Genomic DNA, 57,671 nt, shown 5'->3' with positions numbered 1-57,671 from the left:
TTTGGACTTGGGGTAGAGCGTTTTGCGATGCTGAAATATAATATTAAGGATTTAAGACAATTTTTTGAAGGTGATATGCGTTGGCTGAAACATTATAGCTTCTCAGGCTTTGATATACCGCATTTAGCAGGAGGGCTTACAAAATGAAATTTACCTTATCATGGTTGAAGAAATTTTTAGAGACATCAGCTTCGGTTACTGAAATTGCCGAAAGCCTAACCGCTATTGGGCTTGAAGTAGAAGACATAATTGACAAAGCGGCAGATCTACAAAAGTTTGAAGTAGCCTATATAGTAAGTACTAAACCCCACCCGTCAGCCGATAAATTAAAGATTTGTGATGTTCAAACCAAGAACGGCAATTTGCAAATAGTTTGTGGTGCTAGCAATGCAAGAGTTGGTATTAAAGTAGTGCTGGCTAATATTGGTGTTGAAATTCCCAATGGCAAGTTTAAGATTAAGGAATCTAACATTAGAGGGGAAAAAAGTGGCGGTATGCTTTGTTCTGAAGAGGAATTATTGCTAGCTTCTGAGTCTGAAGGGATTATGGAGTTACCTGAAGATGCTATTGTTGGAGAGCCTTTTACAAAATATTACGGCTTAGACGATCCGGTATTTATTATTAACGTTACCCCTAATCGTGGCGATGCTTTAGGGGTTTATGGCATTGCAAAAGATTTATCGGCAAAAGGAATCGGAACGCTTAAAGAGTTAGAAATTCCGGAAGTGAAAAGTACATTTAGCTCTAAAATAAAGCTTAATATAAAAGATAAAGAAGCTTGCCCGTTATTTACGTTCAGAGAAATACGAAATTTAAAGAATAAACCAAGCCCTGATTGGCTTCAGAAATTGCTTAAAAATATCGGTGTAAAACCTATATCAAGCATAGTTGACGTGACAAATTATATGTCCTATAGCTTCGGTCAACCAATGCATGCTTATGATGCGGGTAAGTTAAGAGGGGGGGTGGTGATAGAATGTGCGATGTCATTCCCGCGTAGGCGGGAATCCATTATTCCTAACAATGAAAAAATTACAGAAGAAAATCATAATAAGGTTATTCTGGATTCCCGCCTACGCGGGAATGACATTGGGGAGGGAAGTGGATTCCACGCCCTGAACGATAAAAAATATCTACTTAATGAAAGCGATCTAGTTGTAAAAGATGAAAGGGGCGTGCAAGCTTTAGCTGGTATTATTGGTGGACTTAGTAGTAGCTGCGATAGTAAAACGACGAATATCTTACTAGAAGCTGCTTGTTTTAATGCTAAGATGGTTGCAGCGAGCGGTAGGCGGCTACAAATTGATACTGACTCTAGATATCGCTTTGAGCGTAATATTGATAGCAACTTTACTGAAAAAGCTTTAAATATAGCAACTGATCTTATTTTATCAATATGTGATGGTGGTGAAGTATCAGAAATAGTAATATCTGGTGCAAAAGAACCAGCGAAGAAAACATTGGATTTTCCAGCAGATTATCTACAAAAAATTACTGGAATTAAATTAAATATCAGAGTGATAGAGGCTATTTTAAATAAACTTGGATTTGCTACCGATATCGAAAAAGGTGTAATAAAAACGACTCCTCCATCATGGCGTCATGATATAAATATTTTAGAGGATGTTGTAGAAGAAATAACTCGTATTTATAGTTATGATAAGATAGAGAGCATAAAACTACCGGAATTAGAACAAGATAATAACCGTTTAAGAGAACATAAAAGAATCTCAAGCTTTAAAAGGATACTTGCAAGCAAAGGTTATCACGAGGTAGTTACCAACTCATTTATGAATAGCAAGGATGCTAAGTTATTTACCGAGCTAAAAGATGAGCTATTTTTGCTCAATCCTATAAGTGTTGACGATGATTATATGCGTCCTACTATCGTGCCGAATTTACTTGCTATAATTCAAAAAAACCTTGCACGTTCTATAAAAGATATGGCTTTTTTTGAAGTCGGTCCAAATTTTATAGGGTTAAATACGGAAGCAACCTATTTAACGGCAATTTTAACTGGTTCATATAATAGTAAAAATCCTCACTCGATAGGGCGTAGCTATGATATTTTTGACCTTAAAAGTGATCTAGAAACTGTTTGTGATTATGCCGGTTTATCTATAGAGAAGTGTATTGTATCAAATCAGGCTACACCTTTATATTATCATCCTACTAGATCGGTAAATTTAGCCTTGGGGAAAATTTTATTAGGTCACTTTGGGCAGATACATCCTAAAATATTAAAGCATTATGATATTCAAGAGGAAGTATTTGCGTTTGAGCTAAATATAACAAATTTACCTACGCCTAAAGCTAAATTTGGCAAGAAAGATGAATATATAATATCTGATTATCAAGCTAATTTTAGAGATTACGCATTTATTATAGCTCATGATCAACCAGTTGGTGAAATAATATCATACATAAATAATTTTAACAAAAAGCTTGTCAAATCAGTGATATTATTTGATATTTATAGCGGTGATAAATTACCTTCAGGTAAAAAGTCTATTGCAATTAGAGTAGGGCTTCAAGCTGATGATCGCACTTTAAATGAAGATGATTTAAATTCATTCAGCAAAGATTTAATTGCTAATATTGAGCAGAAATTTCAAGGAACATTAAGAGAATAACAATATGTTAAAGGTAATAGTTGAGACAAAAACATTAGTTCAAGCACTCGGTTTTGCAAGTTCTGTTGTTGAAAAACGTAATGTAATATCCGAGCTTGCAAATATTAAACTATCGGCAAAGGATGGGCTGTTAGAACTTAGCTCTACCAATATGGACTTATATTTAAGCCAAAAAATAGGAGTGCAAGTAGTAAGTGAGGGTGAGCTTACTGTCTCCACTAAAACTTTAAATGATATAGTTAGAAAGCTTTCTGATTCAGAGCTTACCTTAACTGATTTAGGTACTACAGGGCTTGAAATAACAGGAAAAAATTGTCGCTTTAATTTATTTACTCTGCCAGTAGAGTCTTTTCCTGTGATGGATAATATTAATCCAGAAGCTAGCTTTAAAATTTCTTGTGCCGAGTTTGCTAAAATAATTGAATCAACAAAATTTTCAGTTTCTTTAGATGAGACTCGTTATAATCTAAACGGCATTTATTTGCATGTAAAAGACGGCGAGTTTTATTCTGCAAGTACTGATGGTCATAGGCTTTCTGTTTCATCTGTAGCATTAGCTGAAAAAATAGAGGATTTTGGCGTTATATTACCGCAAAAAAGTGCTGAAGAGATTTTAAAGATAGTAAAAGATTCTAAAAATGCAAATGCGGATATAGAAATACTTTTAAGTAGTAACAAAATTAAGTTCATATGCAATGAAAATGTTATTATGCTATCAAAACTAATTGATGGTACTTTCCCTGATTACAGTAGTTTTATTCCAGAAAATAGCAGCTCAAAACTAGTAATTAACCGCAAAATATTTGCCGATACTATCGAGCGAATAGCAATAATAACAGTTGAAAAGTTCAGAGCTGTGAAATTGTCACTATCCGGTGCAGCTCTAGAGATCAGTGCAATAGGGGAAGCACGAGGAAATGCAAAAGAAGTTATTAATTCTTCAAAAGAGACAGAAGCTTTTTATGAGTATAGCGGTGAAGCTAATTTAGATATAGGTTTCAATCCGCAATATTTAGAAGACGTTCTAAAGGTTATAAAATCAGATTTAGTAGAGCTATATTTCTCAAATGTTTCAGCACCAGTACTTATTAAATTCCCTGAAAGCCCTAAGGATATATTTGTAGTCATGCCCGTTAAGGTATAGTATACTCGTTTAATTTGAAAAATTGGCTAAAGTTGCTTCTCGCTTTTGATCCTCACGTATTAAGTGTATACGCTGCGGTCAAAAGACTCCGAGGCGCCTTGCTCTTTTCCAAATTAAACTTCGTCTATCCAACTCTTCATTTATTAGGGATATATATCTACTTAAGCTGTGATAGAAAAGTAATTGCTGGCACTATCCATAAACCTGAAGTTTTGACAAAAATTCTAATTTTTCTGACTAAAGTAAAAATTTATATTTAAAGTTAAATATTTAGTGCTTTTATCAGCTTAAAAGCGATATTTCTACAATTTAAAGTAAATTATTTGATATATAATACAAATTATAGATTGATACGCTTGCCACTTTTTTTAATGATGCTCCTCGCAGCAGAGCTACGAGGTATCTAAAAAAGTTTTAGTTGTTTCTTATGATATCACGAAGCAGAGCTTCGGGGAATTAAACCCTGAGAGATTAAATATGCTAGGAAGTGTGGTATAAGAATTAATAATTTTAGTTTTATAGTAAGTATTGTTGCCTAAATAATAAAAAAATATCCTTATTCATTGCTTTAATGAATTTTATTTATATATAATTGAATTAACTATAAATCATAAACTACAAATATGAAAAATATTTTTTGTAAATTTACATTTACCATCTTGTTATATTTAATAAATTTTCAGGTGATTGCAGCAAGTTTTAATGAAAAAATACCATTATATTTTAAGCTTGATAATGAAAATTTGCTTGCCGGTCAGAATTCTTTAAATATTAGTTTATGCGATACTAGAATTAAGGATTGGTGTGCCAAACCACAAAGAAATACAGGAGTTGAGGGACAAAAAATAAATGAGTTTTTAACGATTACCCCTGAAATTAAAGGGGAATGGCGATTTAACACATGGTATAATATAAGCTTTATACCTGAAAGCAATTTTCTGGCTAATCAAACTTATAAAGTTACTGTTAATACTCAAGATTGCTTTCCAAGTTTTATCGATTTTAAAAGCAATATTATAAACTTCACAACTTTACCATTACTTCCTACTATTAAAGATATGAATTATCTACAAGATAATATCGATATTTCAAAAAGATTTGTTCAAGCCAGAATAATTTTTAATTATCCTATAGACTCTAAAACGCTGGGAGAAAGAATTGAGCTTACAAAAATTTCAACGAAAGAAAAACTACCTTTTTCTATTACTTTCAACCAAAATAAAACTGAAGCTACTGTTATTGCTAATATAGAAGCCCTTACTGATAAGGAAGATATAGTATCTATTGAGTTAAAAGATGGCGTGAAGCCATTATATGGTGGTGTGGATTTCGCTCATAAAAATGTTGATTTACAAAATAATAAACCCTCAAATAGCATAAAATATTCTTACAAAGAGCAGGTATTAATTCCCAGCTTATCATCATATTCAAAAGTGACTAATGTTATTGCTACAATTGTCAAAGATGAAAAATTAAAGCCTCAGCAAGTAATCGTAATTACTACAAACACACCTATTTTAGGTGAAGAACTCAAAAAACATTTAGAGCTGTTTTTACTGCCAAAAGATAAGCCAGCTTTTTTAGGAGTAACAAATAAAAAAGATTATAGATGGCAAAGTCCAAAAGAAGTAACCGATGATGTTCTTAAATCTAGTGAGAAAGTAAATTTTGAGCTGCTACCATCTGTGCCAGAAGTTAGTACCATGCATAGTTTCAAGGTCAATACTATTTCTGCAAGATCTCTACTTGTTAAGGTAAATAGCGGAATTAAGGCATCAGGAGGTTTGATGCTTGGTAGCGATTATGCTCAAATAGTGCAAATACCTGAAAATCTGAGAGAAGTTAAATTAATGTCTGACGGCTCTATTCTCTCATTATCAGGTGAAAAAGTACTGCCTGTTTATTCTCTTGGAATAGATAAATTATATTTAGAGATCGATAAAATTAATCAACAAGAAATAAATCACTTAATTAGTCAGACAAATAGATATAACAGTTTTGGAAACCCAACTTTCATAAATGAATATTCTTTCAATGAATATAATATTTCAGAGGTGTTTCAAGAAGAGGTAATAATTAACTCTGAAAATTTAAATCTACCTCATTATACTGATTTAGATTTTAGCAAATATTTTAATCTAGAAGCTAAAGGCAGTTATTCTAAAGGTCTATTTTTGACAAAAGTTTTTGCTAAAGATAAGCAAGGTAATATAATTTCTCAAGATAAAAGGTTAATTCTAGTAACTGATCTTGGTCTAATAGTGAAAACCGATAAAGATGGAACACATAATATATTCGTTTCATATATTAGTAGCGGTAAACCAGCAAGCGGTGTTAAAGTTGATATTATAGGACTTAACGGTGAGGTAATAGAAAGTCAAGAGACAGATAGCAATGGGTATGCCGTTTTATCTAACGTTAAAGATTCTAGTAAAGAAAAAACACCTGTAGCTTACATATTAACCACAAGCGATGATTTCTCATTTATGCCTTATGGAAGAGTGGATCGCCAAGTTAATTATTCTCGTTTTGACGTATCAGGAGTAGTTAGTTCCGATTAAGGACTAAAGGCTTATCTATTTTCTGATCGTGGAATTTATAGACCAGGAGAACATGGACATATAGGTATTATCCTAAAGCAAAATGATTGGCAAGGAAAATTTGATGGGCTACCTCTAGCAGTAGAGATAACTAATCCTCGTGGGCAGATAATAGATAAAGGTAAGATAACATTAAATCCAGACGGATTTACCGAATATTTATTTAATACATATGACGAGTCTTTAAGTGGTACATATAATGTAAGTCTATATTTAGTAAGCGATAAGGGGGATAATAGTTATCTCAATAGTATAAGTTTAAGAGTGGAAGATTTTCAGCCTGATCGTATGAAAATAAACATAAACTTCAATAACTTAAAGGATGAATTATGGACGAATCCTAAAGACCTTAAAGCAAATGTTAATCTTATAAATCTTTATGGTACGCCGGCAGAAAATAGAAAAGTTAGCGGATATATTGATATTAGACCAACACAATTCTTTGTGCCTGCTTTTAAAGATTATAAATTTTATAGCAGTAAAGAAAATAAAGAATTTTTTAGCGAACGCTTAGGCGATATTACTACTGACTCTAAAGGGAATGCTAGTTTTGCACTGAATCTTGAAAAATATTATAATGCTACTTTTAATTTGACACTTTCAGTAGATGGATTTGAGCCTGATTCAGGAAGAAGTGTAAATGCAAATAAATCAATCATAGTTTCACCGCTAGATTATATAATAGGCTTTAAAAGTGATAGTGATTTAAAATATGTTAAAAGAGGAACTACTCCAAAAATAGAGTTCATTGCTATATCAAACAAAGCAAATAAAGTAGCAGTTCCTGACTTGAGTCTTACTTTAAAGAAAATTAATCATGTAAATAATTTAGTTGCTGATGGTGGGGGTAATTATTCCTATAAATCAGTTCCTATTGAGACGAATATATCTTCTGATAAAATCGATATTACAGCAGAAGACGGCTTTGTTTATAATATACCTACTAAAGAAGCAGGCGATTACGTTATTTATTTAACAGATAAAGATGGAACTATATTTGCTCAAAGTGAGTTTTCGGTAATAGGGGTGAGGGCAATGTTACGGCTAACCTAACTGAAAAGGCTAATTTAACAGTTAAGCTTGATCCAGATTCTTATGAAGCTGGTGATACGATTCTTTTAAATATTATTACTCCTTATACAGGATATGGGTTAATTACTATTGAAACTGATAAATTGCATAATTTTACTTGGTTTAAAACAGATGAAAATAACACTATTCAGGAAATCAAAATACCTAATGAATTTGAAGGCAAAGGATATGTAAATGTACAATTCGTTAGGGATCTAGACGCTAAAGAAATCTTTATGTCGCCGTTCAGTTATGCGGTAGTACCTTTTAGCTCTAATGTGCATGAACATAATCAAGAAATTGAATTAACACTTCCTACAAAGATAAAATCAGGTGAAAAACTAACAATTAATTATAGCACCACAAATCCGGGTAAAATTGTAATATTTGCTATTGATGAGGGAATATTATCATTTGCTGGTTATCAAAACCTGATCCGCTTAATTATTTCATAGGTAATAGAGCCCTTGAGGTAACTACATCACAAATTATGGATTTAATATTGCCAGAAAGCTCATTTTTAATGAAAGCTATGGCAGCCCCTGCAGGTGATTATGCTATGAATATTAGCAGAAACCTTAATCCATTTAAAAGAAAAGATCAGCCTCCCGTAGTATTCTGGTCAGGAATTTTAGATGCAGATCTTGATAAAAGAGAAATTAAATTTGATATTCCAAGCTACTTTAACGGCACTTTAAGAGTTATGGCAGTATCAGCAAGTCTTGAAGCTGCTGGAGCTTTTAAATCTGATGTTTTAGTACAATCAGATATTATTATTACTCCAAACTTACCCAGGAGTTTCGCACTTAGCAAAATTGTGTATTAGTCAGGAGTTTCGCACTTAGCAAAATTGTGTATTAGTTAGAAGCCATTTAGTCCGTCCGCCAAAACTCTACAAGCCTTATAGATAATATGGTTTTAAGACAAGAAGTAATACAACAATCCGTAAGAAAATGATAAAATATGGTCATAAACCTTATGGATTTCAGTCAATGCCAATAGACAACATTATCAAATCGCAAGAACAAGGGAAACTGTTTGGTTATAAATTAAAAGAAGAATTAAACCCAAATAATAAGCTATATAAATTAAGAGAATTAATAAATTGGTCTAGGCTCGAAGAGTGGTTATCAAAAAATGTTTGTATTAAGAAATTTGGTAGAAATAGAAAATGTCATAGAGTGATGCTTGGCATAACGATGCTACAAGCAATGTATAATTTTTCAGATTCATTATCAGAGGAAGAGCTAAAAGAGAATATGTATTGGCAGTATTTCTGCGGGTGGGAATATATAGAAAAAGACATAGCTATCTCGGAAACTAGTATACGACGGTTTCGTAGTGTATTAGGTGAAGCTGGATATAATGAGATATTATCGGAGTTGATCAGGGTTGGGATAAAAACTAACACAATTAAAAAAAAAGATTTGGAATTAATCATCGCTGATACGACTGTACAAATTAAGAATATCAAACACCCACACGATGTTTATTTAATGGATAAAGCTAGGCTTAGCATAGTAAAGCTTTGCAACAGTTTGGGTATACATTTGAATGAAACATACGCTAGAACCTATAAACGCGATATAGTAAAGCTATGGAAATATAAAGAACATAGTAAAGCCAAGAAGCGTTGGAAAATAATGAAGCATTTAAAAATATTACTGGGTCGTTTGATTAGAGTATGTGAGCGTGAGATCAAAAATAAGCAATTAAACTTGTCTCTCAAAAATCAAGAAGTATTGCAAAAAATAAAACAAATACATAACCAATCTGTTTTAAAAAGAGAAGCTAAAAAGCAATATAAAGAAGATAACAAAGTATTATATAGTTTTCATGCCCCTGAAGTAGAGTGTATAGGAAAGGGAAAACGCAACAAGCCATATGAGTTTGGCAATAAAGTAGCGGTAGTAGTAAGTGGTCGTAGAAATTTTGTTTTATCCGCAAAATCGTTTCATAATAATCCTTATGATGGTCATACATTGCATCAGAGCTTTGAAGCAGTAGAGAGTGTCACTGGAATCAAGATAAAGAAATCATTTGTTGATCTTGGGTATAGTGGTAGCAATGTAAAGGAGAAGAGTAAGGTATATACCCCAAAAACGCGGAAGAAGTTGTTACAAGAGGACAAGTCTATGATCAAGAGACGCAGTGCCATAGAACCAATAATAGGTCACTTAAAGCAATATGGTCGGATGGGTAGAAACTTCTTGAAAGGTATGATAGGAGATATTATCAATCCAATAATCTCTGCTATTGGTTTGAATTTACGATGCATTGCAAATCATTTACAAATCGTGTCTAACTCCACATAAATCAAAAATATCATCATGCAAAAACTAGATGAACGATAAAAAATCGTTAACAATAGCTCCATATCAAAATTAGACCAACACAGAAATGTATCAGTAAAAATTAACATAACTTATTAATTTTTATTGAAAATCTTAGCAATTTGTTGTCAAAACTCTATCCCATTACAAATGATCAGGATTTGAAGTGTTTTTGGCGGATAGACTAGGTAACAGAAATGCAAATAGAGAAGAATAAAAAAATAAATGAAGCAATAGATTTGCTGATAGAAGGCGGAGTAGATTTAAAAACAGCAGGAGTTTCGCACTTAGCAAATAATATGCTAATCTAGAGAAAAATAGTTTTAGATAAAAATGACAAGATCAAAATGTAGCAAAGATTTATATAAATCATTCTTACAAGCAAGTAGTGTAAGATATACTAGCAAAGCATTATCTGAAGTAAGTCCATTAGATCTATCGCACGATAGTGCAAGTCGATGGTTAAAGAGTAAGGATTTTCGCCCTAGCGAAATCTATAGCAAAGTGTCAAAATATATTGATCTGGAAGATCCTTGTTTATTAGTGGGAGATGACACCTTATTGTCAAAGCAATACAGTAAGAGGATCGAGCTTGTAAATTATCAATATTCTGGGGCTGTACATGATGTTATACCTGGTATAGGAATGGTAAACTTACTGCATTACAATACTCAAATTGATCAATCTACTCCTGTAGATTATAGAATATATAGCTAACGCGAAAAGGTTTTTACCATAGTTTTTGTATTTACTCACATATTCACCAGATCTAAATCCTATTAAACATTGCTGGACTAACTTTAAAAACTGTTTACATAAAATTATTGATCAATGCCTAAGTTTTTCCTAATCTATGGTAGAAACATTTCCGTGTTAGCTATATGATAAAGAAACTGATGGTAAAACAAAGAACGAGCATTTTTGTGATATGCTTACTTTAGCTAAAGAAAGAGGTATCAAGCCTGATGCTATAGTTATGGATGCTTGGTATAGTGGTTTGGATAATTTAAAACATATACGTAATTTAGGTTGGATATGGGTTACCAACCTAAGAAAAAATAGAAAAGTTAATCGTAATGTTAGCTTGGAAACTTTAGAGATTCCCGATGAAGGGCTAAAAATTCACCTACGTGGATACGGTTGGGTTACGGTATTTAAGTTTGTGGCAAAAAATGGTCGCATTGATTACATAACAACTAATTTAGAGAATCCTACACGTGAGCAAATAGAGAAAATTGTTAAGGCGCGTTGGTCTATAGAAGTTTATCATCGAGAATTGAAACAAACTTGTGGTATTGAATGCTGTCAGGCACGCACGGGTCGAGCTCAAAGAAATCATATTTGCCTTGCTGTATTGGCCTGGCTTGATATGAACAAAAGGAGGATAAATGAAAACATTACTTTATATCAACAAACTTGGGAAGTTATAAAAACATCAATTCAGAACAACATTAAATGGCTTCTAACTAATACACAATTTTGCTAAGTGCGAAACTCCTGGATTTGATCTCATCTAAAATTTTTGGATGAACAGATAAAAGAAATAGAAAAGCTTATATCTAACCATATAAAGAAACATACAGACTTATCTGATAAAGTGTAGAAGTCAAGATTTGATCTTACAGACACTATAAATTTTGCACCTGATTGTCAGTTAAATTTTGACTGTCAGATACATATTCAAGATACAAGATTATATCTTACATTTAGTAAAATAAATTAATTATTAAATGGAGATAAAGAATGAACTTAAATCAAAAAATAATAAAACCAAAATTAGGTTTACTTGAATTAGCTAAGAGCCTTGGTAGTATATCATCAGCATGTAAAGCGATGGGATATAGTAGAGATAGTTATTACAGATTTAAAGAACTGTATGAAACTGGTGGCGAAGAAGCGTTGTATGAAATTAGTCGAAGAAAGCCAATAATAGCGAATAGAGTTGATCCTGCTGTAGAGAAAGCAGTACTAGATATGGCAATAGAATATCCAGCATATGGTCAGCTAAGAGTATCAAATGAGCTTAAAAAGACAGGTGTACTTGTATCACCTGGGGGAGTAAGATCAATTTGGTTACGTAATGATTTAAACAACATCAGTAAAAGACTTAAAGCATTAGAAGCAAAAATGGCTCAAGATGGTATTGTGCTTACTGAGGCACAATTACAAGTGCTAGAGAAGCGTCATAATGAAAAAGAAGCTCATGGAGAAATTGAGACACAGCATCCAGGGTATCTAGGATGCCAAGATACATATTATGTAGGCAACTTTAAGGGTATAGGTAAGGTTTATTCTCAGGTATTTATTGATAGCTACAGCAGAGTAGCTGATTGATGAACGAACATTAGAATTACCCATGACGAATATTAAAATTACCCATTTTTGAGTAAAAAATATTGTCGAGTCTTTTGCAATGATTGTGTAAATTTTTGTTGAGCCTATATTAGAAGTAATTAAAAATATAGGTAACAGAAATGCAAATAGAGAAGAATAAAAAAATAAATGAAGCAATAGATTTGCTGATAGAAGGCGGAGTAGATTTAAAAACAGTACTAAGTCAGAATGGATTAATTAAGGAATTAACCAAGGGTATTTTAGAGCGAGCACTGCATGCTGAGATGTCAGAACATTTAGGTTATAGCAAGTATGATAGAGCTGAAACTGAGAATGCGAGGAATGGTAGTTTTAGTAAGAATCTGATTAGTGAGAATGGTACTATAGAGATAAATGTTCCAAGAGACAGACAAGGTAAATTTGAACCTATAATAGTCTCAAAGAAACAAACAAGAATAGATGGCTTAGACCAAAAGATAATATCCTTATATGCGAAGGGTATGAGTGTGTCTGATATTAAAACACAATTGCAAGAATTATATGGAGCTGAGATCAGTGAGAGCCTAATCAGCAGGATTACAGATGAAGTAATAGATGAGGTCAAGATTTGGCAGAGTAGACCTCTTGAATCAGTATACCCTATAGTATATTTTGACTGTTTAGTAGTGAAAGTAAGACAAGATAAACTTATTATTAATAAATCAGTATATGTAGCTTTAGGAATAGATTTATCTGGCAGAAAGGATATTTTAGGCTTATGGATAAGTGAGAATGAAGGAGCTAAATTTTGGCTTGGTAATTTTACTGAAATGAAGAATCGAGGAGTAAAAGATATCTTAATTGCTTGTAGTGATAATCTAACTGGTATGTCTGATGCTATTGCATCAGTATATCCGAAAACTGAACATCAAATTTGTATTGTCCATCAGATCAGGAATAGCCTCAAATATGTATCATATAAAGATAGAAAGCAATTAGCAGCGGATTTGAAACTAATCTATACTTCTGCTACTGAAAAAGAAGCAGAATTAGCTCTTGAGTCATTTGATCAAAAATGGAGTAAGCAATATCCGCATATAGCTAAATCTTGGTATAATAATTGGGATAATTTGATAATTTTCTTGCAATATCCAAAGGAGATTCGTAAGATTATTTACACTACAAATGCGATAGAATCGCTGAATAGCCAATTGAGAAAAGTTACTAAGAATAAACGCATCTTTCCAAATGATGACGCAGTATTTAAAGTTTTATATCTGACAATTGATTATATTACCAAAAAATGGTCTATGCCTATCCCCAATTGGAATGAAGCTATGGCTCATTTTATGATCAAATTTGATGGTAGAATTTAATGGTTCACGAAATTTACACAATTGATGAGACAGAGCCATATTGTCTAAAGTGTTACATTATTATCCTCCGATTTTATAGTTAGTCTATCCGCCAAAAACACTTCAAATCCTGATCATTTGTAATGGGATAGAGTTTTGACAACAAATTGCTAAGATTTTCAATAAAAATTAATAAGTTATGTTAATTTTTACTGATACATTTCTGTGTTGGTCTAATTTTGATATGGAGCTATTGTTAACGATTTTTTATCGTTCATCTAGTTTTTGCATGATGATATTTTTGATTTATGTGGAGTTAGACACGATTTGTAAATGATTTGCAATGCATCGTAAATTCAAACCAATAGCAGAGATTATTGGATTGATAATATCTCCTATCATACCTTTCAAGAAGTTTCTACCCATCCGACCATATTGCTTTAAGTGACCTATTATTGGTTCTATGGCACTGCGTCTCTTGATCATAGACTTGTCCTCTTGTAACAACTTCTTCCGCGTTTTTGGGGTATATACCTTACTCTTCTCCTTTACATTGCTACCACTATACCCAAGATCAACAAATGATTTCTTTATCTTGATTCCAGTGACACTCTCTACTGCTTCAAAGCTCTGATGCAATGTATGACCATCATAAGGATTATTATGAAACGATTTTGCGGATAAAACAAAATTTCTACGACCACTTACTACTACCGCTACTTTATTGCCAAACTCATATGGCTTGTTGCGTTTTCCCTTTCCTATACACTCTACTTCAGGGGCATGAAAACTATATAATACTTTGTTATCTTCTTTATATTGCTTTTTAGCTTCTCTTTTTAAAACAGATTGGTTATGTATTTGTTTTATTTTTTGCAATACTTCTTGATTTTTGAGAGACAAGTTTAATTGCTTATTTTTGATCTCACGCTCACATACTCTAATCAAACGACCCAGTAATATTTTTAAATGCTTCATTATTTTCCAACGCTTCTTGGCTTTACTATGTTCTTTATATTTCCATAGCTTTACTATATCGCGTTTATAGGTTCTAGCGTATGTTTCATTCAAATGTATACCCAAACTGTTGCAAAGCTTTACTATGCTAAGCCTAGCTTTATCCATTAAATAAACATCGTGTGGGTGTTTGATATTCTTAATTTGTACAGTCGTATCAGCGATGATTAATTCCAAATCTTTTTTTTTAATTGTGTTAGTTTTTATCCCAACCCTGATCAACTCCGATAATATCTCATTATATCCAGCTTCACCTAATACACTACGAAACCGTCGTATACTAGTTTCCGAGATAGCTATGTCTTTTTCTATATATTCCCACCCGCAGAAATACTGCCAATACATATTCTCTTTTAGCTCTTCCTCTGATAATGAATCTGAAAAATTATACATTGCTTGTAGCATCGTTATGCCAAGCATCACTCTATGACATTTTCTATTTCTACCAAATTTCTTAATACAAACATTTTTTGATAACCACTCTTCGAGCCTAGACCAATTTATTAATTCTCTTAATTTATATAGCTTATTATTTGGGTTTAATTCTTCTTTTAATTTATAACCAAACAGTTTCCCTTGTTCTTGCGATTTGATAATGTTGTCTATTGGCATTGACTGAAATCCATAAGGTTTATGACCATATTTTATCATTTTCTTACGGATTGTTGTATTACTTCTTGTCTTAAAACCATATTATCTATAAGGCTTGTAGAGTTTTGGCGGACGGACTAGTTAATTTTTTGCCTTTAGCTGTAGCGATTCTATAACTTTCAGTATTGAGTTCAAGAATTGAAGAATGGTGAACCAATCTGTCAATAACTGCTGACGTAGTCATTTCATCTTTAAAAATAGTATTCCATTTTGCAAAAACTAAATTGCTAGTAATTAATACACTACGCATTTCATAACGTTCAGCTAATAAGGTAAATAAAACATCAGTTTCTTCACGATTATATGGTACATATGATATATCATCAATTATCAATATTTCAAAATAATCGAATTTTTTAATAATTTGCTTAAGTTTTAAACTAAGCTTTGCTTCTAGTAATTGTTGAACCAAATTAGCTGCTGTTGTATATAATACACGTCTACCAGCAAGACACCACTCACGTGCTAAACCTATACTAAGATGACTTTTGCCAGTGCCAGGATTACCAAAAATAAGTATATTTTCATAGCGATCCATAAATTCTCCTTGTGCAAGATATTGGATCTTAGTTGGCGATAATCCTGGGATACGCTTAATATCAAAGTTGCTTAATAACTTATCTCGAGAGAGTTTTGCTTGCTTCAGCAATCTGGCAATACGTTGTTGTTGTCTATGTTCTAACTCACGTATGGCTAACTCCTGTAGATAATCTATATATGTTTTCTTTTCTTGCTCAAAGCTTTCTGCAACTGATTTATAGCACGATGCAAAAGTAGGTAGTCCGTCCGCCAAAACTCTACAAGCCTTATAGATAATATGGTTTTAAGACAAGAAGTAATACAACAATCCGTAAGAAAATGATAAAATATGGTCATAAACCTTATGGATTTCAGTCAATGCCAATAGACAACATTATCAAATCGCAAGAACAAGGGAAACTGTTTGGTTATAAATTAAAAGAAGAATTAAACCCAAATAATAAGCTATATAAATTAAGAGAATTAATAAATTGGTCTAGGCTCGAAGAGTGGTTATCAAAAAATGTTTGTATTAAGAAATTTGGTAGAAATAGAAAATGTCATAGAGTGATGCTTGGCATAACGATGCTACAAGCAATGTATAATTTTTCAGATTCATTATCAGAGGAAGAGCTAAAAGAGAATATGTATTGGCAGTATTTCTGCGGGTGGGAATATATAGAAAAAGACATAGCTATCTCGGAAACTAGTATACGACGGTTTCGTAGTGTATTAGGTGAAGCTGGATATAATGAGATATTATCGGAGTTGATCAGGGTTGGGATAAAAACTAACACAATTAAAAAAAAAGATTTGGAATTAATCATCGCTGATACGACTGTACAAATTAAGAATATCAAACACCCACACGATGTTTATTTAATGGATAAAGCTAGGCTTAGCATAGTAAAGCTTTGCAACAGTTTGGGTATACATTTGAATGAAACATACGCTAGAACCTATAAACGCGATATAGTAAAGCTATGGAAATATAAAGAACATAGTAAAGCCAAGAAGCGTTGGAAAATAATGAAGCATTTAAAAATATTACTGGGTCGTTTGATTAGAGTATGTGAGCGTGAGATCAAAAATAAGCAATTAAACTTGTCTCTCAAAAATCAAGAAGTATTGCAAAAAATAAAACAAATACATAACCAATCTGTTTTAAAAAGAGAAGCTAAAAAGCAATATAAAGAAGATAACAAAGTATTATATAGTTTTCATGCCCCTGAAGTAGAGTGTATAGGAAAGGGAAAACGCAACAAGCCATATGAGTTTGGCAATAAAGTAGCGGTAGTAGTAAGTCCGTCCGCCAAAACTCTACAAGCCTTATAGATAATATGGTTTTAAGACAAGAAGTAATACAACAATCCGTAAGAAAATGATAAAATATGGTCATAAACCTTATGGATTTCAGTCAATGCCAATAGACAACATTATCAAATCGCAAGAACAAGGGAAACTGTTTGGTTATAAATTAAAAGAAGAATTAAACCCAAATAATAAGCTATATAAATTAAGAGAATTAATAAATTGGTCTAGGCTCGAAGAGTGGTTATCAAAAAATGTTTGTATTAAGAAATTTGGTAGAAATAGAAAATGTCATAGAGTGATGCTTGGCATAACGATGCTACAAGCAATGTATAATTTTTCAGATTCATTATCAGAGGAAGAGCTAAAAGAGAATATGTATTGGCAGTATTTCTGCGGGTGGGAATATATAGAAAAAGACATAGCTATCTCGGAAACTAGTATACGACGGTTTCGTAGTGTATTAGGTGAAGCTGGATATAATGAGATATTATCGGAGTTGATCAGGGTTGGGATAAAAACTAACACAATTAAAAAAAAAGATTTGGAATTAATCATCGCTGATACGACTGTACAAATTAAGAATATCAAACACCCACACGATGTTTATTTAATGGATAAAGCTAGGCTTAGCATAGTAAAGCTTTGCAACAGTTTGGGTATACATTTGAATGAAACATACGCTAGAACCTATAAACGCGATATAGTAAAGCTATGGAAATATAAAGAACATAGTAAAGCCAAGAAGCGTTGGAAAATAATGAAGCATTTAAAAATATTACTGGGTCGTTTGATTAGAGTATGTGAGCGTGAGATCAAAAATAAGCAATTAAACTTGTCGCTCAAAAATCAAGAAGTATTGCAAAAAATAAAACAAATACATAACCAATCTGTTTTAAAAAGAGAAGCTAAAAAGCAATATAAAGAAGATAACAAAGTATTATATAGTTTTCATGCCCCTGAAGTAGAGTGTATAGGAAAGGGAAAACGCAACAAGCCATATGAGTTTGGCAATAAAGTAGCGGTAGTAGTAAGTGGTCGTAGAAATTTTGTTTTATCCGCAAAATCGTTTCATAATAATCCTTATGATGGTCATACATTGCATCAGAGCTTTGAAGCAGTAGAGAGTGTCACTGGAATCAAGATAAAGAAATCATTTGTTGATCTTGGGTATAGTGGTAGCAATGTAAAGGAGAAGAGTAAGGTATATACCCCAAAAACGCGGAAGAAGTTGTTACAAGAGGACAAGTCTATGATCAAGAGACGCAGTGCCATAGAACCAATAATAGGTCACTTAAAGCAATATGGTCGGATGGGTAGAAACTTCTTGAAAGGTATGATAGGAGATATTATCAATCCAATAATCTCTGCTATTGGTTTGAATTTACGATGCATTGCAAATCATTTACAAATCGTGTCTAACTCCACATAAATCAAAAATATCATCATGCAAAAACTAGATGAACGATAAAAAATCGTTAACAATAGCTCCATATCAAAATTAGACCAACACAGAAATGTATCAGTAAAAATTAACATAACTTATTAATTTTTATTGAAAATCTTAGCAATTTGTTGTCAAAACTCTATCCCATTACAAATGATCAGGATTTGAAGTGTTTTTGGCGGATAGACCATTTAATGTTGTTCTGAATTGATGTTTTTATAACTTCCCAAGTTTGTTGATATAAAGTAATGTTTTCATTTATCCTCCTTTTGTTCATATCAAGCCAGGCCAATACAGCAAGGCAAATATGATTTCTTTGAGCTCGACCCGTGCGTGCCTGACAGCATTCAATACCACAAGTTTGTTTCAATTCTCGATGATAAACTTCTATAGACCAACGCGCCTTAACAATTTTCTCTATTTGCTCACGTGTAGGATTCTCTAAATTAGTTGTTATGTAATCAATGCGACCATTTTTTGCCACAAACTTAAATACCGTAACCCAACCGTATCCACGTAGGTGAATTTTTAGCCCTTCATCGGGAATCTCTAAAGTTTCCAAGCTAACATTACGATTAACTTTTCTATTTTTTCTTAGGTTGGTAACCCATATCCAACCTAAATTACGTATATGTTTTAAATTATCCAAACCACTATACCAAGCATCCATAACTATAGCATCAGGCTTGATACCTCTTTCTTTAGCTAAAGTAAGCATATCACAAAAATGCTCGTTCTTTGTTTTACCATCAGTTTCTTTATCATATATTCTATAATCTACAGGAGTAGATTGATCAATTTGAGTATTGTAATGCAGTAAGTTTACCATTCCTATACCAGGTATAACATCATGTACAGCCCCAGAATATTGATAATTTACAAGCTCGATCCTCTTACTGTATTGCTTTGACAATAAGGTGTCATCTCCCACTAATAAACAAGGATCTTCCAGATCAATATATTTTGACACTTTGCTATAGATTTCGCTAGGGCGAAAATCCTTACTCTTTAACCATCGACTTGCACTATCGTGCGATAGATCTAATGGACTTACTTCAGATAATGCTTTGCTAGTATATCTTACACTACTTGCTTGTAAGAATGATTTATATAAATCTTTGCTACATTTTGATCTTGTCATTTTTATCTAAAACTATTTTTCTCTAGATTAGCATATTATTTGCTAAGTGCGAAACTCCTGTTAGTTAGAAGCCATTTAATGTTGTTCTGAATTGATGTTTTTATAACTTCCCAAGTTTGTTGATATAAAGTAATGTTTTCATTTATCCTCCTTTTGTTCATATCAAGCCAGGCCAATACAGCAAGGCAAATATGATTTCTTTGAGCTCGACCCGTGCGTGCCTGACAGCATTCAATACCACAAGTTTGTTTCAATTCTCGATGATAAACTTCTATAGACCAACGCGCCTTAACAATTTTCTCTATTTGCTCACGTGTAGGATTCTCTAAATTAGTTGTTATGTAATCAATGCGACCATTTTTTGCCACAAACTTAAATACCGTAACCCAACCGTATCCACGTAGGTGAATTTTTAGCCCTTCATCGGGAATCTCTAAAGTTTCCAAGCTAACATTACGATTAACTTTTCTATTTTTTCTTAGGTTGGTAACCCATATCCAACCTAAATTACGTATATGTTTTAAATTATCCAAACCACTATACCAAGCATCCATAACTATAGCATCAGGCTTGATACCTCTTTCTTTAGCTAAAGTAAGCATATCACAAAAATGCTCGTTCTTTGTTTTACCATCAGTTTCTTTATCATATATTCTATAATCTACAGGAGTAGATTGATCAATTTGAGTATTGTAATGCAGTAAGTTTACCATTCCTATACCAGGTATAACATCATGTACAGCCCCAGAATATTGATAATTTACAAGCTCGATCCTCTTACTGTATTGCTTTGACAATAAGGTGTCATCTCCCACTAATAAACAAGGATCTTCCAGATCAATATATTTTGACACTTTGCTATAGATTTCGCTAGGGCGAAAATCCTTACTCTTTAACCATCGACTTGCACTATCGTGCGATAGATCTAATGGACTTACTTCAGATAATGCTTTGCTAGTATATCTTACACTACTTGCTTGTAAGAATGATTTATATAAATCTTTGCTACATTTTGATCTTGTCATTTTTATCTAAAACTATTTTTCTCTAGATTAGCATATTATTTGCTAAGTGCGAAACTCCTGTTACCTTTATTTGTAGCTCCAGATGATGAATTTACAGTACCGGTAACAATATTTAATAATTTAAAAGATTCAGGAAACGCTCAAGTTTTTGTAAATATTGAGACAAGTAACGGGCTTAAAATCCTAGAATATCCTAATGAAATACAGATTGATGAAAATAAAGAAGCTACTATTAATGTCAAATTAAAAGCAACAGATAAGCTCGGCTCGGCTGACTTCAAGGTTACAGCTTCTATAAATCACCTTAAACCTGATATTATCTCTTTGGCTGTAGTACATAGCTCTGAAATTACCACAACAACTAGCGTACGTCCGCCTATGCCTAATGTTACAACAGTTGATACTGGCTTTGCGTCTGGTAATAACATTACTTTAAAAATCGCAAGAGATTTATATCCGGAATTTGCTAAATTACAAATTTCTGCTTCTAAATCACCGCTTGCTATTATTTCTGGTTTTAGAGATTTCTTAGATAATTATCCTTATGGCTGCACTGAGCAATTAATAAGCCAAAATTTTGCTAATGTTTTACTATATGATCAGCAAAATCTAGTTACCATACTCCAAACAGATCGTAAGAAAATGGATGAGTCATTATCTAAAGCTTTTCAAATGCTATCAGAACGTCAAAATTATGATGGTGGGTTTAAATATTGGAATAATGTTAGTGATAGTTCTGATCCATTCATTTCTGTTTATGCTATGCATTTTTTAACCGAAGCAGCTAGTAAATATTTAGCCGTTCCTAGCGATACATTCAATCAAGGTATATATTATTTAGAAAATATGGCAAATAGGTCTATTAGTTCCTTAAATGAAGCTAGAGAAAAAGCATATGCCGTTTATATTTTAACTAGAAATAATTTGATTACTACAAGCTATATAGCAAATATTTTAAAATATTTAGAAGAATATCAACAAGATAAATGGCATAATGATTTAACCGCCGTTTATTTAGCTGCTAGCTATAAAATGCTACAAATGAATGAAGAAGCAGATAAATTATTAGATAAGTTCAATCTAGATAAATCTACAACATTAAAATCAGACTATCTATACTATAGTCCGCTAATAAAATATAGTGAGTATTTATATCTAATCTCTTTACATTTCCCTGAAAGACTAAAAAGCTTTGATCAGAAAGTTGTAGAGGATATAGCAAATTTTGCTAAAGATAATTACAACACTCTATCAGCAAGCTACGCAATTATGGCAAGTATTACTTATGCTGATAAAATAAATAACGCAGATGAAAATACTATTAAAGTAAATTATTCTAACCAAGAAGTTGTTTTAGAAAATAACAAAATAATGCAAGCTAATTTCGTTATAAATGAAGCTAAAGAAGTTAATTTAACTTCAACAAATAATGGCTTTTTCTATCAGCTTTTAACTTCAGGATATGATAAAATTTTAAAAGAAAATAAAGAGATTTTAAAAGGTATAGAGATAACTAAAAAATATCTGGATGAGAATAATAAAGAAATAAATAAAGTAAAATTAGGTGATAATGTCACAGTAAAAATTACTATGCGTTCTAATAGTACTAATGCCTTAAATAATATGGTGATCCTTGATTTATTACCAGCAGGATTTGAGCTTTTACCAGATAATAATATAAATATTTTAGAACTTGATAAACAGGCAATGATTTGGAGACCGATATATACAAATCGTCGTGATGATAGAATAATGATTTTTGGCACTATTCCTAACCATGAAATGACCTATCAATATAAAATTAAAGCCATCAATAAAGGAATATTTACACTTCCTGCTATTTATAGTGAATCTATGTATGATCCTAATACTTACTATAGAGGAGTTATAGGTAGTATTATTATAGAATGATGCTCCTTCGCAGCAGAGCTACGAGGTATCTATCCAAAAAGCTTTAACTGTTTTTGTTGAAATGCTTTATACTGAAGTTTTGACAAAAATTCTAATTTTTCTGACTAAAGTAAAAAATTATATTTAAAGTTAAATATTTAGTGCTTTTATCAGCTTAAAAGCGATATTTCTACAATAATCCCGTGATATGTTTGGTGATTATCGAAACCGGCGCTCTATCATCTACATGGTAAATTCCAGTATTAATTAAGCCAGATTTATATTTTCTTCCCATACCTCATTGGGTGTTTTATAACCGAGCACTTTTCTTGGTAAATTATTTAAAAAATCCTCAATTTCTTGTAATTGCTTTATTGTTAATTTTTTTATATCTAAAGATTTAGAGTATACTCTGTGCACCATTGAGTTAATCTTCTCTATCAATGGTTTTTGCCATGGAGAATAAGGATTGCAAAAATATACTTTTCGTTCAGATTTTGGCAATAGTTGTTCATGATTGGTAAATTCTTTGCCATTATCTAACGTTATGCTTTTGATTATATGCGACAATTGTTTAAGTTTTTTATTCATGTTACCAATCACATCTTGTGTTCTTTTTGAACGGTTTAAAGTGAGAAACACTTTTTGTGTTCTGATATCCACAAGAGCGCCTATATTACGACTTTGATTACCTTTGTTAAAAGTTAAATCACCTTCTAAATGACCTATTGCTGCTATCTTTCTATTTATCTCTGGTCTTTCAGTAATGGAAACTCGATTTGGTATTGTAATTCTTTTGTTTCTGATTCTTGTACCATGATGCAACCTATTTTTCCTTTTTCTTGCTAAAGATAAATATAATTTTTGCCTTTGTGCTATAGGAGATGTATACAGGAGTTTCGCACTTAGCAAATAATATGCTAATCTAGAGAAAAATAGTTTTAGATAAAAATGACAAGATCAAAATGTAGCAAAGATTTATATAAATCATTCTTACAAGCAAGTAGTGTAAGATATACTAGCAAAGCATTATCTGAAGTAAGTCCATTAGATCTATCGCACGATAGTGCAAGTCGATGGTTAAAGAGTAAGGATTTTCGCCCTAGCGAAATCTATAGCAAAGTGTCAAAATATATTGATCTGGAAGATCCTTGTTTATTAGTGGGAGATGACACCTTATTGTCAAAGCAATACAGTAAGAGGATCGAGCTTGTAAATTATCAATATTCTGGGGCTGTACATGATGTTATACCTGGTATAGGAATGGTAAACTTACTGCATTACAATACTCAAATTGATCAATCTACTCCTGTAGATTATAGAATATATGATAAAGAAACTGATGGTAAAACAAAGAACGAGCATTTTTGTGATATGCTTACTTTAGCTAAAGAAAGAGGTATCAAGCCTGATGCTATAGTTATGGATGCTTGGTATAGTGGTTTGGATAATTTAAAACATATACGTAATTTAGGTTGGATATGGGTTACCAACCTAAGAAAAAATAGAAAAGTTAATCGTAATGTTAGCTTGGAAACTTTAGAGATTCCCGATGAAGGGCTAAAAATTCACCTACGTGGATACGGTTGGGTTACGGTATTTAAGTTTGTGGCAAAAAATGGTCGCATTGATTACATAACAACTAATTTAGAGAATCCTACACGTGAGCAAATAGAGAAAATTGTTAAGGCGCGTTGGTCTATAGAAGTTTATCATCGAGAATTGAAACAAACTTGTGGTATTGAATGCTGTCAGGCACGCACGGGTCGAGCTCAAAGAAATCATATTTGCCTTGCTGTATTGGCCTGGCTTGATATGAACAAAAGGAGGATAAATGAAAACATTACTTTATATCAACAAACTTGGGAAGTTATAAAAACATCAATTCAGAACAACATTAAATGGCTTCTAACTAATACACAATTTTGCTAAGTGCGAAACTCCTGGTATAAATAAACTGGTATATACTCTCTGTAGAAATATTGACAGTATCTCGTGATAGTTTACGTCTACCTGAAATTATATCTGGTGAAATACCCTGTGTTAACTGCTTTATTATTTCTGCTCGTAAATTATTATCAATATCTAATTTTCTTTTTCTCTTACCTTGCCTTAAACTGCAAGCAAGTGTGTTAGCCCTATCTGGTCTATAATTATGCCTCATTCTCTTGAGTTCATAACATATAGTGCTTTTATCACGGCCAATCTTTGTCCCTATATATCGCGAGCTATAACCACTCTTATTCATTTCGTATATTTTAAATCTTTCATCTATCGTTAAATGAGCCATGATATATCTATATTTAAATGATGCTCCTCGCAGCAGAGCTACGAGGTATCTAAAAAAGTTTTAGTTGTTTCTTATGATATCACGAAGCAGAGCTTCGGGGAATTAAACCCTGAGAGATTAAAAATTGATTATATCTGGCTTAATTAATTATAGAACTTTCCCATTACCAGGCGTTAGTTTTAGACCTTGAATCTCACCTTTTTCGTTAATAACCAAATGTAATTTTAGACCAAAAAATGACTAACGAATATTAGAATTACCCTCAACGAACATTAAAATTACCTATAAAAAAGAAGTAACTATGGACAGTAAAATCGAATAAAAATTTATTTTTAAATATTTAAATATTATTCGAGAATTACTGATGACATGTACAAATAACCAAGTAGGTATTTTAATGCAAAAGATCAAAAAATATAATCAGATAATTTCTGCTGCAAAAGCAGGTATGAGTGTAAAAACGGCACGTAAGTATTTACGTATTAATAAGTATCCAAGCGAATTACGCACAATACGTAAATATAGGACACGTAAGGATCCATTTGTGAAGCACTGGGATGAAATAGAATCAATGCTAGAATCAGCACCGGAGTTGCAAGCAACTACCATATTAGCATATTTGACAGAAAAGTATCATGGGAATTATAATGGGAAGCAATTACGCTGTTTGCAGAAAAGGTTGAAACAATGGAGAGCTGCACATGGTAAGGATAAGACAGTAATCTTTTTACAAAATATTCTTCCTGGCAAACAGAGTCAGTCTGATTGGACCAATATGAATCAATTGGGTATTTGTAGTGGTGGGCAACCATATCCTCACTTACTATTTCATTTTATGTTGCCTTATTCATGTTGGGAAACTTTTAGCATATGCCATAGTGAAAGTTTTGATACATTAGCATCAGGGTTTGAAAAAGCTGTATGGGAGTTAGGTGGAGTTTTACCAGAGCATCGTACAGATAATTTAAGTGCAGCTACCAAGCAATGTGGTAATAGTAGACAATTTACAGAAAGATGGCAAGAATTGCTTGGTTATTACAATGTTGCACCATCGCGAAATAATCCAGGCGTCAGTCATGAAAATGGTTCTGTCGAAAAAAGTCATGATACATTTAAGCAAGCAGTGAATCAACATCTGCTATGGAAAGTTCTATAATTAATTAAGCCAGATATAATCAATTTTTAATCTCTCAGGGTTTAATTCCCCGAAGCTCTGCTTCGTGATATCATAAGAAACAACTAAAACTTTTTTAGATACCTCGTAGCTCTGCTGCGAGGAGCATCATTGCCTATTTTAGAATTTACACACTTATATATCCAGAGCCGCAATTATGCATTTTTAGCTAATTTTATACCAAAAACGGTATTATGAATATCCCCGTAGCCCAATGTTTATCAGGTATTAAGCGACTTTTGGAATACGAAACTCGCGTTAATAATAATACTTTAATAAGTTGCATAAAATCGTTTTTATAGGTATAATTTCCTTTTTTTAATATCTTTCTATGTCACAAAAATTAGGTTTTTGGGCAGTTTTTGCATTAGTAACTGGTAGCCAAATCGGTACTAGTGTTTTTATACTTCCTTTGAGTTTAGCACCTTACGGTATATATAGCATATGGGGGTGGGTGCTATCGCTATTTGGTGCTATGAGCATTGCACTTGTATTTTCATATCTATGTGCAAAATTTCCTAAGACAGGTGGTCCGCATGTTTATATCCGTGAGAGCTTTGGCGAAAAAGCCGCCTTTTTTGTTGGCTGGACTTATTGGGTTATATCATTTATTAGCACTAGTATAGTTGTAATCTCTGCTATAGGTTATCTAACTCCTTTCTTCAAATCACAAGCAATATTAGATTTAATATTACAGATAATATTACTAGCTGCCATCATGATTTTAAATTTAAAAGGTCCTGAAGTGGCAGGCAAAGCAGAGTTTTATTTAACATTATTAAAATTCGTACCTTTATTAATAGTGGGAGTATGTGCGTTATCGCATTTTAACATAGATAATATAGCTATTGCTGAGGAAGTAGAGAATTTAAGCGTTCCGGCTATTATGGGTAGGGTAGCACTGCTTACCTTCTGGGGGTTTATCGGGGTAGAGTGTGCAACAACTACGGCAGGCTCGGTAAAAAATCCTTCTAAGACTATCCCAAGGGCTATAATGCTCGGAACTTTCTGCGTTGCCGTGCTATATCTTATTAATAGTATCGGTATAATGGGTTTAATTCCAGCATCTGATCTTATTATCTCCAAAGCTCCTTATACTGATGCCGCAGCTTTATTATTTGGCGGTAAATGGTCTAGTGTGATTTCCGTTATTGCATCTATTATTTGCATTGGCACGCTTAATGCTTGGGTACTAACTAGCGGACAAATTGCTTTAGGGCTTGCTGAAGATGGTTTATTACCGAAATTTTTTGCCAAGAAAAATAGTAATAATGCACCGGTGTGGGGGATTATTGTAAGTTGCCTTGGTATTGTGCCGTTATTAGTATTTACAGCGAATGATAATTTTGCTGAGCAGATTACCAAAATAATAGATTTCTCGGCAATAGCGTTTTTATTCGTTTACTTAATTTGCAGCGTAGCGTTTTTAAAAGTAATTCTTCTTAGTTCAAAGAAAAATTTTTCTTATTATTATTTATTGATGGCTATAATATCAATTATTTTTTGTGCTTGGGTTATTTATGAAACACCTATTAAAACATTAATCATAGCTAGTGCTTTTACTATAGCCGGCATTCCTTTATATTTTTTGTGGTATAAAGGTAGAAAATAGCTTTTTGATGAGGGCAATGCCGTGGCTTGTTATTGGTCGTATGGCTCTGATGTCATTCCCAGTAACGGCAGAATCCAGTTTGAAGATCGTTATGAAATTAGATTTTTAGAAATAGGAGTAGATAAAGATCACGTACATTTTTTATTACGGCTCTGTCTCATCAATTGTGTAAATTTCGTGAACCATTAAATTCTACCATCAAATTTGATCATAAAATGAGCCATAGCTTCATTCCAATTGGGGATAGGCATAGACCATTTTTTGGTAATATAATCAATTGTCAGATATAAAACCTTAAATACTGCGTCATCATTTGGAAAGATGCGTTTATTCTTAGTAACTTTTCTCAATTGGCTATTCAGCGATTCTATCGCATTTGTAGTGTAAATAATCTTACGAATCTCCTTTGGATATTGCAAGAAAATTATCAAATTATCCCAATTATTATACCAAGATTTAGCTATATGCGGATATTGCTTACTCCATTTTTGATCAAATGACTCAAGAGCTAATTCTGCTTCTTTTTCAGTAGCAGAAGTATAGATTAGTTTCAAATCCGCTGCTAATTGCTTTCTATCTTTATATGATACATATTTGAGGCTATTCCTGATCTGATGGACAATACAAATTTGATGTTCAGTTTTCGGATATACTGATGCAATAGCATCAGACATACCAGTTAGATTATCACTACAAGCAATTAAGATATCTTTTACTCCTCGATTCTTCATTTCAGTAAAATTACCAAGCCAAAATTTAGCTCCTTCATTCTCACTTATCCATAAGCCTAAAATATCCTTTCTGCCAGATATAGCTAACGCGGAAAGGTTTTTACCATAGTTTTTGTATTTACTCACATATTCACCAGATCTCAATCCTATTAAACATTGCTGGACTAACTTTAAAAACTGTTTACGTAAAATTATTGATCAATGCCTAAGTTTTTCCTAATCTGTGGTAGAAACATTTCCGTGTTAGCTATAAATCTATTCCTAAAGCTACATATACTGATTTATTAATAATAAGTTTATCTTGTCTTACTTTCACTACTAAACAGTCAAAATATACTATAGGGTATACTGATTCAAGAGGTCTACTCTGCCAAATCTTGACCTCATCTATTACTTCATCTGTAATCCTGCTGATTAGGCTCTCACTGATCTCAGCTCCATATAATTCTTGCAATTGTGTTTTAATATCAGACACACTCATACCCTTCGCATATAAGGATATTATCTTTTGGTCTAAGCCATCTATTCTTGTTTGTTTCTTTGAGACTATTATAGGTTCAAATTTACCTTGTCTGTCTCTTGGAACATTTAGCTCTATAGTACCATTCTCACTAATCAGATTCTTACTAAAATTACCATTCCTCGCATTCTCAGTTTCAGCTCTATCATACTTGCTATAACCTAAATGTTCTGACATCTCAGCATGCAGTGCTCGCTCTAAAATACCCTTGGTTAATTCCTTAATTAATCCATTCTGACTTAGTACTGTTTTTAAATCTACTCCACCTTCTATAGCTAACACGGAAATGTTTCTACCACAGATTAGGAAAAACTTAGGCATTGATCAATAATTTTACGTCAACAGTTTTTAAAGTTAGTCCAGCAATGTTTAATAGGATTTAGATCTGGTGAATATGTGAGTAAATACAAAAACTATGGTAAAAACCTTTCCGCGTTAGCTATATCAGCAAATCTATTGCTTCATTTATTTTTTTATTCTTCTCTATTTGCATTTCTGTTACCTATATTTTTAATTACTTCTAATATAGGCTCAACAAAAATTTACACAATCATTGCAAAAGACTCTTTATTACAGTCAATACCAATGTATAGCCCAACAAAAATAACTCAAATCATAAAAAGTATTACTTCTGATGAACGAACATTAGAATTACCCATGACGAATTAAAATTACCCATTTTTGAGTAAAAAATATTGTCTAAAGTGTTACATTATTATCCTCCGATTTTATAGTTAATTTTTTGCCTTTAGCTGTAGCGATTCTATAACTTTCAGTATTGAGTTCAAGAATTGAAGAATGGTGAACCAATCTGTCAATAACTGCTGACGTAGTCATTTCATCTTTAAAAATAGTATTCCATTTTGCAAAAACTAAATTGCTAGTAATTAATACACTACGCATTTCATAACGTTCAGCTAATAAGGTAAATAAAACATCAGTTTCTTCACGATTATATGGTACATATGATATATCATCAATTATCAATATTTCAAAATAATCGAATTTTTTAATAATTTGCTTAAGTTTTAAACTAAGCTTTGCTTCTAGTAATTGTTGAACCAAATTAGCTGCTGTTGTATATAATACACGTCTACCAGCAAGACACCACTCACGTGCTAAACCTATACTAAGATGACTTTTGCCAGTGCCAGGATTACCAAAAATAAGTATATTTTCATAGCGATCCATAAATTCTCCTTGTGCAAGATATTGGATCTTAGTTGGCGATAATCCTGGGATACGCTTAATATCAAAGTTGCTTAATAACTTATCTCGAGAGAGTTTTGCTTGCTTCAGCAATCTGGCAATACGTTGTTGTTGTCTATGTTCTAACTCACGTATGGCTAACTCCTGTAGATAATCTATATATGTTTTCTTTTCTTGCTCAAAGCTTTCTGCAACTGATTTATAGCACGATGCAAAAGTAGGTAAGCAAAGGTTCTTGAGTAAATTATTTAGCGGTTGCGGAGTTATTATCTGTTTACTCATGCAACCTCCATTGTTTTAAAGCAATGTAATTGATCATATTCAGACAGTATTGGTTGATTAATTTTTACTGAACAAACAGTTTGAGTCTGGCTATTTAGTAAATCTGTAATATGATCAATTATTGGCTCAATCTTCTTTTCTAATAGCACTGCTAATGCAGTAACTACATTCAATTCTCCATACATTTTTGCTAATTGTAATATTTTAAGATATATTTTATGCCCTTTATATGGATATATAGAGATAAGCTGGTCATATACCTGACGAAATATAGCACGTGGGAATAAAGCTTCATAATATTGATATTGAACAAATGCTCCAGGTTTACGTACTAAACTATCAATAATATGTCTATAATCAATAACGATAGTGGACTAATGGTATGGACCTCCTGATATAGAGAATGAAAAGCAGTTGCTAATCTTCTAGGGTTAATATTTAACATATTAAAACAACAATTAAGGAGGTCCATATGGAGGTTACTACAATTGGTATAGATATTGCAAAAAGAATTTTTCAAATTCATGGTGTAGATAAAAATGGCAAGACAGTATTAAAGAAAAAATTGATGAGAGATCAGGTTTTGACATTTATGGCTAATTTACCACAATGTTTAGTAGGGATGGAAGCTTGTGGTGGTTCTAGTTATTGGGCAAGAGAAATAACTAAATTAGGGCATGAAGTAAAACTAATGGCACCGCAATTTGTCAAACCATATGTTAAAACTAATAAAAATGATCAAGCAGATGCTGAAGCGATATGTGAAGCCGTGACAAGACCTAATATGAGATTTGTTGCAATTAAAACTATAGAGCAACAAGAAATTTTATCAATACATAGGGTAAGAGAGAGATTGGTAAAAAATCGTACAGCACTTGCTAATGAAATTAGGGGGCTACTACATGAGTTTGGTTTTATTGTTCCTCAAGGCATTAATAAGGTTATCACAAAATTAATTGAGATTTTAGATGCAGGGAAATTAAGCCAGTTAAGTTATCAAACATTTAGTGAACTAAAAGAAGAATTCTTAGATAATAACAGAAAAATAAAAGAGATAGAAAAACGATTAACAATGATAGCAAGTAACCTAACTCAATATCAACGATTAAGAGCTATACCTGGTCTTGGTTTAATTACTGCTACTGCTTTAATAGCATCAATAGGTAATGCTACAAGTTTTGAGAATGGCAGGCAATTATCGGCATGGCTAGGATTAGTGCCAAGACAACATTCAAGTGGTGGGAAGGATAAGCTGCTGGGAATTAGCAAGCGAGGTGATGTATACTTACGCACTTTATTAATTCAAGGGGCTAGAGCTGTACTAAATGCCAAGATAAGATTTACATCGGAAGAACAGAAATCTAAAAAAGATTTTAGCCAATTTACGAAATGGATGTTTAATTTATCTGAGCGAAGTAGCCATAATAAAACGACAGTTGCCATAGCTAATAAGTTGGCAAGAGTGGTGTTTGCTGTACTAAGATCAGGAGATGATTATGTAGAGAGTAAAGTTTGTAGCTAAAGAGTGTGTAGCATAGCACTTATAAGTAAAATAAATGGTGATTTATATAATGAATAGGTAAAAGCAAAACAATATGTAAGAGATTCCAACCCGAAATATGCTTGAGATAATTAATATTGATGGTAAATAAGACAAACCTTAGCTTACAAAAAAACTGCGTTTTTCAGTGGCTCTTTTAGAAGCCGATGGACTGATAAGTATATAGTTTGTAAGCCAGCGAATTCCATCAGGGCTGTAGAATAAATTAGGTTGATTTATCAGCTATAAGCCGGATACATGACTGCATTTGTTTGTTTTTATTATTGATGTTATTTTTTTCTTGCATTCTACAGGAGGTCCATACATGAAAAATCAAGACAAAAAAATGAGTAGTATGTTTTCCTAATTTTTCGATTATCAGGCAGCAATTTGCTGATAATTTTGCATATAATTCAGATATACATTCATAGGCTTTTTATAACCAATACTTGAATGAAATCTGTGATAATTATATTTATTCAGATAATGATCAATCCCCTCTTTTAACTCTTTAACATTGTTAAAATCATTAATAAAGATACCATTATATTTTAAAGTTCTAAAAAACCTTTCTATTACTATATTATCAATACTTCTACCTTTGCCATTCATTGAAATTTGGATATCATGCTCCTTGAGAATATTTATGTGGTCATAACTGGTATATTGGCTACCTTGATCACTATTAAATATCTGTGGAGCGTTATACTTACTGAGAGCTTGTTTCAAGACATCAGTTACAAGAGATGCATCCATAGAATTTGACAGTTTATAGCTCAATATGGCCTTGCTATGCCAATCTATAATAGCTGCCATATACATAAAGCCACCATTAGTTCTAATGTAAGTAATGTCACCACTCCAAACCTCATTCACATTAGGCACATACACTTGCTTTGTTGAGCCAGATTTAGTCCAATATTGATCAAGTTAAGTAGCTATAGATCTTATACCCATCATCCTCATATATTTCAGTACTCGATCTTTACCGACAATAAAACCATCTTCTAGTAACTGTTGATGAATATAGCGATAACCAAATTCAGGATTATCTGTATATATTTCATCTATTCTATTTAAAATACTTAATTTATTTATACTCATCTCCTTGGATTTATAGTAGGCTGTAGATCGACTAATCTTTAATAGTTCACACTGTCTTGATTTTGAGAGTTGATTTAGCTTGGAGTGTACAAGACTCTTTTTATTTGATAAATCCAAGCCAGGAGTTTCGCACTTAGCAAATAATATGCTAATCTAGAGAAAAATAGTTTTAGATAAAAATGACAAGATCAAAATGTAGCAAAGATTTATATAAATCATTCTTACAAGCAAGTAGTGTAAGATATACTAGCAAAGCATTATCTAAAGTAAGTCCATTAGATCTATCGCACGATAGTGCAAGTCGATGGTTAAAGAGTAAGGATTTTCGCCCTAGCGAAATCTATAGCAAAGTGTCAAAATATATTGATCTGGAAGATCCTTGTTTATTAGTGGGAGATGACACCTTATTGTCAAAGCAATACAGTAAGAGGATCGAGCTTGTAAATTATCAATATTCTGGGGCTGTACATGATGTTATACCTGGTATAGGAATGGTAAACTTACTGCATTACAATACTCAAATTGATCAATCTACTCCTGTAGATTATAGAATATATGATAAAGAAACTGATGGTAAAACAAAGAACGAGCATTTTTGTGATATGCTTACTTTAGCTAAAGAAAGAGGTATCAAGCCTGATGCTATAGTTATGGATGCTTGGTATAGTGGTTTGGATAATTTAAAACATATACGTAATTTAGGTTGGATATGGGTTACCAACCTAAGAAAAAATAGAAAAGTTAATCGTAATGTTAGCTTGGAAACTTTAGAGATTCCCGATGAAGGGCTAAAAATTCACCTACGTGGATACGGTTGGGTTACGGTATTTAAGTTTGTGGCAAAAAATGGTCGCATTGATTACATAACAACTAATTTAGAGAATCCTACACGTGAGCAAATAGAGAAAATTGTTAAGGCGCGTTGGTCTATAGAAGTTTATCATCGAGAATTGAAACAAACTTGTGGTATTGAATGCTGTCAGGCACGCACGGGTCGAGCTCAAAGAAATCATATTTGCCTTGCTGTATTGGCCTGGCTTGATATGAACAAAAGGAGGATAAATGAAAACATTACTTTATATCAACAAACTTGGGAAGTTATAAAAACATCAATTCAGAACAACATTAAATGGCTTCTAACTAATACACAATTTTGCTAAGTGCGAAACTCGAGTCTTTTGCAATGATTGTGTAAATTTTTGTTGAGCCTATATTAGAAGTAATTAAAAATATAGGTAACAGAAATGCAAATAGAGAAGAATAAAAAAATAAATGAAGCAATAGATTTGCTGATAGAAGGCGGAGTAGATTTAAAAACAGTACTAAGTCAGAATGGATTAATTAAGGAGTTAACCAAGGGTATTTTAGAGCGAGCACTGCATGCTGAGATGTCAGAACATTTAGGTTATAGCAAGTATGATAGAGCTGAAACTGAGAATGCGAGGAATGGTAGTTTTAGTAAGAATCTGATTAGTGAGAATGGTACTATAGAGATAAATGTTCCAAGAGACAGACAAGGTAAATTTGAACCTATAATAGTCTCAAAGAAACAAACAAGAATAGATGGCTTAGACCAAAAGATAATATCCTTATATGCGAAGGGTATGAGTGTGTCTGATATTAAAACACAATTGCAAGAATTATATGGAGCTGAGATCAGTGAGAGCCTAATCAGCAGGATTACAGATGAAGTAATAGATGAGGTCAAGATTTGGCAGAGTAGACCTCTTGAGTCAGTATACCCTATAGTATATTTTGACTGTTTAGTAGTGAAAGTAAGACAAGATAAACTTATTATTAATAAATCAGTATATGTAGCTTTAGGAATAGATTTATCTGGCAGAAAGGATATTTTAGGCTTATGGATAAGTGAGAATGAAGGAGCTAAATTTTGGCTTGGTAATTTTACTGAAATGAAGAATCGAGGAGTAAAAGATATCTTAATTGCTTGTAGTGATAATCTAACTGGTATGTCTGATGCTATTGCATCAGTATATCCGAAAACTGAACATCAAATTTGTATTGTCCATCAGATCAGGAATAGCCTCAAATATGTATCATATAAAGATAGAAAGCAATTAGCAGCGGATTTGAAACTAATCTATACTTCTGCTACTGAAAAAGAAGCAGAATTAGCTCTTGAGTCATTTGATCAAAAATGGAGTAAGCAATATCCGCATATAGCTAAATCTTGGTATAATAATTGGGATAATTTGATAATTTTCTTGCAATATCCAAAGGAGATTCGTAAGATTATTTACACTACAAATGCGATAGAATCGCTGAATAGCCAATTGAGAAAAGTTACTAAGAATAAACGCATCTTTCCAAATGATGACGCAGTATTTAAAGTTTTATATCTGACAATTGATTATATTACCAAAAAATGGTCTATGCCTATCCCCAATTGGAATGAAGCTATGGCTCATTTTATGATCAAATTTGATGGTAGAATTTAATGGTTCACGAAATTTACACAATTGATGAGACAGAGCCCGAAACTCCTGCAAGCTTTTGAGCTTTCCCACGGCCCCAGTCCCTCTCAACTGTGATTCTACCAAGAGCTTTAGCAAGTTCATCATTTTGCTCTTGTAAATGATTTATTTGTTCTTGATATTCACTCAAAACTTTAGCTGGTTCAAAAGCTAATGCCGCATTACCTAAAAACTGTTTTTTCCAATTTTGAATTGGGTAAATTCCAGTATTAATTAAGCCAGATTTATATTTTCTTCCCATACCTCATTGGGTGTTTTATAACCGAGCACTTTTCTTGGTAAATTATTTAAAAAATCCTCAATTTCTTGTAATTGCTTTATTGTTAATTTTTTTATATCTAAAGATTTAGAGTATACTCTGTGCACCATTGAGTTAATCTTCTCTATCAATGGTTTTTGCCATGGAGAATAAGGATTGCAAAAATATACTTTTCGTTCAGATTTTGGCAATAGTTGTTCATGATTGGTAAATTCTTTGCCATTATCTAACGTTATGCTTTTGATTATATGCGACAATTGTTTAAGTTTTTTATTCATGTTACCAATCACATCTTGTGTTCTTTTTGAACGGTTTAAAGTGAGAAACACTTTTTGTGTTCTGATATCCACAAGAGCGCCTATATTACGACTTTGATTACCTTTGTTAAAAGTTAAATCACCTTCTAAATGACCTATTGCTGCTATCTTTCTATTTATCTCTGGTCTTTCAGTAATGGAAACTCGATTTGGTATTGTAATTCTTTTGTTTCTGATTCTTGTACCATGATGCAACCTATTTTTCCTTTTTCTTGCTAAAGATAAATATAATTTTTGCCTTTGTGCTATAGGAGATGTATAAATAAACTGGTATATACTCTCTGTAGAAATATTGACAGTATCTCGTGATAGTTTACGTCTACCTGAAATTATATCTGGTGAAATACCCTGTGTTAACTGCTTTATTATTTCTGCTCGTAAATTATTATCAATATCTAATTTTCTTTTTCTCTTACCTTGCCTTAAACTGCAAGCAAGTGTGTTAGCCCTATCTGGTCTATAATTATGCCTCATTCTCTTGAGTTCATAACATATAGTGCTTTTATCACGGCCAATCTTTGTCCCTATATATCGCGAGCTATAACCACTCTTATTCATTTCGTATATTTTAAATCTTTCATCTATCGTTAAATGAGCCATGATATATCTATATTTAAATGATGCTCCTCGCAGCAGAGCTACGAGGTATCTAAAAAAGTTTTAGTTGTTTCTTATGATATCACGAAGCAGAGCTTCGGGGAATTAAACCCTGAGAGATTAATCAGTTTACTTATTAAGTATTTTTCTATATCTTCTCGAGTCTTAAAATGTTGCTTATCTCTTATATTTAATGATTCATCACGAGCACAGTAAAAATTCTCTATAGCTCTGTATACACTTGACCAACTACGCTGAAAATATTTATTAGTTGTTAATTCAACAACAGATCTTGCTTTAACCGCATAGCGAAAATCTAGGGAGCTTGCTCCCTAGATGGATAGCGTTATAATATAAGCGTTGGCATATTATAATTTAGTAGAATGGAATTGAGGTGTAATAGTCATCATGTTTTTAGAATAATGTATAGCTAACACGGAAATGTTGCTACCACAGATTAGAAAAAACTTAGGCATTGATCAATAATTTTACGTAAACAGTTTTTAAAGTTAGTCCAGCAATGTTTAATAGGATTTAGATCTGGTGAATATGTGAGTAAATACAAAAACTATGGTAAAAACCTTTCCGCGTTAGCTATATCACTTTGTGTGGATACCAAAATCAACTAAACGCAATGGATAAAATTGAAAAAGAAACAAAGCAGTTTAACCTGTTTTGAAACTCGGTCGCTTGCGGCCGAGTTCTTCATCTTTAAACATAAATTTTTACTTTAGTCAGAAAAATTAGAATTTGTGTCAAAACTTCAGATCCACGCAACAATGCTTACGCAGGAATGACATTATGTAAAAATGTATTTCTTGTAAAAAACCTTTTTTCTTGAATATATTTATAATATATTAGATACGTATATTCAAACGTATGAGGACATAATGAAAAAAAATCCAAAAATCTCATTGATAGGAAGTGGTAATATAGGTGGCACACTTGCTCATTTAATCAGTCTAAAAAATTTAGGTGATATAGTATTGTTTGATGTAGCTGAAGGGATTCCACAAGGCAAAGCTCTAGATATAATGCAAGCAAATACCTTAGCAGGTTCTGATATCAAAATTAAAGGCACAAATGATTATAAAGATATTGAAGGGTCAGATGCAATAATTATCACTGCCGGCTTGCCTAGAAAACTTGGCATGAGTAGAGACGATTTAATTAGCGTCAATACCGGTATTATGAAAAGCGTTGCAGAAAATGTTAAACAATATGCTCCTAATGCTTTTGTAATAGTAATTACCAACCCGCTAGATGTTATGGTTTACGTGATGCTGAAAGAAAGCGGCTTGCCACATAATAAAGTCATTGGTATGGCGGGCGTACTTGATTCCTCAAGATTTAACCTTTTTCTTGCTGAGGAGTTTAAAGTATCAACTAATAGCGTTAGTAGTATAGTTCTTGGCGGTCACGGTGATGCTATGGTACCGCTTGCTAGATATTCTACTGTCAAAGGCGTGCCTATACCTGACTTAGTAAAAATGGGGTTATCAACTAACGAACGTATCGAAAAAATAATTGACCGCACTAGAAATGGCGGTGGTGAAATCGTGGCATTACTTAAAACAGGATCAGCTTATTACGCCCCTGCTGCTTCTGCTGTAGAAATGCTTGAATCTTATTTACAAGACAAACGACAAATTCTAACCTGTGCTGCTTACTCACAAGGCGAATATGGCGTAAAAGATTTATATGCTGGCGTACCCATTATTATAGGTAAAAACGGCGTAGAGAAAGTAATCGAACTGCAACTAACTACCGATGAGCAAGCTTTATTTGATAAGTCAGTAGACGGAGTTAAAAAACTAATTGAAGCGGTGAAGTAATTTAATCCCTGTTGGGTTAAATTCCCCGTGGCTTGCCACGATTATTTTAAACAATTAGTTAAATGTTTTTAATATTTATTATGGGAAAAATATAAAGTCCGTCCGCCAAAACTCTACAAGCCTTATAGATAATATGGTTTTAAGACAAGAAGTAATACAACAATCCGTAAGAAAATGATACAATATGGTCATAAACCTTATGGATTTCAGTCAATGCCAATAGACAACATTATCAAATCGCAAGAACAAGGGAAACTGTTTGGTTATAAATTAAAAGAAGAATTAAACCCAAATAATAAGCTATATAAATTAAGAGAATTAATAAATTGGTCTAGGCTCGAAGAGTGGTTATCAAAAAATGTTTGTATTAAGAAATTTGGTAGAAATAGAAAATGTCATAGAGTGATGCTTGGCATAACGATGCTACAAGCAATGTATAATTTTTCAGATTCATTATCAGAGGAAGAGCTAAAAGAGAATATGTATTGGCAGTATTTCTGCGGGTGGGAATATATAGAAAAAGACATAGCTATCTCGGAAACTAGTATACGACGGTTTCGTAGTGTATTAGGTGAAGCTGGATATAATGAGATATTATCGGAGTTGATCAGGGTTGGGATAAAAACTAACACAATTAAAAAAAAAGATTTGGAATTAATCATCGCTGATACGACTGTACAAATTAAGAATATCAAACACCCACACGATGTTTATTTAATGGATAAAGCTAGGCTTAGCATAGTAAAGCTTTGCAACAGTTTGGGTATACATTTGAATGAAACATACGCTAGAACCTATAAACGCGATATAGTAAAGCTATGGAAATATAGCTAACACGGAAATGTTTCTACCACAGATTAGGAAAAACTTAGGCATTGATCAATAATTTTATGTAAACAGTTTTTAAAGTTAGTCCAGCAATGTTTAATAGGATTTAGATCTGGTGAATATGTGAGTAAATACAAAAACTATGGTAAAAACCTTTTCGCGTTAGCTATATAAAGAACATAGTAAAGCCAAGAAGCGTTGGAAAATAATGAAGCATTTAAAAATATTACTGGGTCGTTTGATTAGAGTATGTGAGCGTGAGATCAAAAATAAGCAATTAAACTTGTCTCTCAAAAATCAAGAAGTATTGCAAAAAATAAAACAAATACATAACCAATCTGTTTTAAAAAGAGAAGCTAAAAAGCAATATAAAGAAGATAACAAAGTATTATATAGTTTTCATGCCCCTGAAGTAGAGTGTATAGGAAAGGGAAAACGCAACAAGCCATATGAGTTTGGCAATAAAGTAGCGGTAGTAGTAAGTGGTCGTAGAAATTTTGTTTTATCCGCAAAATCGTTTCATAATAATCCTTATGATGGTCATACATTGCATCAGAGCTTTGAAGCAGTAGAGAGTGTCACTGGAATCAAGATAAAGAAATCATTTGTTGATCTTGGGTATAGTGGTAGCAATGTAAAGGAGAAGAGTAAGGTATATACCCCAAAAACGCGGAAGAAGTTGTTACAAGAGGACAAGTCTATGATCAAGAGACGCAGTGCCATAGAACCAATAATAGGTCACTTAAAGCAATATGGTCGGATGGGTAGAAACTTCTTGAAAGGTATGATAGGAGATATTATCAATCCAATAATCTCTGCTATTGGTTTGAATTTACGATGCATTGCAAATCATTTACAAATCGTGTCTAACTCCACATAAATCAAAAATATCATCATGCAAAAACTAGATGGTCTATCCGCCAAAAACACTTCAAATCCTGATCATTTGTAATGGGATAGAGTTTTGACAACAAATTGCTAAGATTTTCAATAAAAATTAATAAGTTATGTTAATTTTTACTGATACATTTCTGTGTTGGTCTAATTTTGATATGGAGCTATTGTTAACGATTTTTTATCGTTCATCTAGTTTTTGCATGATGATATTTTTGATTTATGTGGAGTTAGACACGATTTGTAAATGATTTGCAATGCATCGTAAATTCAAACCAATAGCAGAGATTATTGGATTGATAATATCTCCTATCATACCTTTCAAGAAGTTTCTACCCATCCGACCATATTGCTTTAAGTGACCTATTATTGGTTCTATGGCACTGCGTCTCTTGATCATAGACTTGTCCTCTTGTAACAACTTCTTCCGCGTTTTTGGGGTATATACCTTACTCTTCTCCTTTACATTGCTACCACTATACCCAAGATCAACAAATGATTTCTTTATCTTGATTCCAGTGACACTCTCTACTGCTTCAAAGCTCTGATGCAATGTATGACCATCATAAGGATTATTATGAAACGATTTTGCGGATAAAACAAAATTTCTACGACCACTTACTACTACCGCTACTTTATTGCCAAACTCATATGGCTTGTTGCGTTTTCCCTTTCCTATACACTCTACTTCAGGGGCATGAAAACTATATAATACTTTGTTATCTTCTTTATATTGCTTTTTAGCTTCTCTTTTTAAAACAGATTGGTTATGTATTTGTTTTATTTTTTGCAATACTTCTTGATTTTTGAGAGACAAGTTTAATTGCTTATTTTTGATCTCACGCTCACATACTCTAATCAAACGACCCAGTAATATTTTTAAATGCTTCATTATTTTCCAACGCTTCTTGGCTTTACTATGTTCTTTATATTTCCATAGCTTTACTATATCGCGTTTATAGGTTCTAGCGTATGTTTCATTCAAATGTATACCCAAACTGTTGCAAAGCTTTACTATGCTAAGCCTAGCTTTATCCATTAAATAAACATCGTGTGGGTGTTTGATATTCTTAATTTGTACAGTCGTATCAGCGATGATTAATTCCAAATCTTTTTTTTTAATTGTGTTAGTTTTTATCCCAACCCTGATCAACTCCGATAATATCTCATTATATCCAGCTTCACCTAATACACTACGAAACCGTCGTATACTAGTTTCCGAGATAGCTATGTCTTTTTCTATATATTCCCACCCGCAGAAATACTGCCAATACATATTCTCTTTTAGCTCTTCCTCTGATAATGAATCTGAAAAATTATACATTGCTTGTAGCATCGTTATGCCAAGCATCACTCTATGACATTTTCTATTTCTACCAAATTTCTTAATACAAACATTTTTTGATAACCACTCTTCGAGCCTAGACCAATTTATTAATTCTCTTAATTTATATAGCTTATTATTTGGGTTTAATTCTTCTTTTAATTTATAACCAAACAGTTTCCCTTGTTCTTGCGATTTGATAATGTTGTCTATTGGCATTGACTGAAATCCATAAGGTTTATGACCATATTTTATCATTTTCTTACGGATTGTTGTATTACTTCTTGTCTTAAAACCATATTATCTATAAGGCTTGTAGAGTTTTGGCGGACGGACTAGATGAACGATAAAAAATCGTTAACAATAGCTCCATATCAAAATTAGACCAACACAGAAATGTATCAGTAAAAATTAACATAACTTATTAATCTCTCAGGGTTTAATTCCCCGAAGCTCTGCTTCGTGATATCATAAGAAACAACTAAAACTTTTTTAGATACCTCGCAGCAGAGCTACGAGGTATCTATCCAAAAAGCTTTAACTGTTTTTGTTGAAATGCTTTATAAGAAGGTTTGCCCGAACCTTGATTCTGTACATAATTACGTAATTTCTGCTCATCACCATGTTTACCTACTGTGCTCATAAAATATCCTTTACTCCAAAACTCACTTCCCCATAATTTTTCTTTAAGATTTGGATATTTCTCAAACATTTTCTTAGAAGTAATACTTTTTATGATTTGAGTTATTTTTGTTGGGCTATACATTGGTATTGACTGTAATAAAAAATGTACGTGATCTTTATCTACTTCTATTTCTAAAAATCTAATTTCATAACGATCTTCTATGTGCTCACAAATTTTACACAAATAATCATCTAGGTCTTGATTGAATATTACTCTTCTATACTTTGCCGGCGTTACTAAATGATATATTAGTACTGTGACATTATGACTCTTATGTATATAACTGCTTTCTTTCAAGTAGTATATCACGAAGCAGAGCAATTAAACCCTGAGAGATTAACCTTGGCCATAATTGTACTATTCTACTATAACATGGTAAATTAAAGTAACCCTTATATTTATGCGGTCAGTAGTATAAATAATAGTTTTTAAAGTCCTTGCAAGGCGATAGATAAAAATATATGACTATTGTCATCAATTCTGCAAGACTTAATTTTCCTATTCTATGCCTTTGCTGATTTGTTGATAATAGACGGTGTTCTATCCATTCTTCATATATTTTACAAAAATTATCTACTAAATAATATACAGTTATGATACATCTTTTCATGTTGACTGAAGTTTTGACAAAAATTCTAATTTTTCTGACTAAAGTAAAAATTTATATTTAAAGTTAAATATTTAGTGCTTTTATCAGCTTAAAAGCGATATTTCTACAATTTAAAGTAAATTATTTGATATATAATACAAATTATAGATTGATACACTCGCCACTTTTTTTAATAAAAATTTTTTGTCAAAACTTCAGATGTTGAGTTACTGATCTTTTATTAAAAAAATCTATCATAACTCAACATTAATCTCCTTTAAACCCTTTATCTATAAGCTTTCTATCTATCCCTTATCCTAAATTAGCGTTACTAAACAGTCAAAATATACTATAGGGTATACTGATTCAAGAGGTCTACTCTGCCAAATCTTGACCTCATCTATTACTTCATCTGTAATCCTGCTGATTAGGCTCTCACTGATCTCAGCTCCATATAATTCTTGCAATTGTGTTTTAATATCAGACACACTCATACCCTTCGCATATAAGGATATTATCTTTTGGTCTAAGCCATCTATTCTTGTTTGTTTCTTTGAGACTATTATAGGTTCAAATTTACCTTATCTGTCTCTTGGAACATTTAGCTCTATAGTACCATTCTCACTAATCAGATTCTTACTAAAACTACCATTCCTCGTATTCTCAGTTTCAGCTCTATCATACTTGCTATAACCTAAATGTTCTGACATCTCAGCATGCAGTGCTCGCTCTAAAATACCCTTGGTTAATTCCTTAATTAATCTCTCAGGGTTTAATTCCCCGAAGCTCTGCTTCGTGATATCATAAGAAACAACTAAAACTTTTTTAGATACCTCGTAGCTCTGCTGCGAGGAGCATCATTCCATTCTGACTTAGTACTGTTTTTAAATCTACTCCGCCTTCTATCAGCAAATCTATTGCTTCATTTATTTTTTTATTCTTCTCTATTTGCATTTCTGTTACCTATATTTTGAATTACTTCTAATATAGGCTCAACAAAAATTTACACAATCATTGCAAAAGACTCCGAAAAACACCCTCGGTGTCATCCCGTGGCGGCATTGTTGCGTGAATCAGTTTTCCAGTTGTCATCCCCGCGAACTTGTAGCGGGATCCAGTTAAAAATACTAATAAAATTAGTATTTTTTATTATTTTTTGGATCTAGTTCCCAAGCCACGGCATGACATCGATTTTATAAAATTTAGCCTGCCCCTAATATGTAAAGAGCTTTCAGGTACTTCGGTTTTCATTTAAATATTTGTATTTTTTACTGAATCCCGTGGCAAAACCACGGAATGACAATGGTTGAACTGATCTACACAACAATTCCTATACAGGAACAACATTCTCCAGCCAATATTTGCTGCATGCAAGAAAATTAGGATTGGCAAAGTCTTTCTTACCATAGGTAATTTCTTTGCCATCTAGATCTAGAATATTACCACCACCAGCTTTAATTAAAGCATGACCTGCTGCTATATCCCATTCCATAGTTTGACCAAATTTAGGGCAAATATCCACACTACCCTCAGCAATTAAACATAATTTAATTGAACTACCTATTGCGTCTATTTTATTAAAAGAATATTTACTTAAAAATTCTTTAGTTGCTTTATTTGAATGATAAAAACCTATAACAGCGTTTAGCTCTTTTTGCTTATGAATGATAGGAATTTCTTTGGAATGTTGTTCGATTTTTAACTGATTTTTTTTATCAGTATAATATAATTTATCTGTCTCAGGTTGATATATCAAGCCAATAGTTGGTACACCATTTTTAATTAGACCTATATTTATAGTATAGGTGCTTTTGCCGTTTACATAGCTTCGTGTTCCATCAATTGGATCAATTAACCAAAAAGTATTATTACTAAGTATTGGCAATGGCTGTTCCTCACATACTATATCTATTTCTGGAGTTAAGTCTTGCAGATTTTGATAGATTATTTTACTAATTTCTTTATCTGCATTGGTAACTACCGAGCCATCTGACTTAGTATCAATTAATATTCCTGATTTTTTTATATCTAAAGCAATTTTACCGGTATCGATAATCAAATCTTTTAAAGTATTTATTAAATTATTATTCATACTATTTATTTAACATTTTTGCAGCTACATCATCCTCCAACCACTGTCCTGTATTTAGAAGAGTTGATTGCTGCAATTTGGCGACTTCTAGATCTGGTGATCCTTGTAATTGTTGCCATCCCAAATATTCAATTCCATAATATTCTATATCAACATTTCTTAAATAAGAATCCATATCTTTCAAATCTTGTTTATTATTTGCAAATACTATGATTTTGCTAGGCTCCTTTGGTATAATTTTTAAAAATTCAATGAGTGACTTTACTTTATTAGTATTTCCAGTAAATATTATTCCTAAATAAAAAATAGGTGCACTTGCATCAGTTGGATCAAATCTAAATACATCTTTATCATTAACTTTACTAGTAAAATTAATCCCTAATCCGTAAAGTAAGGTATACAACCATCCTTCATAATTTTCAATCAAATTACATGGGGTAGTTATTTCTTGAAGTCCTAAAACTGTTGCACCTTGCTTTTTCATTTGATTAATAAAATCCACCCAATTTTTTTCTACAAGCATCATTTGGCGTTGTTGCATTAATTGTGCTATAGAATTATTTACTGATGAATCATTTACTGCAAGACTATATAAGTTTTTGGTAAAATTTACATAAGGATTATCGTTATAGCGAAAAAATTTTGATTTGGGCGTTATAATAGTATTATCTATATTTATTAAAACAAGGCTATCTTGGTCTATTTTGGGTAACAAATCTTTCATTGTTACAGAATTGACAGAATAAGTAGGAATTATTTGACCATAGCTTGAAGTTGGCACAATTAAATAAAGTAATAAATGGAGTAAAATTTTATTTACTTTGATCATAAGGGTTGTTACTTTTTGCATTATTAGTTTTTAAAGGTGGGTTATTTCTTGTTATATTATTCATTTGATTAGTCAAGTCATTAATAATTACATTATAGTTTGCATTATTATCCCTACTATCTTGATTATTATAATAATATCCAATAAATACAACAGAAGAACTATAATTAGCCAGCTGTGCTTCCATTGAACTTAATAGCTCTGTACTACCGCTAACCATTATAAGTACCTTAGGCATAAAATTCATTTGAACACAAAAATTAATCATTAGCTCAGCACCGGATATATTATTGCTAGTTAATATACCCTTATAAAATACCGGATAAGTATTCGAAAAACTTTCTAAATTATTAAAAATAATATAATTATTTTTAGGAAAGCTATTTGAGAAATCAATGTTAAAATTCTTTTTTAAATAATCAGCAATCCATATTTCAAATTTAGGTATATTATTAAAATTACCTGTAAAACCTCCATTTACGGCTATTATAGGAATATTTTTATTGCTGATATCACTTACAAAATTTGGAAAGTTAGAATCTAGTAATTCCTTTTTATATTTACCACTTGTTAAAATTAATTGATCTATATAAATATTTTTAGGGTTTTTACTCATCTTTTGCAAAGTAGGTGCGAGTTTAGCATAAACATCTTTATCGATTTGCTCACCTAAAGATAATAACGGCTTAAATAATATTTTATCCAAGTCTATTACCATTAGTAAATCTTGCGGCAAATAATTTTTAATATAATTTTCTTCAAAATCTTGTTTTATTTTATCTAAATTGTTTACTTCTATATTTTCTGCTTTAACTATAGATGTGACAAGTAGTAATAAGATAAATATATATTTTTTAAACATTAATATACTCCAATATAATACATTGTCATCCCGTGGCAGCTTTGCCTGCGTGCATCATTCTCTCCCCTGTCATCCCGTGATTTATTCACGGGATCCAGTTAAAAAATAATAATAAAATTAGTATTTTTTATTATTTTCTGGATCTAGTTCCCAAGCCACGGTATGACTACCTGTAGGGCGTTTTTCTATCCACGCGGGCAATGCCACCATGGGATGACACTAAACCGAAAAGCATATCTTAGTGTTAGCACATTGTAATGCTAATATCAATCCATATTAAACTATAATATGGTAAATATCTGAAGTTTTGACAAAAAATTTTTAATGATGCTCCTCGCAGCAGAGCTACGAGGTATCTAAAAAAGTTTTAGTTGTTTCTTATGATATCACGAAGCAGAGCTTCGGGGAATTAAACCCTGAGAGATTAAAAAAAGTGGCGAGTGTATCAATCTATAATTTGTATTATATATCAAATAATTTACTTTAAATTGTAGAAATATCGCTTTTAAGCTGATAAAAGCACTAAATATTTAACTTTAAATATAAATTTTTACTTTAGTCAGAAAAATTAGAATTTTTGTCAAAACTTCAGTAAATATGTTTGGAAGTTTTTTTAGTTCGTTTGGTGGTGCTATCGGAAATGCATTTGGAGGTGGTATAGCTAACACGGGAAGGTTTTTACCATTGCTGCCGTTATTGCATCACGAAAATCTTTAAAGTTTTTAATAATTTTTCTCAAGTAATTTTTAAAATTAGCCCAACAGTGTTCAATAGAATTTAAATCTGGAGAATAGACCGGTAGATAAATAAGAGTACAACCCGCTTTTTCTAATGATGCTCCTCGGCGGCAGAGCTACGAGGTATCTATCCAAAAAGCTTTAACTGTTTTTGTTGAAATGCTTTATAAGAAGGTTTGCCTGAACCTTGATTCTGTACATAATTACGTAATTTCTGCTCATCACCATGTTTACCTACTGTGCTCATAAAATATCCTTTACTCCAAAACTCACTTCCCCATAATTTTTCTTTAAGATTTGGATATTTCTCAAACATTTTCTTAGAAGTAATACTTTTTATGATTTGAGTTATTTTTGTTGGGCTATACATTGGTATTGACTGTAATAAAAAATGTACGTGATCTTTATCTACTCCTATTTCTCAAAATCTAATTTCATAACGATCTTCTATGTGCTCACAAATTTTACACAAATAATCATCTAGTTCTTGATTGAATATTACTCTTCTATACTTTGCCGGCGTTACTAAATGATATATTAGTACTGTGACATTATGACTCTTATGTATATAACTGCTTTCTTCCATTCAAGTAGTATATCACGAAGCAGAGCTTCGGGGAATTAAACCCTGAGAGATTAAAGAATTAACTATCAGTTTACTTTCTTAATCTTTAGTTGTAGTTTGTGGTTTTCTAGCTCGATTTCACTAATATGATCAGGAATAAAATCTTTAGCAAATTCACCTAAGGTTTGCTCTTTAATAAACTCACCGTAAATATCAGTTATTTTAGGCAAATTTATATCAATCAAAATTCTATCTGTTATAGCAAAATCGGCATTTTTTCGAGCTTGTTGTATGAAGCGTACAGTGTCACGAGCTATTCCTTCGTCTATTAACTCAGGGGTGAGCTCTAGATCAAGTATGAGCAGACTGCTATTATGGGCAAAGCTGCTAGCCCCTTTAATATGCGAATGAGGTTCTAAGATTAGTTTATATTCATCGCTATTTAAGGTCTCATTACAGATCCTCAAGCCATCAGAGGTCGCTTCCCACTCGTTCTTTTTAGAGGTAGCTATGATATCTTTCATTTTAGCCGGCAGACGCTGACCAAGTAACGGGAAATTAATCGATAATTTTTTAACTGCATAATTCTCTAAATCATCACGATAAATTACTGATTTAACATTGAGCTCGTCTTTAATTAAATCTTCAAAATCTTTTAGTTTGTCGTTATTTTTGCTAATAATCGTTATACTGCTAAGTGGTTGCCTTACACGTGCGTTTTCGCTACTTCTGATGAATAGGCTGTTACTGCAAATATCTAGTACAGTATCCATAGTATCCACTAGTTCGCTATTTATTTCAAATTTTGAGAGATCAGGATAGTCGCATAGATGGGCGGATAAATTGTCATTCCCGCGTAGGCGGGAATCCAGGCATTCAGGTTTTTCTGGATCCCCGCTTTCGCGAGGATGACAATATAGCCCTAAATATATCGCTTCGGAGATAAGCGGCACTAAAGACGACATCGCAATAGCCATAGTTTCTAAGCAAGTATATAGCGTGTTATAAGCACTTTGTTTATCTGCATCCTTTGCGCTTTTCCAAAATCTAGCTCTGCTTCGTCTGATATACCAGTTGTTTAGTACTTCAAAAAATTCTGAAACTGCATTATAAGCTGTCCCAGTATCGAAGCTGTCTAAACTTTCTTTAATCTTTTCTACCGCTATCTTAAGCTTGGATAATATATACACATCAAGCACATTTTCCGAGTTAAAACTTAGCTCACCTTTAATATGGTCAGCGTTAGCATACATCGTGAAGAAATGGTAAGCGTTCCAGATAGGCTTGATAAACAAACGAAGCGTATCAAATACCATTTTACCATCTTTATCAATTAGTAGCTCTTGCCCTTTAACAACATTGGAAGAAAGCATTGTTACCCTTAAGGCATCTGAGCCATATTTATCGAATAGCTCCAGTGGATCGGCATAGTTATTTAGACGCTTTGAAAGCTTTTGACCCGTAGCATCTAAAATCACGCCGTGGCATATACAATTTAAAAATGGCGGACGATCAAATAGGGCAGTAGATAATACCATTAAAGTATAAAACCAACCACGTGTTTGTGCGGAATATTCAACTATGAAATCTGCCGGAAAACGATCCTCAAACCACTGCTTATTTTCAAAAGGGTAGTGTGCTTGTCCATACGGCATTGAACCACTTTCAAACCAACAATCAAATACGTCTTCTATTCTACGCATTGTTGATTTACCAGTTGGATCGTCGGGATTCGGTCTTGTTAACTCGTCAATAAATGGACGATGTAAATCAGTAATTTTAACCCCAAAATCTTTTTCTAGCTCTTCTATAGAACCATAAACATCTATACGTGGATATTTTGGATCGTCAGACTTCCATACCGGCAAAGGTGTTCCCCAGAATCTATTACGGCTTATTGACCAATCCCTAGCATTCTCAAGCCATTTACCAAATAAATTATCTTTAACATGCGTCGGTATCCAATTAATTTGCTGATTCAGCTCTACCATTCTGTCTTTAAATTCGGTAACTTTTACGTACCATGACGGAACAGCTTTATATATAAGAGGCGTGTCGGTTCGCCAGCAATGCGGATAATTATGGATATACTGCTCGGTTTTTAGCCAATTACCTTGCTCTTTCAGCTTGATTATTATTTTATCGTTTGCATCAAATACTTGTAAGCCCTCTAAATCAGGTATTTCTTTGGTAAACTTACCGCTATTATCCACAGGACAAACCAGCTTTATGCCTTCCCGTTCGCAAAGTATTTGGTCATCTTCACCAAAGCCAGGAGCCATATGTACTACCCCAGTACCATCACCCTCAACAACAAAATCGCCGGCAAATATCTTAAAGCTATTCGGATGATTTTTAAAATAGTCAAATAGCGGCTTATAGCTTAATCCTTGAAGCTCTGAGCCTTTAATTATTGTGAATTGCTCATCGCCTTTTAGCTCTAATTCTTTAGCGTATTTAGAAACAGATGAGGCAGCTATGATATAACAGACATCGCCTTTAGGAACTAACGCATAATCGATATCGCTACCAACTGCTAAGGCTAGATTTGACGGCAATGTCCAAGGGGTAGTCGTCCAGGCGAGGATACGGTACTCTATGTTACCACCGTCCTCTTTAATGTCATCCCCGCGGGGATCCACTTTTTTCGTCATTGCGAGGAGATGCGTAGGCTGAGAGCGGTCAATCTTGTGCTTATCTCCTGAGATTGCTTCGTCAAAATTTTCAATTTTTCCTCGCAATGACGAATGACATAATACAAAACTAACTGTTACAGCTTTATCTGCTCGCTCTCTATATGAATTATCAAGTCTTGTTTCAAAGTTAGAAAGTGGTGTTTCGCATGCCCACGAATAAGGCATAACGCGCATAGATTCGTACAATAATCCTTTATTATATAACTCTTTGAATGCCCAAAGCACGGATTCCATAAAATTCTTATCCATTGTTTTGTAAGAATTTTTAAAATCTACCCATCTTGCTTGACGTGTTACATATTGCTCCCACTCACCGGCATATTTCATTACCGAATCTCTACAATGAGCGTTAAACTTTTCTATCCCGAAATTAGTAATAGCAAGACGCCCTGAAATACCGAGTTCCTTTTCAGATTGCATTTCAGCAGGTAGTCCGTGACAATCCCAACCGAAACGACGTTCTACTTTCTTCCCTCTAACCGTTTGATATCTAGCATATACGTCTTTAATAAAGCCAGTGAGTAAGTGCCCATAATGCGGTAACCCATTAGCAAAAGGCGGACCATCGTAAAAGATAAACTCAGCATCGCCCTCTCTAATATCAATAGATTTTTGGAATATATTATTATCTTGCCAAAATTTTAATATTTCTTTTTCCATGGTAGCAAAATCAGCATTTGAGCTAACTTCTGGGTAATATTTAGTGTTTATCATTATTTTGTAAATTATTTATTATAACAGTTTAGTTTATTGTAATGTCATTCCCGCGGAAGCGGGAATCCAGTTTTTTGTATGTGTATTTTAAAACTGGATCTAGTTCCCAAGCCACGGTATGACACCGATTTATAATAATAGATAATAGCAGAGAGATAAATAGCTAACTATGACAAATAGCGAAAAAATTTAGGCTTGGTAAATTCCAGTATTAATTAAGCCAGATTTATATTTTCTTCCCATACCTCATTGGGTGTTTTATAACCGAGCACTTTTCTTGGTAAATTATTATCAATATCTAATTTTCTTTTTCTCTTACCTTGCCTTAAACTGCAAGCAAGTGTGTTAGCCCTATCTGGTCTATAATTATGCCTCATTCTCTTGAGTTCATAACATATAGTGCTTTTATCACGGCCAATCTTTGTCCCTATATATCGCGAGCTATAACCACTCTTATTCATTTCGTATATTTTAAATCTTTCATCTATCGTTAAATGAGCCATGATATATCTATATTTAAATGATGCTCCTCGCAGCAGAGCTACGAGGTATCTAAAAAAGTTTTAGTTGTTTCTTATGATATCACGAAGCAGAGCTTCGGGGAATTAAACCCTGAGAGATTAAAAATTGATTATATCTGGCTTAATTAATTATAGAACTTTCCAACAATTGTCGCATATAATCAAAAGCATAACGTTAGATAATGGCAAAGAATTTACCAATCATGAACAACTATTGCCAAAATCTGAACGAAAAGTATATTTTTGCAATCCTTATTCTCCATGGCAAAAACCATTGATAGAGAAGATTAACTCAATGGTGCACAGAGTATACTCTAAATCTTTAGATATAAAAAAATTAACAATAAAGCAATTACAACTGAAGTTTTGACAAAATCCTTTCCATAAGGAGAAATGTATTCCAATTTTTTTATACTTTTTTAGTAATAACAAAATTTATTTATTCTATTTGGGTACATAATGTGTCAAAAACTGTAGCAATTTTGTCTAATATTGCTGGTTTATACTTACTAATATTATTTGGTAATTCTAGCTTTTTATTAAATGAGGTTTTGGTAATTTGGTTACTTCCATCAAAACTTGATTTTATTGTAATTTCCAACTTACCGTGTTTATTACTTTTGCGTATTACTGGTGCAAATGGTTTGACCTGATGATTATTTCTAATATTTCTATGATCTGGTATCCCTCTGGATATAGACTTTTCTAATATTTCTTCAAGGGCAATTTGTGGCATAGATCTATAAACTTCACTTGGAGACAACATATTGCTATTGATTTTTTTATCCCATGCCCTTACTTTTCTTGCCTTAACTGAAGATTGTGCATGATACAATATGTTGTACGCTAGCATTACGAATAACATATAATCCTCATCTTTATTTGGATCATTCGTTTGAAATTTATCCATCAATAATTTTGACTTACCAAATTTAAAAAAATGCTCAATATCAAACCTTTGTCTATAGTATTCATATACTTCTTTACCACTGATTTTATCTTTTTGTTGGCCAGAAACACATAACCATAAATCTCTGTTATATTTCCTATTTCCTGATGCATCTAACACCTTAACCTGAATAAAATTCAGCGGTTTATCAGACATGATATGCTGTTTCTTGCCCTTGATTAGATAATTCTTAAATAGTGAAATACTAATTGATATGTCACCATTTTTTGTAGCCTTTACTACAGTTTCTTCTGTATCTGGAATCAGTAAATTATCAGAACTACTACAAGAAATCTTAGCTCCATAAGATCTTTTACGACCTCTTGTTTTTTGCTCCTCTATATATATTTTGTAAATACTGCGATTAATTCTTTGGCGGGTTATTGTTACCGTATTTGCTTCATTGTGCAGCGGGTGAATGAAAGATAGAGCGCTATAACCTGCATCACCTACTGTTATATTGAGAGCCTTTTGTGGTATTTGCTTAACAATTTTCATTATTTGTTTGCTACCTTTGCTATACTTATTCTCATCTGATTTTACTCTATTTATAGATATTGGTACAGACCATTTAGGCTGAGCACCGATGCAAACTACACTATATTCATAACCCGCAACTGGTCGGTTATTAGCATTCTGTCTAATATATGTACGATCAATTGCTTTCTTGGAATCTTTCTTGCTACTCACTGTAGTATCTATTTGCAGTAAGTTTTTACCCTCATTAATCAGTTTACTTATTAAGTATTTTTCTATATCTTCTCGAGTCTTAAAACGTTGCTCATCTCTTATATTTAATGATTCATCACGAGCACAGTAAAAATTCTCTATAGCTCTGTATACACTTGACCAACTACGCTGAAAATATTTATTAGTTGTTAATTCAACAACAGATCTTGCTTTAACGCTATCATTAGTTACTAGTGATAGTATTAATTCTAAAACCACATCTTGATTATAGGGGAAAATTTTTTATTTCTTGCAACATTTCTTGCATAATCATACACACTAAAAACCATTTTGTATTTGAGCGTATTTATATCATACTTTATAAGTTTGGTTATCTTTTTGTCAAAACTTCAGTTACAAGAAATTGAGGATTTTTTAAATAATTTACCAAGAAAAGTGCTCGGTTATAAAACACCCAATGAGGTATGGGAAGAAAATATAAATCTGGCTTAATTAATACTGGAATTTACCGTTTTATGGCAATGTTTAGTATTTTTAACTGGATCTAGTTCATAAATCACGGGATGACAGAGGGAGAATGATCCACGCAACAATACCGCCATGGGATGAAACGTCTTTTTACCCCTCCAAACGGTAAAATCTACTAGATTTATAGAATTTAATGATATTAAAAAGTAAAATCTTCGTAACGCCGGCTATTGGTATAGCGAAAAATATTCCGATAAAGCCGAATAAACTACCGCAGGCAAAAATTGAGAAGAGAATCCAAAGAGGATGCAAACCTATTTTATCGCCAATAATTTTAGGTGTTAAAATATATGACTCACAAATATTCCCAATAATATAAACCACCATTATATAAAATAGTTGTGTAGTCGCACCGAAGGTTAAATATCCGATAGTGAGCGTTAGAAGGCACGAGATACAAGTGCCGATAAAAGGTATGATAACTAAAAAACCGGTGAGAATTCCTAGCAATAGTGCAAGATCGATACCTATTATACTAAATGAGATACTATAATAAATTGACAATAATAGGCAAACATTTAGCTGACCTCTTATATAAGCAGCAAGCAGGCTATTGATAGAGGATAATATTCCAAGGATTTTATGCCTACTTTTTAGCGGTAATAACGATTTCATATTTTCAATAATTCTTGTCCAATCACGTAAGAAATAAAATAATATTATAGGGATAAGTAAAAATAAGACAAATATATTAATTGTAACGAGAGTATAGTGCCAAAAATTATTAGCAAGGCTGCCAAGTATAGTGAATATACTATTTATGAAATTACTTAAAGAATCCCGTATCTTATCAGCGATATTAGGCTCTACAGCATAAATTTTTGTCATTATAGGCGGCAATATCTCTGCTTGAAAATAATCCTTATATTTAGGTATGTTATTTACAAAAGTAGAAACCTGCCCATAAATTACCGGTACTAAAAGAGTAAGTGCAGTAAAAAATATACTTAAAAATATCAGATAAATTATAATAGATGAAATCTTATTTGATAGTTTAAATTTTGACGCAACAAATTCTATAGCAGGCTGTAGTAAATAAGAAATTATCAAAGCAATAAAAAATGGTCTTATTGCTTCTGAAATTAGCATAAAACCGCTTATAAAAATTCCTATAAAAAGCAGCCAAAATATAGCGGTTTTATTCATATTTTTACTCCAAAATATCGGTATACGAAGATCAACTTGGCAAAGAGTAATCGGACTGGAAGCCGAAGAGCACAGCGTATACTGAATACGTGAGCATCTGAGGACTTACAAAGACGACGATGCCAATTTTTCAAGTTCATCGAGTAGACCTATGTTTTTTTAGTTACTTGAACAGTTGCGGGTCTTAATAATCTATCTTTAATTTTATAGCCAACTTGCATTATATTAATAACGCTATTAGGTTCATGATCAGGATGCTCTATTTGAGAAATTGCATTATGTAGATTATAATCAAATGCTGATCCTATTTCCGGCTTTATTTCTTCTATGTGGTGCTTATGAAATACTTTATCTAGCTCATCTTTAGTCATCTGAACACCGGCAATAATGTTAGTTACTTCTACTGAAGCATCTAGCGGTTTATACTCTAATGCTCTAGATAAATTATCGCTAACGTTTAGAAGCTCTTTAGCAAATGTAGTAATCGCATAATCTCTTGCTTCATCACGTGCTTTTTCTAAACGCTTTCTGGTATTATCTATTTCAGCACTTGCTCTAATTAGCTTATCTTTCAGCTCCTCTATTTGGGCTTTTAAGTCTGCTATTTCAGTATTTGCTACTTCTTCAGCAATATCATTTATTATTTCTTCTTCTTTGTTTTCTATATTATTGTCCGTCATCGTATAACTATTATTGATTTACTTATAGTATAAGATATAATAAAAAATCTAAAATTTTCAATGGGGTATACTTGTTTTATTTAAAATCTTTTCCAAATAAAACTTTGTCTATCTATTCTTCATCTATTAGAGGTATAAATATTATATTATGAGGCAGTCAGGCAGAAAAAGCAATCAATTACGTCCTATTTCAATAGAATTATCTCCTCTTATTAACGCAGAAGGCTCATGTCTTATTAAAATAGGTAACACTCATGTTATGTGTAGTGCGAGTTATGATACTACAGTACCGCCATTTTTACGTAACCAGAACAGAGGATGGATTACCGCAGAGTATAGCATGCTCCCGGGTTCTACATCTCAGCGTAATAAAAGGGAAGCGGTGCAAGGTAAGCAGTCAGGTAGAACGCAAGAGATACAGCGTTTAATAGGCAGAACGATGCGTTCGATAATTGACTTACAAAAACTTGGTGAGCGACAAATTACCATAGATTGTGATGTGATTAATGCCGATGGAGGTACTAGGACTGCCGCTATAACAGGAAGTTATGTAGCTTTGCATTTAGCTATTAGATCATTAATGAAAAAAAGAATTCTAAAAGTAAATCCATTGATCAACCAAGTTGCTGCTGTTTCTTGCGGTATATATAAAGATCAACCTATATTAGATCTGGATTATTTAGAAGATAGTGACGCTGAAGTAGATAGTAATTTTGTATTTGCAGGTAACGGAAACTTAATTGAAATTCAAGGAACAGCAGAGAAAAAACCTTTTTCTGAAGAGCAATTTTTAGAAATGTTAAAACTTGCAAAAGCAGGTGTAGCAGAATTATTTAAGTTACAAAATCAAGTATTGCTTAATTGATAATGACTAAAATAAGACTTGATGAATTTTTATTGCAAAAAGGTTTTGCTCCAAATATTCAGGTGGCACAAAGTCTAATTATGCAGGGTAAAGTGCATAATAAACATGAGCAACTAACCAAAGCCGGAACGCAAGTTAATATAAATGATACTGACATCAAGGTAAAGCTGCCGAAACATAATTATGTTTCAAGAGGAGCATTAAAGCTAATTAAGGCTTTAGATCATTTTAAGATTAACCCTAGCGGTATGGTTTGCATTGATCTTGGAAGCAGTACTGGCGGTTTTACGGAAGTTTTATTGGAGCAAGGTGCAAAGTTAGTGTTTGCCGTAGATGTTGGTTATGGTGAGCTGCATCATAGATTGCGGAATAATCCGCAAATTATAGTACTGGAGAAAACTAATGCACGATATTTAACCGAAAAACAAATAACTATTCAGCCTGATTTGATAGTTTGCGATGCAAGCTTTATCAGCTTAACTACTATTCTGCCTGCTTCATTTGCTTTAGCTAAGAAAGATTGTTTGCTTATAGCCCTAATCAAGCCACAATTTGAAGTCGAAAAGCAAGAGGTAGAGGAGGGGGGCATTATTAAAAACCCGTTACTTCATCAAAAAGTGTGCAATAAAATTAAAGCTTGGCTTGAAGAAGAACATAATTTTGATATATTCAGTATTGTAGAAAGCCCGATACTCGGAGCTAAAGGAAATAAGGAGTTTTTAATAGTAGGGCAGAGAAAAAAGACACTTTAAATGATGCTCCTCGCAGCAGAGCTACGAGGTATCTAAAAAAGTTTTAGTTGTTTCTTACTGAAGTTTTGACAAAAAATTTTTATTAAAAAAAGTGGCGAGTGTATCAATCTATAATTTGTATTATATATCAAATAATTTACTTTAAATTGTAGAAATATCGCTTTTAAGCTGATAAAAGCACTAAATATTTAACTTTAAATATAAATTTTCACTTTAGTCAGAAAAATTAGAATTTTTGTCAAAACTTCAGTTCTTATGATATCACGAAGCAGAGCTTCGGGGAATTAAACCCTGAGAGATTAATTATAGA

Annotated in this window: 40 protein-coding genes and 16 pseudogenes (1 of these 56 only partly in view); 26 read left to right on the top strand and 30 right to left on the bottom strand. The window is 32.6% G+C overall.

The window, feature by feature from the left end; genetic code table 11:
- From pheS to AAHI98_RS13540, 9 genes and pseudogenes are all read left to right on the top strand, one after another.
- Positions 1 to 147, top strand: the 3' portion of a protein-coding gene (gene pheS / locus AAHI98_RS13580; protein WP_342226097.1) for a phenylalanine--tRNA ligase subunit alpha. It extends 903 nt beyond the left edge of the window; only the last 147 of its 1,050 coding nucleotides appear in the window; its start codon lies beyond the left edge, outside the window; the stop codon is at positions 145 to 147.
- Positions 144 to 2,633, top strand: a complete 2,490-nt coding sequence (gene pheT, locus AAHI98_RS13575; protein ID WP_342226096.1) for a phenylalanine--tRNA ligase subunit beta — start codon at positions 144 to 146, stop codon at positions 2,631 to 2,633. The genes pheS and pheT overlap by 4 nt, the downstream gene beginning before the upstream one ends.
- 4 nt (positions 2,634 to 2,637) lie before the next feature.
- Positions 2,638 to 3,777 (top strand): DNA polymerase III subunit beta, encoded by a 1,140-nt coding sequence (dnaN, locus tag AAHI98_RS13570; protein ID WP_342226095.1) that lies wholly within the window; start codon positions 2,638 to 2,640, stop codon positions 3,775 to 3,777.
- Between the two features lie 623 nt (positions 3,778 to 4,400).
- Positions 4,401 to 8,241 (top strand): annotated as a pseudogene (locus AAHI98_RS13565) (alpha-2-macroglobulin family protein); the annotation flags it as partial.
- Positions 8,242 to 8,401: 160 nt separating this feature from the next.
- Entirely contained in the window at positions 8,402 to 9,763 is a 1,362-nt protein-coding gene (locus AAHI98_RS13560; protein WP_342224717.1) for an IS5 family transposase, read from the top strand.
- Between the two features lie 351 nt (positions 9,764 to 10,114).
- A pseudogene (locus tag AAHI98_RS13555) lies at positions 10,115 to 10,489 on the top strand (IS701 family transposase); the annotation flags it as partial.
- A gap of 172 nt (positions 10,490 to 10,661) precedes the next feature.
- Positions 10,662 to 11,267, top strand: a pseudogene (locus tag AAHI98_RS13550) (transposase); the annotation flags it as partial.
- Between the two features lie 257 nt (positions 11,268 to 11,524).
- Positions 11,525 to 12,112, top strand: a pseudogene (locus AAHI98_RS13545) (helix-turn-helix domain-containing protein); the annotation flags it as partial.
- A 143-nt stretch (positions 12,113 to 12,255) separates the two neighbouring features.
- Positions 12,256 to 13,470, top strand: coding sequence for an IS256 family transposase (locus tag AAHI98_RS13540; protein WP_342224684.1), 1,215 nt, complete (start codon positions 12,256 to 12,258; stop codon positions 13,468 to 13,470).
- A gap of 285 nt (positions 13,471 to 13,755) precedes the next feature.
- Here the strand turns inward: AAHI98_RS13540 and AAHI98_RS13535 are convergent, their stop codons facing one another.
- Entirely contained in the window at positions 13,756 to 15,117 is a 1,362-nt protein-coding gene (locus tag AAHI98_RS13535) for an IS5 family transposase (RefSeq protein ID WP_342224717.1), read from the bottom strand.
- Positions 15,118 to 15,163: 46 nt separating this feature from the next.
- Positions 15,164 to 15,910, bottom strand: coding sequence for an IS21-like element helper ATPase IstB (gene istB / locus AAHI98_RS13530; RefSeq protein ID WP_342226094.1), 747 nt, complete (start codon positions 15,908 to 15,910; stop codon positions 15,164 to 15,166).
- A gap of 65 nt (positions 15,911 to 15,975) precedes the next feature.
- On the opposite strand from istB (AAHI98_RS13530), the gene AAHI98_RS13525 reads away from it, so the two are divergent.
- Together AAHI98_RS13525 and AAHI98_RS13520 are read left to right on the top strand one after the other, a co-directional pair.
- Positions 15,976 to 16,971, top strand: a complete 996-nt coding sequence (locus tag AAHI98_RS13525; RefSeq protein ID WP_342226093.1) for a transposase — start codon at positions 15,976 to 15,978, stop codon at positions 16,969 to 16,971.
- 46 nt (positions 16,972 to 17,017) lie between these two features.
- Positions 17,018 to 18,379, top strand: coding sequence for an IS5 family transposase (locus AAHI98_RS13520; protein WP_342224717.1), 1,362 nt, complete (start codon positions 17,018 to 17,020; stop codon positions 18,377 to 18,379).
- A gap of 172 nt (positions 18,380 to 18,551) precedes the next feature.
- Here the strand turns inward: AAHI98_RS13520 and AAHI98_RS13515 are convergent, their stop codons facing one another.
- Both AAHI98_RS13515 and AAHI98_RS13510 read right to left on the bottom strand, forming a co-directional pair.
- The gene (locus AAHI98_RS13515; protein WP_342226092.1) at positions 18,552 to 19,535 is read right to left on the bottom strand and encodes an IS701 family transposase; all 984 of its coding nucleotides are present in this window, start codon (positions 19,533 to 19,535) and stop codon (positions 18,552 to 18,554) included.
- Positions 19,536 to 19,570: 35 nt separating this feature from the next.
- Positions 19,571 to 20,560: an IS701 family transposase gene (locus AAHI98_RS13510; RefSeq protein WP_342226091.1), complete on the bottom strand. Its 990-nt coding sequence runs from the start codon at positions 20,558 to 20,560 to the stop codon at positions 19,571 to 19,573.
- Between the two features lie 60 nt (positions 20,561 to 20,620).
- Here AAHI98_RS13510 and AAHI98_RS13505 point away from each other — a divergent pair.
- Positions 20,621 to 22,471 (top strand): annotated as a pseudogene (locus AAHI98_RS13505) (alpha-2-macroglobulin family protein); the annotation flags it as partial.
- Positions 22,472 to 22,717: 246 nt separating this feature from the next.
- On the opposite strand, the pseudogene AAHI98_RS13500 reads toward AAHI98_RS13505, so the two are convergent.
- Positions 22,718 to 23,350, bottom strand: a pseudogene (locus AAHI98_RS13500) (IS30 family transposase); the annotation flags it as partial.
- 51 nt (positions 23,351 to 23,401) lie between these two features.
- Here AAHI98_RS13500 and AAHI98_RS13495 point away from each other — a divergent pair.
- Positions 23,402 to 24,382 (top strand): IS701 family transposase, encoded by a 981-nt coding sequence (locus tag AAHI98_RS13495; RefSeq protein WP_342224656.1) that lies wholly within the window; start codon positions 23,402 to 23,404, stop codon positions 24,380 to 24,382.
- On the opposite strand, the pseudogene AAHI98_RS13490 reads toward AAHI98_RS13495, so the two are convergent.
- Both AAHI98_RS13490 and AAHI98_RS18280 read right to left on the bottom strand, forming a co-directional pair.
- Positions 24,366 to 24,740: pseudogene (locus AAHI98_RS13490) on the bottom strand (transposase); the annotation flags it as partial. The gene AAHI98_RS13495 and the pseudogene AAHI98_RS13490 overlap by 17 nt on opposite strands.
- 162 nt (positions 24,741 to 24,902) lie before the next feature.
- Positions 24,903 to 24,977 (bottom strand): annotated as a pseudogene (locus tag AAHI98_RS18280) (transposase); the annotation flags it as partial.
- A gap of 127 nt (positions 24,978 to 25,104) precedes the next feature.
- Here AAHI98_RS18280 and istA point away from each other — a divergent pair.
- Together istA and AAHI98_RS13480 are read left to right on the top strand one after the other, a co-directional pair.
- Positions 25,105 to 25,896, top strand: a complete 792-nt coding sequence (istA, locus tag AAHI98_RS13485) for an IS21 family transposase (protein ID WP_342226088.1) — start codon at positions 25,105 to 25,107, stop codon at positions 25,894 to 25,896.
- A gap of 349 nt (positions 25,897 to 26,245) precedes the next feature.
- On the top strand, positions 26,246 to 27,526 hold the full coding sequence (locus tag AAHI98_RS13480; protein WP_342226087.1) for an APC family permease: 1,281 nt from the start codon (positions 26,246 to 26,248) through the stop codon (positions 27,524 to 27,526).
- 185 nt (positions 27,527 to 27,711) lie between these two features.
- Here AAHI98_RS13480 and AAHI98_RS13475 read toward each other — a convergent pair.
- Both AAHI98_RS13475 and AAHI98_RS13470 read right to left on the bottom strand, forming a co-directional pair.
- Positions 27,712 to 28,332, bottom strand: a pseudogene (locus AAHI98_RS13475) (IS256 family transposase); the annotation flags it as partial.
- Between the two features lie 175 nt (positions 28,333 to 28,507).
- Positions 28,508 to 29,098, bottom strand: a pseudogene (locus tag AAHI98_RS13470) (IS256 family transposase); the annotation flags it as partial.
- Positions 29,099 to 29,173: 75 nt separating this feature from the next.
- On the opposite strand from AAHI98_RS13470, the gene AAHI98_RS13465 reads away from it, so the two are divergent.
- Positions 29,174 to 29,446 (top strand): hypothetical protein, encoded by a 273-nt coding sequence (locus AAHI98_RS13465; RefSeq protein ID WP_342226085.1) that lies wholly within the window; start codon positions 29,174 to 29,176, stop codon positions 29,444 to 29,446.
- A 30-nt stretch (positions 29,447 to 29,476) separates the two neighbouring features.
- Here AAHI98_RS13465 and istB (AAHI98_RS13460) read toward each other — a convergent pair whose 3' ends face one another.
- Positions 29,477 to 30,268: an IS21-like element helper ATPase IstB gene (gene istB / locus AAHI98_RS13460; protein WP_342225796.1), complete on the bottom strand. Its 792-nt coding sequence runs from the start codon at positions 30,266 to 30,268 to the stop codon at positions 29,477 to 29,479.
- Positions 30,265 to 30,441: a hypothetical protein gene (locus AAHI98_RS13455; protein ID WP_342226084.1), complete on the bottom strand. Its 177-nt coding sequence runs from the start codon at positions 30,439 to 30,441 to the stop codon at positions 30,265 to 30,267. The genes istB (AAHI98_RS13460) and AAHI98_RS13455 overlap by 4 nt, the downstream gene beginning before the upstream one ends.
- Before the next feature lie 299 nt (positions 30,442 to 30,740).
- Between AAHI98_RS13455 and AAHI98_RS13450 the strand changes: the two genes are divergently transcribed.
- Entirely contained in the window at positions 30,741 to 31,790 is a 1,050-nt protein-coding gene (locus AAHI98_RS13450; protein WP_342224642.1) for an IS110 family RNA-guided transposase, read from the top strand.
- 396 nt (positions 31,791 to 32,186) lie between these two features.
- Here AAHI98_RS13450 and AAHI98_RS13445 read toward each other — a convergent pair whose 3' ends face one another.
- Entirely contained in the window at positions 32,187 to 32,699 is a 513-nt protein-coding gene (locus AAHI98_RS13445; protein WP_342226083.1) for an IS3 family transposase, read from the bottom strand.
- Between the two features lie 39 nt (positions 32,700 to 32,738).
- Positions 32,739 to 33,029, bottom strand: a complete 291-nt coding sequence (locus AAHI98_RS13440) for an IS3 family transposase (protein ID WP_342226082.1) — start codon at positions 33,027 to 33,029, stop codon at positions 32,739 to 32,741.
- Positions 33,030 to 33,091: 62 nt separating this feature from the next.
- On the opposite strand from AAHI98_RS13440, the gene AAHI98_RS13435 reads away from it, so the two are divergent.
- Together AAHI98_RS13435 and AAHI98_RS13430 are read left to right on the top strand one after the other, a co-directional pair.
- Positions 33,092 to 34,072, top strand: a complete 981-nt coding sequence (locus AAHI98_RS13435) for an IS701 family transposase (RefSeq protein WP_342225110.1) — start codon at positions 33,092 to 33,094, stop codon at positions 34,070 to 34,072.
- Between the two features lie 84 nt (positions 34,073 to 34,156).
- Positions 34,157 to 35,371 carry an IS256 family transposase gene (locus AAHI98_RS13430; protein ID WP_342224684.1) on the top strand — a complete coding sequence of 405 codons (1,215 nt, stop codon included), beginning with the start codon at positions 34,157 to 34,159 and terminating at the stop codon, positions 35,369 to 35,371.
- 13 nt (positions 35,372 to 35,384) lie between these two features.
- Here AAHI98_RS13430 and AAHI98_RS13425 read toward each other — a convergent pair whose 3' ends face one another.
- Together AAHI98_RS13425 and AAHI98_RS13420 are read right to left on the bottom strand one after the other, a co-directional pair.
- Positions 35,385 to 35,648: a hypothetical protein gene (locus AAHI98_RS13425; protein WP_342226081.1), complete on the bottom strand. Its 264-nt coding sequence runs from the start codon at positions 35,646 to 35,648 to the stop codon at positions 35,385 to 35,387.
- The gene (locus AAHI98_RS13420; RefSeq protein ID WP_342224646.1) at positions 35,621 to 36,583 is read right to left on the bottom strand and encodes an IS30 family transposase; all 963 of its coding nucleotides are present in this window, start codon (positions 36,581 to 36,583) and stop codon (positions 35,621 to 35,623) included. Before AAHI98_RS13420 ends, AAHI98_RS13425 begins: the two co-directional genes overlap by 28 nt.
- 887 nt (positions 36,584 to 37,470) lie before the next feature.
- On the opposite strand from AAHI98_RS13420, the gene mdh reads away from it, so the two are divergent.
- From mdh to AAHI98_RS13405, 3 genes are all read left to right on the top strand, one after another.
- Positions 37,471 to 38,415: a malate dehydrogenase gene (mdh, locus tag AAHI98_RS13415; RefSeq protein ID WP_342226080.1), complete on the top strand. Its 945-nt coding sequence runs from the start codon at positions 37,471 to 37,473 to the stop codon at positions 38,413 to 38,415.
- Between the two features lie 174 nt (positions 38,416 to 38,589).
- Positions 38,590 to 39,249: a transposase gene (locus AAHI98_RS13410; RefSeq protein WP_342226079.1), complete on the top strand. Its 660-nt coding sequence runs from the start codon at positions 38,590 to 38,592 to the stop codon at positions 39,247 to 39,249.
- 202 nt (positions 39,250 to 39,451) lie between these two features.
- Positions 39,452 to 40,123: a transposase gene (locus tag AAHI98_RS13405; RefSeq protein WP_342225471.1), complete on the top strand. Its 672-nt coding sequence runs from the start codon at positions 39,452 to 39,454 to the stop codon at positions 40,121 to 40,123.
- A 234-nt stretch (positions 40,124 to 40,357) separates the two neighbouring features.
- Here the strand turns inward: AAHI98_RS13405 and AAHI98_RS13400 are convergent, their stop codons facing one another.
- The 12 genes and pseudogenes from AAHI98_RS13400 to AAHI98_RS13355 all read right to left on the bottom strand — a co-directional run.
- Positions 40,358 to 41,719, bottom strand: a complete 1,362-nt coding sequence (locus AAHI98_RS13400; protein ID WP_342224717.1) for an IS5 family transposase — start codon at positions 41,717 to 41,719, stop codon at positions 40,358 to 40,360.
- 265 nt (positions 41,720 to 41,984) lie between these two features.
- On the bottom strand, positions 41,985 to 42,443 hold the full coding sequence (gene tnpA / locus AAHI98_RS13395) for an IS200/IS605 family transposase (protein WP_342226078.1): 459 nt from the start codon (positions 42,441 to 42,443) through the stop codon (positions 41,985 to 41,987).
- Positions 42,444 to 42,480: 37 nt separating this feature from the next.
- Positions 42,481 to 42,756, bottom strand: a pseudogene (locus tag AAHI98_RS18275) (IS982 family transposase); the annotation flags it as partial.
- Positions 42,757 to 43,055: 299 nt separating this feature from the next.
- Positions 43,056 to 43,535, bottom strand: a pseudogene (locus AAHI98_RS13390) (transposase); the annotation flags it as partial.
- A 25-nt stretch (positions 43,536 to 43,560) separates the two neighbouring features.
- Positions 43,561 to 43,689: a hypothetical protein gene (locus tag AAHI98_RS13385; protein WP_342224793.1), complete on the bottom strand. Its 129-nt coding sequence runs from the start codon at positions 43,687 to 43,689 to the stop codon at positions 43,561 to 43,563.
- 376 nt (positions 43,690 to 44,065) lie between these two features.
- Positions 44,066 to 44,827, bottom strand: coding sequence for a 3'(2'),5'-bisphosphate nucleotidase CysQ family protein (locus AAHI98_RS13380; protein WP_342226077.1), 762 nt, complete (start codon positions 44,825 to 44,827; stop codon positions 44,066 to 44,068).
- A gap of 1 nt (position 44,828) precedes the next feature.
- Positions 44,829 to 45,677, bottom strand: coding sequence for a DUF2608 domain-containing protein (locus AAHI98_RS13375; protein WP_342226076.1), 849 nt, complete (start codon positions 45,675 to 45,677; stop codon positions 44,829 to 44,831).
- On the bottom strand, positions 45,640 to 46,518 hold the full coding sequence (locus AAHI98_RS13370) for a DUF2608 domain-containing protein (protein ID WP_342226075.1): 879 nt from the start codon (positions 46,516 to 46,518) through the stop codon (positions 45,640 to 45,642). The genes AAHI98_RS13375 and AAHI98_RS13370 overlap by 38 nt, the downstream gene beginning before the upstream one ends.
- Positions 46,519 to 47,179: 661 nt before the next feature.
- Positions 47,180 to 47,290, bottom strand: a complete 111-nt coding sequence (locus tag AAHI98_RS18265; RefSeq protein WP_410526262.1) for a hypothetical protein — start codon at positions 47,288 to 47,290, stop codon at positions 47,180 to 47,182.
- A 92-nt stretch (positions 47,291 to 47,382) separates the two neighbouring features.
- Positions 47,383 to 47,841: pseudogene (gene tnpA, locus AAHI98_RS13365) on the bottom strand (IS200/IS605 family transposase).
- 65 nt (positions 47,842 to 47,906) lie between these two features.
- The gene (ileS, locus tag AAHI98_RS13360) at positions 47,907 to 51,230 is read right to left on the bottom strand and encodes an isoleucine--tRNA ligase (protein WP_342226074.1); all 3,324 of its coding nucleotides are present in this window, start codon (positions 51,228 to 51,230) and stop codon (positions 47,907 to 47,909) included.
- A gap of 266 nt (positions 51,231 to 51,496) precedes the next feature.
- Positions 51,497 to 51,733: pseudogene (locus AAHI98_RS13355) on the bottom strand (helix-turn-helix domain-containing protein); the annotation flags it as partial.
- A 151-nt stretch (positions 51,734 to 51,884) separates the two neighbouring features.
- Between AAHI98_RS13355 and AAHI98_RS13350 the strand changes: the two are divergent.
- Positions 51,885 to 52,109, top strand: a pseudogene (locus AAHI98_RS13350) (IS30 family transposase); the annotation flags it as partial.
- Positions 52,110 to 52,190: 81 nt separating this feature from the next.
- On the opposite strand, the gene AAHI98_RS13345 reads toward AAHI98_RS13350, so the two are convergent.
- Positions 52,191 to 53,648, bottom strand: a complete 1,458-nt coding sequence (locus AAHI98_RS13345; protein ID WP_342224664.1) for a transposase — start codon at positions 53,646 to 53,648, stop codon at positions 52,191 to 52,193.
- A gap of 132 nt (positions 53,649 to 53,780) precedes the next feature.
- Between AAHI98_RS13345 and AAHI98_RS18785 the strand changes: the two are divergent.
- Positions 53,781 to 53,882 (top strand): annotated as a pseudogene (locus tag AAHI98_RS18785) (IS30 family transposase); the annotation flags it as partial.
- Between the two features lie 126 nt (positions 53,883 to 54,008).
- Here the strand turns inward: AAHI98_RS18785 and AAHI98_RS13340 are convergent.
- Both AAHI98_RS13340 and grpE read right to left on the bottom strand, forming a co-directional pair.
- Complete coding sequence (locus AAHI98_RS13340; protein WP_342226072.1) at positions 54,009 to 55,064, bottom strand: AI-2E family transporter; 1,056 nt, start codon at positions 55,062 to 55,064, stop codon at positions 54,009 to 54,011.
- 149 nt (positions 55,065 to 55,213) lie between these two features.
- Entirely contained in the window at positions 55,214 to 55,744 is a 531-nt protein-coding gene (gene grpE / locus AAHI98_RS13330; RefSeq protein ID WP_342226071.1) for a nucleotide exchange factor GrpE, read from the bottom strand.
- Positions 55,745 to 55,892: 148 nt separating this feature from the next.
- On the opposite strand from grpE, the gene rph reads away from it, so the two are divergent.
- Both rph and AAHI98_RS13320 read left to right on the top strand, forming a co-directional pair.
- Positions 55,893 to 56,609 carry a ribonuclease PH gene (gene rph, locus AAHI98_RS13325; protein ID WP_342226070.1) on the top strand — a complete coding sequence of 239 codons (717 nt, stop codon included), beginning with the start codon at positions 55,893 to 55,895 and terminating at the stop codon, positions 56,607 to 56,609.
- A 2-nt stretch (positions 56,610 to 56,611) separates the two neighbouring features.
- Positions 56,612 to 57,361 carry a TlyA family RNA methyltransferase gene (locus tag AAHI98_RS13320; protein ID WP_342226069.1) on the top strand — a complete coding sequence of 250 codons (750 nt, stop codon included), beginning with the start codon at positions 56,612 to 56,614 and terminating at the stop codon, positions 57,359 to 57,361.
- The last annotated feature ends 310 nt before the right edge of the window (positions 57,362 to 57,671 follow it).

Source organism: Rickettsia endosymbiont of Urophora cardui, assembly GCF_964030725.1.
Taxonomy (GTDB): domain Bacteria; phylum Pseudomonadota; class Alphaproteobacteria; order Rickettsiales; family Rickettsiaceae; genus Rickettsia.
The sequence above is the reverse complement of the archived record's forward strand: the minus strand, read 5'-3'. Positions and strand labels throughout refer to the sequence as shown.

What these genes read in the sequence shown, in the direction of transcription:
- AAHI98_RS13540 (WP_342224684.1), top strand. Translation starts at nt 12,256, where the DNA reads ATGCAAATAGAGAAGAATAAAAAAATAAATGAAGCAATAGATTTGCTG.
- AAHI98_RS13400 (WP_342224717.1), bottom strand. Translation starts at nt 41,719, where the DNA reads ATGATAAAATATGGTCATAAACCTTATGGATTTCAGTCAATGCCAATA.
- AAHI98_RS13535 (WP_342224717.1), bottom strand. Translation starts at nt 15,117, where the DNA reads ATGATAAAATATGGTCATAAACCTTATGGATTTCAGTCAATGCCAATA.
- ileS (WP_342226074.1), bottom strand. Translation starts at nt 51,230, where the DNA reads ATGATAAACACTAAATATTACCCAGAAGTTAGCTCAAATGCTGATTTT.
- rph (WP_342226070.1), top strand. Translation starts at nt 55,893, where the DNA reads ATGAGGCAGTCAGGCAGAAAAAGCAATCAATTACGTCCTATTTCAATA.
- AAHI98_RS13380 (WP_342226077.1), bottom strand. Translation starts at nt 44,827, where the DNA reads ATGAATAATAATTTAATAAATACTTTAAAAGATTTGATTATCGATACC.
- AAHI98_RS13385 (WP_342224793.1), bottom strand. Translation starts at nt 43,689, where the DNA reads ATGCAAATAGAGAAGAATAAAAAAATAAATGAAGCAATAGATTTGCTG.
- AAHI98_RS13450 (WP_342224642.1), top strand. Translation starts at nt 30,741, where the DNA reads ATGGAGGTTACTACAATTGGTATAGATATTGCAAAAAGAATTTTTCAA.
- AAHI98_RS13435 (WP_342225110.1), top strand. Translation starts at nt 33,092, where the DNA reads ATGACAAGATCAAAATGTAGCAAAGATTTATATAAATCATTCTTACAA.
- AAHI98_RS13375 (WP_342226076.1), bottom strand. Translation starts at nt 45,677, where the DNA reads ATGCAAAAAGTAACAACCCTTATGATCAAAGTAAATAAAATTTTACTC.
- AAHI98_RS13480 (WP_342226087.1), top strand. Translation starts at nt 26,246, where the DNA reads ATGTCACAAAAATTAGGTTTTTGGGCAGTTTTTGCATTAGTAACTGGT.
- pheT (WP_342226096.1), top strand. Translation starts at nt 144, where the DNA reads ATGAAATTTACCTTATCATGGTTGAAGAAATTTTTAGAGACATCAGCT.
- AAHI98_RS13495 (WP_342224656.1), top strand. Translation starts at nt 23,402, where the DNA reads ATGACAAGATCAAAATGTAGCAAAGATTTATATAAATCATTCTTACAA.
- AAHI98_RS13405 (WP_342225471.1), top strand. Translation starts at nt 39,452, where the DNA reads ATGAAGCATTTAAAAATATTACTGGGTCGTTTGATTAGAGTATGTGAG.
- AAHI98_RS13510 (WP_342226091.1), bottom strand. Translation starts at nt 20,560, where the DNA reads ATGACAAGATCAAAATGTAGCAAAGATTTATATAAATCATTCTTACAA.
- AAHI98_RS13340 (WP_342226072.1), bottom strand. Translation starts at nt 55,064, where the DNA reads ATGAATAAAACCGCTATATTTTGGCTGCTTTTTATAGGAATTTTTATA.
- AAHI98_RS13410 (WP_342226079.1), top strand. Translation starts at nt 38,590, where the DNA reads ATGATACAATATGGTCATAAACCTTATGGATTTCAGTCAATGCCAATA.
- dnaN (WP_342226095.1), top strand. Translation starts at nt 2,638, where the DNA reads ATGTTAAAGGTAATAGTTGAGACAAAAACATTAGTTCAAGCACTCGGT.
- istA (WP_342226088.1), top strand. Translation starts at nt 25,105, where the DNA reads ATGACATGTACAAATAACCAAGTAGGTATTTTAATGCAAAAGATCAAA.
- mdh (WP_342226080.1), top strand. Translation starts at nt 37,471, where the DNA reads ATGAAAAAAAATCCAAAAATCTCATTGATAGGAAGTGGTAATATAGGT.
- AAHI98_RS13430 (WP_342224684.1), top strand. Translation starts at nt 34,157, where the DNA reads ATGCAAATAGAGAAGAATAAAAAAATAAATGAAGCAATAGATTTGCTG.
- AAHI98_RS13560 (WP_342224717.1), top strand. Translation starts at nt 8,402, where the DNA reads ATGATAAAATATGGTCATAAACCTTATGGATTTCAGTCAATGCCAATA.
- AAHI98_RS13425 (WP_342226081.1), bottom strand. Translation starts at nt 35,648, where the DNA reads ATGGGAAGAAAATATAAATCTGGCTTAATTAATACTGGAATTTACCCA.
- AAHI98_RS13320 (WP_342226069.1), top strand. Translation starts at nt 56,612, where the DNA reads ATGACTAAAATAAGACTTGATGAATTTTTATTGCAAAAAGGTTTTGCT.
- istB (WP_342225796.1), bottom strand. Translation starts at nt 30,268, where the DNA reads ATGAGTAAACAGATAATAACTCCGCAACCGCTAAATAATTTACTCAAG.
- AAHI98_RS13515 (WP_342226092.1), bottom strand. Translation starts at nt 19,535, where the DNA reads ATGACAAGATCAAAATGTAGCAAAGATTTATATAAATCATTCTTACAA.
- AAHI98_RS13520 (WP_342224717.1), top strand. Translation starts at nt 17,018, where the DNA reads ATGATAAAATATGGTCATAAACCTTATGGATTTCAGTCAATGCCAATA.
- AAHI98_RS13370 (WP_342226075.1), bottom strand. Translation starts at nt 46,518, where the DNA reads ATGTTTAAAAAATATATATTTATCTTATTACTACTTGTCACATCTATA.
- AAHI98_RS13525 (WP_342226093.1), top strand. Translation starts at nt 15,976, where the DNA reads ATGATAAAATATGGTCATAAACCTTATGGATTTCAGTCAATGCCAATA.
- grpE (WP_342226071.1), bottom strand. Translation starts at nt 55,744, where the DNA reads ATGACGGACAATAATATAGAAAACAAAGAAGAAGAAATAATAAATGAT.
- AAHI98_RS13420 (WP_342224646.1), bottom strand. Translation starts at nt 36,583, where the DNA reads ATGGCTCATTTAACGATAGATGAAAGATTTAAAATATACGAAATGAAT.